Annotated in this window: 46 protein-coding genes; 21 read left to right on the top strand and 25 right to left on the bottom strand. The window is 68.1% G+C overall.

The window, feature by feature from the left end:
- Positions 1 to 2,153, bottom strand: a 2,153-nt coding sequence (gene purL / locus BB334_RS08800; protein ID WP_083200374.1) for a phosphoribosylformylglycinamidine synthase, incomplete at its 3' end; no start/stop codon positions are given.
- A 160-nt stretch (positions 2,154 to 2,313) separates the two neighbouring features.
- Between purL and BB334_RS08795 the strand changes: the two genes are divergently transcribed.
- Positions 2,314 to 3,024 carry a fumarylacetoacetate hydrolase family protein gene (locus tag BB334_RS08795; RefSeq protein ID WP_068807289.1) on the top strand — a complete coding sequence of 237 codons (711 nt, stop codon included), beginning with the start codon at positions 2,314 to 2,316 and terminating at the stop codon, positions 3,022 to 3,024.
- 54 nt (positions 3,025 to 3,078) lie between these two features.
- Here the strand turns inward: BB334_RS08795 and BB334_RS08790 are convergent, their stop codons facing one another.
- From BB334_RS08790 to BB334_RS08760, 7 genes are all read right to left on the bottom strand, one after another.
- Entirely contained in the window at positions 3,079 to 3,687 is a 609-nt protein-coding gene (locus BB334_RS08790; RefSeq protein WP_068807285.1) for an antibiotic biosynthesis monooxygenase, read from the bottom strand.
- An 80-nt stretch (positions 3,688 to 3,767) separates the two neighbouring features.
- Entirely contained in the window at positions 3,768 to 4,694 is a 927-nt protein-coding gene (locus tag BB334_RS08785; RefSeq protein WP_068807282.1) for a SphA family protein, read from the bottom strand.
- A gap of 111 nt (positions 4,695 to 4,805) precedes the next feature.
- Positions 4,806 to 4,997, bottom strand: a complete 192-nt coding sequence (locus tag BB334_RS08780; protein ID WP_068807279.1) for a 2-hydroxymuconate tautomerase — start codon at positions 4,995 to 4,997, stop codon at positions 4,806 to 4,808.
- 82 nt (positions 4,998 to 5,079) lie between these two features.
- Positions 5,080 to 6,111 (bottom strand): 4-hydroxy-2-oxovalerate aldolase, encoded by a 1,032-nt coding sequence (dmpG, locus tag BB334_RS08775; protein WP_068807276.1) that lies wholly within the window; start codon positions 6,109 to 6,111, stop codon positions 5,080 to 5,082.
- A 14-nt stretch (positions 6,112 to 6,125) separates the two neighbouring features.
- Complete coding sequence (locus tag BB334_RS08770; protein ID WP_068807273.1) at positions 6,126 to 7,052, bottom strand: acetaldehyde dehydrogenase (acetylating); 927 nt, start codon at positions 7,050 to 7,052, stop codon at positions 6,126 to 6,128.
- A 196-nt stretch (positions 7,053 to 7,248) separates the two neighbouring features.
- Positions 7,249 to 8,106, bottom strand: a complete 858-nt coding sequence (locus tag BB334_RS08765; RefSeq protein ID WP_068807270.1) for an alpha/beta fold hydrolase — start codon at positions 8,104 to 8,106, stop codon at positions 7,249 to 7,251.
- A 19-nt stretch (positions 8,107 to 8,125) separates the two neighbouring features.
- The gene (locus BB334_RS08760) at positions 8,126 to 8,563 is read right to left on the bottom strand and encodes a GlcG/HbpS family heme-binding protein (RefSeq protein ID WP_068807267.1); all 438 of its coding nucleotides are present in this window, start codon (positions 8,561 to 8,563) and stop codon (positions 8,126 to 8,128) included.
- Positions 8,564 to 8,746: 183 nt separating this feature from the next.
- Between BB334_RS08760 and BB334_RS08755 the strand changes: the two genes are divergently transcribed.
- Complete coding sequence (locus tag BB334_RS08755) at positions 8,747 to 9,472, top strand: FCD domain-containing protein (protein WP_068807264.1); 726 nt, start codon at positions 8,747 to 8,749, stop codon at positions 9,470 to 9,472.
- Between the two features lie 66 nt (positions 9,473 to 9,538).
- On the opposite strand, the gene BB334_RS08750 is transcribed toward BB334_RS08755, so the two are convergent.
- The 8 genes from BB334_RS08750 to BB334_RS08715 form a co-directional block, all read right to left on the bottom strand.
- On the bottom strand, positions 9,539 to 10,468 hold the full coding sequence (locus BB334_RS08750) for a catechol 2,3-dioxygenase (RefSeq protein ID WP_068807261.1): 930 nt from the start codon (positions 10,466 to 10,468) through the stop codon (positions 9,539 to 9,541).
- A 142-nt stretch (positions 10,469 to 10,610) separates the two neighbouring features.
- Positions 10,611 to 11,666, bottom strand: a complete 1,056-nt coding sequence (locus BB334_RS08745; protein WP_068807258.1) for an NADH:ubiquinone reductase (Na(+)-transporting) subunit F — start codon at positions 11,664 to 11,666, stop codon at positions 10,611 to 10,613.
- Between the two features lie 79 nt (positions 11,667 to 11,745).
- Entirely contained in the window at positions 11,746 to 12,105 is a 360-nt protein-coding gene (locus BB334_RS08740; protein ID WP_068807255.1) for a phenol hydroxylase subunit P4, read from the bottom strand.
- 61 nt (positions 12,106 to 12,166) lie between these two features.
- Positions 12,167 to 13,720 (bottom strand): aromatic/alkene/methane monooxygenase hydroxylase/oxygenase subunit alpha, encoded by a 1,554-nt coding sequence (locus BB334_RS08735; RefSeq protein ID WP_068807252.1) that lies wholly within the window; start codon positions 13,718 to 13,720, stop codon positions 12,167 to 12,169.
- A 20-nt stretch (positions 13,721 to 13,740) separates the two neighbouring features.
- On the bottom strand, positions 13,741 to 14,010 hold the full coding sequence (locus BB334_RS08730; RefSeq protein WP_068807249.1) for an MmoB/DmpM family protein: 270 nt from the start codon (positions 14,008 to 14,010) through the stop codon (positions 13,741 to 13,743).
- A 12-nt stretch (positions 14,011 to 14,022) separates the two neighbouring features.
- Positions 14,023 to 15,018, bottom strand: coding sequence for an aromatic/alkene monooxygenase hydroxylase subunit beta (locus tag BB334_RS08725; RefSeq protein ID WP_068807246.1), 996 nt, complete (start codon positions 15,016 to 15,018; stop codon positions 14,023 to 14,025).
- Positions 15,019 to 15,050: 32 nt separating this feature from the next.
- On the bottom strand, positions 15,051 to 15,314 hold the full coding sequence (locus BB334_RS08720) for a phenol hydroxylase subunit (RefSeq protein ID WP_068807243.1): 264 nt from the start codon (positions 15,312 to 15,314) through the stop codon (positions 15,051 to 15,053).
- A gap of 291 nt (positions 15,315 to 15,605) precedes the next feature.
- On the bottom strand, positions 15,606 to 15,923 hold the full coding sequence (locus BB334_RS08715) for a 2Fe-2S iron-sulfur cluster-binding protein (protein WP_068807240.1): 318 nt from the start codon (positions 15,921 to 15,923) through the stop codon (positions 15,606 to 15,608).
- 259 nt (positions 15,924 to 16,182) lie between these two features.
- Here BB334_RS08715 and BB334_RS08710 point away from each other — a divergent pair, with 259 nt between their 5' ends.
- On the top strand, positions 16,183 to 17,874 hold the full coding sequence (locus BB334_RS08710) for a sigma-54-dependent Fis family transcriptional regulator (RefSeq protein WP_068807237.1): 1,692 nt from the start codon (positions 16,183 to 16,185) through the stop codon (positions 17,872 to 17,874).
- Positions 17,875 to 17,978: 104 nt separating this feature from the next.
- Here the strand turns inward: BB334_RS08710 and BB334_RS08705 are convergent, their stop codons facing one another.
- From BB334_RS08705 to BB334_RS08690, 4 genes are all read right to left on the bottom strand, one after another.
- Positions 17,979 to 18,446 (bottom strand): hypothetical protein, encoded by a 468-nt coding sequence (locus BB334_RS08705; RefSeq protein ID WP_068807234.1) that lies wholly within the window; start codon positions 18,444 to 18,446, stop codon positions 17,979 to 17,981.
- 246 nt (positions 18,447 to 18,692) lie between these two features.
- Positions 18,693 to 21,251, bottom strand: a complete 2,559-nt coding sequence (locus BB334_RS08700; RefSeq protein WP_068807231.1) for a PEP/pyruvate-binding domain-containing protein — start codon at positions 21,249 to 21,251, stop codon at positions 18,693 to 18,695.
- Between the two features lie 82 nt (positions 21,252 to 21,333).
- A complete protein-coding gene (gene nudC / locus BB334_RS08695) occupies positions 21,334 to 22,155 on the bottom strand; it encodes an NAD(+) diphosphatase (RefSeq protein ID WP_068807978.1) in 822 nt (273 codons plus the stop codon).
- Positions 22,156 to 22,182: 27 nt separating this feature from the next.
- A complete protein-coding gene (locus BB334_RS08690; protein WP_068807975.1) occupies positions 22,183 to 23,133 on the bottom strand; it encodes a LysR family transcriptional regulator in 951 nt (316 codons plus the stop codon).
- Between the two features lie 222 nt (positions 23,134 to 23,355).
- Between BB334_RS08690 and BB334_RS08685 the strand changes: the two genes are divergently transcribed.
- The 9 genes from BB334_RS08685 (at position 23,356) to BB334_RS08645 (ending at position 31,277) form a co-directional block, all read left to right on the top strand.
- Positions 23,356 to 23,850 carry an SUF system Fe-S cluster assembly regulator gene (locus BB334_RS08685; RefSeq protein ID WP_068807229.1) on the top strand — a complete coding sequence of 165 codons (495 nt, stop codon included), beginning with the start codon at positions 23,356 to 23,358 and terminating at the stop codon, positions 23,848 to 23,850.
- A gap of 11 nt (positions 23,851 to 23,861) precedes the next feature.
- Positions 23,862 to 25,310, top strand: coding sequence for a Fe-S cluster assembly protein SufB (gene sufB, locus BB334_RS08680; RefSeq protein ID WP_068807226.1), 1,449 nt, complete (start codon positions 23,862 to 23,864; stop codon positions 25,308 to 25,310).
- Between the two features lie 20 nt (positions 25,311 to 25,330).
- Positions 25,331 to 26,107, top strand: coding sequence for a Fe-S cluster assembly ATPase SufC (gene sufC, locus BB334_RS08675; RefSeq protein ID WP_068807223.1), 777 nt, complete (start codon positions 25,331 to 25,333; stop codon positions 26,105 to 26,107).
- Positions 26,104 to 27,414: a Fe-S cluster assembly protein SufD gene (gene sufD / locus BB334_RS08670; protein ID WP_068807218.1), complete on the top strand. Its 1,311-nt coding sequence runs from the start codon at positions 26,104 to 26,106 to the stop codon at positions 27,412 to 27,414. The genes sufC and sufD overlap by 4 nt, the downstream gene beginning before the upstream one ends.
- Positions 27,411 to 28,661 carry a cysteine desulfurase gene (locus tag BB334_RS08665; protein ID WP_068807214.1) on the top strand — a complete coding sequence of 417 codons (1,251 nt, stop codon included), beginning with the start codon at positions 27,411 to 27,413 and terminating at the stop codon, positions 28,659 to 28,661. The genes sufD and BB334_RS08665 overlap by 4 nt, the downstream gene beginning before the upstream one ends.
- The gene (gene sufU, locus BB334_RS08660; RefSeq protein ID WP_068807212.1) at positions 28,658 to 29,110 is read left to right on the top strand and encodes a Fe-S cluster assembly sulfur transfer protein SufU; all 453 of its coding nucleotides are present in this window, start codon (positions 28,658 to 28,660) and stop codon (positions 29,108 to 29,110) included. Before BB334_RS08665 ends, sufU begins: the two co-directional genes overlap by 4 nt.
- Positions 29,111 to 29,120: 10 nt before the next feature.
- Positions 29,121 to 29,693, top strand: coding sequence for a putative Fe-S cluster assembly protein SufT (gene sufT / locus BB334_RS08655; protein ID WP_068807199.1), 573 nt, complete (start codon positions 29,121 to 29,123; stop codon positions 29,691 to 29,693).
- Positions 29,694 to 29,823: 130 nt separating this feature from the next.
- Complete coding sequence (locus tag BB334_RS08650; protein ID WP_068807196.1) at positions 29,824 to 31,062, top strand: MFS transporter; 1,239 nt, start codon at positions 29,824 to 29,826, stop codon at positions 31,060 to 31,062.
- The gene (locus BB334_RS08645) at positions 31,059 to 31,277 is read left to right on the top strand and encodes a hypothetical protein (protein ID WP_068807193.1); all 219 of its coding nucleotides are present in this window, start codon (positions 31,059 to 31,061) and stop codon (positions 31,275 to 31,277) included. Before BB334_RS08650 ends, BB334_RS08645 begins: the two co-directional genes overlap by 4 nt.
- A gap of 32 nt (positions 31,278 to 31,309) precedes the next feature.
- Here the strand turns inward: BB334_RS08645 and BB334_RS08640 are convergent, their stop codons facing one another.
- The 3 genes from BB334_RS08640 to BB334_RS08630 all read right to left on the bottom strand — a co-directional run bounded on the left by BB334_RS08640 (position 31,310) and on the right by BB334_RS08630 (position 34,722).
- A complete protein-coding gene (locus tag BB334_RS08640; protein ID WP_068807191.1) occupies positions 31,310 to 32,143 on the bottom strand; it encodes a UDP-2,3-diacylglucosamine diphosphatase in 834 nt (277 codons plus the stop codon).
- Entirely contained in the window at positions 32,140 to 33,375 is a 1,236-nt protein-coding gene (locus BB334_RS08635; RefSeq protein ID WP_068807188.1) for a glycosyltransferase family 4 protein, read from the bottom strand. The genes BB334_RS08640 and BB334_RS08635 overlap by 4 nt, the downstream gene beginning before the upstream one ends.
- A gap of 183 nt (positions 33,376 to 33,558) precedes the next feature.
- On the bottom strand, positions 33,559 to 34,722 hold the full coding sequence (locus BB334_RS08630; RefSeq protein ID WP_068807185.1) for a PQQ-dependent sugar dehydrogenase: 1,164 nt from the start codon (positions 34,720 to 34,722) through the stop codon (positions 33,559 to 33,561).
- A 144-nt stretch (positions 34,723 to 34,866) separates the two neighbouring features.
- Here BB334_RS08630 and BB334_RS08625 point away from each other — a divergent pair, with 144 nt between their 5' ends.
- The 5 genes from BB334_RS08625 to BB334_RS08605 all read left to right on the top strand — a co-directional run bounded on the left by BB334_RS08625 (position 34,867) and on the right by BB334_RS08605 (position 38,727).
- Positions 34,867 to 35,268, top strand: coding sequence for a VanZ family protein (locus BB334_RS08625; protein WP_408646437.1), 402 nt, complete (start codon positions 34,867 to 34,869; stop codon positions 35,266 to 35,268).
- Between the two features lie 51 nt (positions 35,269 to 35,319).
- Positions 35,320 to 37,299 (top strand): peptidase U32 family protein, encoded by a 1,980-nt coding sequence (locus BB334_RS08620; RefSeq protein ID WP_068807182.1) that lies wholly within the window; start codon positions 35,320 to 35,322, stop codon positions 37,297 to 37,299.
- Between the two features lie 16 nt (positions 37,300 to 37,315).
- Entirely contained in the window at positions 37,316 to 37,699 is a 384-nt protein-coding gene (locus BB334_RS08615; protein WP_068807179.1) for a thioredoxin family protein, read from the top strand.
- A 196-nt stretch (positions 37,700 to 37,895) separates the two neighbouring features.
- Complete coding sequence (locus tag BB334_RS08610) at positions 37,896 to 38,423, top strand: cytochrome c oxidase subunit 3 family protein (RefSeq protein ID WP_068807968.1); 528 nt, start codon at positions 37,896 to 37,898, stop codon at positions 38,421 to 38,423.
- A gap of 10 nt (positions 38,424 to 38,433) precedes the next feature.
- The gene (locus tag BB334_RS08605; protein WP_068807176.1) at positions 38,434 to 38,727 is read left to right on the top strand and encodes a cytochrome C oxidase subunit IV family protein; all 294 of its coding nucleotides are present in this window, start codon (positions 38,434 to 38,436) and stop codon (positions 38,725 to 38,727) included.
- A gap of 5 nt (positions 38,728 to 38,732) precedes the next feature.
- On the opposite strand, the gene BB334_RS08600 is transcribed toward BB334_RS08605, so the two are convergent.
- Complete coding sequence (locus BB334_RS08600; RefSeq protein ID WP_068807173.1) at positions 38,733 to 38,933, bottom strand: SlyX family protein; 201 nt, start codon at positions 38,931 to 38,933, stop codon at positions 38,733 to 38,735.
- Between the two features lie 77 nt (positions 38,934 to 39,010).
- Positions 39,011 to 40,069 carry a tRNA epoxyqueuosine(34) reductase QueG gene (gene queG / locus BB334_RS08595; RefSeq protein ID WP_232756697.1) on the bottom strand — a complete coding sequence of 353 codons (1,059 nt, stop codon included), beginning with the start codon at positions 40,067 to 40,069 and terminating at the stop codon, positions 39,011 to 39,013.
- Between the two features lie 12 nt (positions 40,070 to 40,081).
- Between queG and tsaE the strand changes: the two genes are divergently transcribed.
- The 4 genes from tsaE to BB334_RS17555 form a co-directional block, all read left to right on the top strand.
- Complete coding sequence (tsaE, locus tag BB334_RS08590) at positions 40,082 to 40,612, top strand: tRNA (adenosine(37)-N6)-threonylcarbamoyltransferase complex ATPase subunit type 1 TsaE (RefSeq protein WP_068807170.1); 531 nt, start codon at positions 40,082 to 40,084, stop codon at positions 40,610 to 40,612.
- Entirely contained in the window at positions 40,552 to 41,880 is a 1,329-nt protein-coding gene (locus BB334_RS08585) for an N-acetylmuramoyl-L-alanine amidase (protein WP_068807167.1), read from the top strand. The genes tsaE and BB334_RS08585 overlap by 61 nt, the downstream gene beginning before the upstream one ends.
- 62 nt (positions 41,881 to 41,942) lie before the next feature.
- Positions 41,943 to 42,905 (top strand): bifunctional riboflavin kinase/FAD synthetase, encoded by a 963-nt coding sequence (locus BB334_RS08580; protein ID WP_068807164.1) that lies wholly within the window; start codon positions 41,943 to 41,945, stop codon positions 42,903 to 42,905.
- A gap of 14 nt (positions 42,906 to 42,919) precedes the next feature.
- Positions 42,920 to 43,793 (top strand): class I tRNA ligase family protein (locus tag BB334_RS17555; protein ID WP_158014391.1); only part of this gene is annotated, 874 nt, incomplete at its 3' end.

The following is a 43,793-nucleotide window of genomic DNA, read 5'->3' as shown; positions in this document are numbered from 1 at the left end:
GCGATGTTGGTGATCGCCTCGCCGATCGCCATGCGGCCGGAGGCCGGGGCATCGACGCAGGCAAGGGGCGTGCGCTCGCCGAGCGCGAAGGCCTCGCCGCGGTAGCCCTGGAAACTCATCGCCGTGACCGCGACGTCGGCCACCGGCACCTGCCACGGGCCGACGAACTGGTCGCGCGCGGTGAGGCCACCCACCGAGCGGTCGCCGATCGTGATCAGGAAGCTCTTGCTCGCCACCGCCGGCATGCGGAGCACGCGCATCCCGGCTTCCTGGAGGTCGAAATCGGTGGTATCGAAAGGCGGCAAGTGCACTGCGCGGCGCGACACGTTGCGCGTCATCTTCGGCGGCTTGCCGAGCAGCACCTTCATGTCCATATCCACCGGCTTGTTGCCGAAGTGGCGGTCGGACACGGTGAGGTGGCCATCGGCGGTGGCGGTGCCGAGCACCGCGAACGGGCAGCGCTCGCGCTCGCAGAAGGCTTGGAACGTCGGCAGGCTCTCGGGCGCGATCGCCAGCACGTAGCGCTCCTGCGATTCGTTCGACCAGATCTCGCGCGGGCTCATGCCCGGCTCCTCGATGTGCACCTCGCGCAGCTCGAAGTGCGCGCCCAGGCCGGCGTGGTCGGCGAGCTCCGGCATCGCGTTCGACAGGCCACCGGCGCCGACGTCGTGGATGGCGATGATCGGGTTCCTGTCGCCCTGCTGCCAGCAGGCGTCGATGACCTCCTGGCAGCGGCGCTGGATCTCGGGGTTGCCGCGCTGCACCGAGGCGAAGTCGAGATCGGCAGTATTGCTGCCGGTGGCCATCGACGAGGCCGCGCCGCCGCCGAGACCGATCAGCATGCCCGGGCCGCCGAGCTGGATCAGCAGCGTGCCCGGCGGGAAGGTCGGCTTCTCGGACTGCTGGGCCTGAATGCTGCCGAGGCCGCCGGCGATCATGATCGGCTTGTGGTAGCCGCGCACCTCGCCCTGCACCGCCTGCTCGAAGGTGCGGAAGTAGCCGGCGAGGTTGGGACGGCCGAACTCGTTGTTGAAGGCGGCGGCGCCGATCGGGCCCTCGATCATGATGTCGAGCGCCGAGGCGATGCGCTCGGGCTTGCCGTAGGGCTTCTCCCAGGGCTGACCGAAGTCGGGGATGTTGAGGTTGGAGACGGTGAAGCCCGCCAGGCCCGCCTTGGGCCGCGAGCCGCGGCCGGTCGCACCCTCGTCGCGGATCTCACCGCCCGCGCCGGTGGCCGCGCCGGGGAAGGGCGAGATCGCGGTCGGGTGGTTGTGGGTCTCGACCTTGGCGAGAATGTGGGTGTCCTCGTCGTGGTAGCGGAAGGCGCCGTCGGCGTCCGGGTACAGGCGGGCGATGCGCGCGCCCTCGATCACCGAGGCGTTGTCCGAATACGCCACCACCGTGCCTTCGGGGTGGGCCTTGTGGGTGTCCCTGATCATGCCGAACAGGGACTTCTCCATCGGTCGCGCGTCGATCACCCAGTCGGCGTTGAAGATCTTGTGGCGGCAGTGCTCGGAGTTGGCCTGAGCGAACATCATCAGCTCGACGTCGGTCGGATTGCGCCCCATACGGCCGAAGTTCTCGACCAGGTAGTCCACCTCGTCCTCGGACAGGGCAAGGCCGAGCTCGCCATTGGCCTGCTCGAGCGCGGCGCGGCCGCCGCCGAGGATGTCGACGGTGGTCAGCGGCTGCGGCTCGTAATGGTGGAACAAGGCCTCGGCCCCATCGACACTATCGAGCACCGACTCGGTCATGCGGTCGTGGAGTAGCGCGAGCAGCGCGGCATTGCCTTCGACCCCGCGCGCGTCGATCGTGTAGGCGATGCCGTGCTCGATGCGCACGATCTTGTCGAAGCCGCACTGGTGGGCGATGTCGGTGGCCTTGGACGACCACGGCGAGATCGTCCCCAGTCGCGGCACGACCAGCCGCAGCGTGCCTGCGGGCGGCTGGGGGCTCGCCGGATGTGCGCCGAGCAGATCGACCAGACGTGCCTTCTCCTCAGCGGTGAGCGGCGCCTCGAGCTCGACGAAATACCACTGCTCCGCGGCCAGACCGGCAAGCTTGGGCAACACCTCGCCGACGGCGCGGGAAAGGCGTTCCAGGCGGGTGGAGGAAAGCGCCGCAGCGCCGCGCAGCTTGAGGATCGAGGTCATATCGGTCGCAGGCAGAAAGGGGAAGGCGCGCCGCCGCCGGGACCGGCGCGGAACGCCGCGGATTATACCCCGAGCCCGCCCCGCTGACCCGGCGCGGCGGGACGCCCCGGGGCGTTCTAGAATCGGGCCTTCACGCCGATCCACGCCAACAAGGAGCACCATGAACACGATCAACTACCTGTGGACGCCGCCGGCGACCGCCTCACTGCCGGTGCGCGGCACCTCCGCCCGCTACCCGGTCAAGCGCATCTTCCTCGTCGGGCGCAACTACCATGCACATGCGCTCGAGATGGGCGCCCCGGTCGACAAGGCGAGCGCGCGCCCGATGTATTTCACCAAGAGCAACTCGGCCCTGGTGGAATCCGGTGCCACCGTGCCCTACCCGCCCGCGACCGCGGACTACCACTACGAGATGGAACTGGTGGTCGCGCTCGGCGCTCCGGGCTTCCGCGTCGCCCCGGACGCGGCCGGCGCGATGATCTACGGCTACGCCTGCGGGCTCGACATGACGCGCCGCGACCTGCAGGCCGCCGCGCGCGCGAAGGGCCATCCGTGGGACGTGGCGAAGAACGTGGAGCAGTCCGCGGTGATCTCGGAGATCGTCCCGGCGAACGAACTCGGCGTGCTTTCCAGCGGCGCGATCACGCTCGCGCTGAACGGGGAAACCCGCCAGTCGGCCGATCTCTCGGACCTGATCTGGAGCCTGCCCGAGCTCATCGCCGACCTGTCGACCTACTATCACCTGGCGCCCGGCGACCTGATCTACACCGGCACGCCGGAAGGCGTCGGCGAGGTGCGGCCAGGCGATCGCCTGCACGGCCGGATCGCGGGCGTGGGCGAGATCGAGCTCACGATCGGCGCGCCTGAATGACGGCTTGCGGCGGGTAGTCGTCGCGCCTCGAGGGCAGCGACTGCGGCCGCGCCGCTAGCCCTTCTTCGAGGACGCGAGGAAGCCTCGCATCAAGCGGGTGAGACGCGGCATCACGAGCCAGGTCATGGTGATCACGATCAGGCCGGTGAACACCGCAGTGCGCGGCAGGAAGGGCTGCTCGACGAACCCCGGCCACAGCGACACCAGCCACAGATAGAAAGACACCGTGGGGAAGATCCCCAGCCAGGTGACGAAGGCCATCTTCGCCCGCGGCGGATGCATCGAGGCGGGGACCACGGCGGGCGCGAACCAGGCCTCGAGACCGCTCAGGCGGCGATATTCGGGCTCGTTCGCCGCGACCTCGCGCAGCCGGACGTGGAAATCACTGCGCTCGGTGCTATCGTCCCACGCTGCGAGTTCGGCCTCGGAGCCGAAATTGACCACCACCTGGTAATCGCCCCCCTCGCTTTCGGGCGGCAGCAGATCGGCGCCGAGGAAGCCCTTGTGCTTGCGCATCGCACCGAACATCTCGCGGATGGTCGCTTCGTACTCACGCTCGCGGCCCGGCTTCGCCTGGCGGCGAGCGATCCGCGTGACCGGTGCGGGTGCGGGTGCGCCGGCAGCCGAAGGCGTTCCCGAAGCGGGTTGAGGGACTGCACTCATTTCTGGACCTCCCCTGTATGCATGAACGAAAAAGCCGGCGCGGTGCCGCCAGGCACCGCGCCGGCTTCGAATCATGCCGATTACAGCGGCATGATCAGCTTGAGCATGACCTTGTCACCCTCGAAGCGGTTCTCGACGTTGGTCTCGCGGTTCCACTGGCCGGTGAAGTGTACGCCGTTCTTGGTCGTGTAGCTGACCGTGGGGCCGATCGCGAAGACCTGGCCCTTGCGGCCGCGGCTCCAATAGGGGTTCCCGTCGATCGTCCTGCCATCGATCTCGTCGTCGGTCGTCTGCTTCAGGTAATAGCCCGACACGCCGACGCCCCAGGGGCCGAAGCGCTTGCCCACCAGGTAGTCGAAGTGGAATTCGTCACCCGACTGGTAATCCATCTTCGGGCCGCCAGGAGCATCACGGTAATCGCTGTTCTCGGTCTTGATGTTGTACATGAACTTGGCCGAGACCTCCCAGCCGGTGTCGCCCAGGTAGGTGAAGGCGAACAGCGGCTCGAAGCTCCAGTAGTTGGCGCCGATGCTTTCGCGCGGTGCACCTTCCTTGTAGCGACCGGTCGGCAGGTTGATGTCGAGGCCGATCGCCCAGTGCCAGTTCTTCTCGTGCCAGGACACGATGAAGGGGTTGATCGTGATGTCGCCGAGGCCGTTGACTGAGTCATCGCCTCCGAGGAGTTCGATCTTCTGGTGCACCACCGGCACGATCACGTGCCAGCCGTAGTTGCCGCCGAGGATCTTGTGCTCGGTGGTCTGCACGAAGCGGAAGGCGTTGAACCAGGCGTCGACTTCGCCATCCGGCGCATCCTTGCCGTCACCGTTCTGCAGGTCGCCACCGTAGTAGCCGAAATAGTTGATGAAATAGTTGCCCGGGGGCGGCACCGCGCCGGCGAGCCAGGTTTCGGCGCCGTTCGGGTACTGGTCGCCGCCTTCCTTGGCACTGGCACTGCCGATGGCCGCGCTGGCAAGCACGACGGCGGCAAACAGCTTGCTGAACTTCATGGACTTCTCCTCCTGATTGATCCTGCTGTATCTGCTCTGGTTTTCTTCTGTTGTGGAACGGAACCCCGGCCTCTTGCGGGCCGTGGGCAGTCGGGTCGCCGGCGGCAGAACCTAGCGACCGAGATCCTTCGCCGAAACACCGCCGATGCCCCAGTTGGTCTTGGGCACTTCGCGGATGACGACACGGACCGTCTGGATCGGAGCGCCGACCGCCTCGACCAGCGCCTGCGTGACCTTCTCGATCACCGCGCGCTTCTGGTCCTCGGTACGGCCTTCCATCATCGTGATTTCTGCCAGGGGCATGCTCGCTTCCTCCTCGTCATTGAAAAGCGGGGCCGGCCCTGCCGGCACCGACCCCGTTGTGTGCTTCGTGCGTCCGGCGCGCTCAGGCCGCCTGCTGCCTGGCCTTCGCGAGCGTGATCGCGGTGTCCTCGATCATGTCTTCCTGACCCCCCACCATGCCGCGGCGGCCCATCTCGACCAGGATCTCGCGCGCGGGCACGCCGTACTTCTTCTCCGCGCGCTTGGCGAACAGCAGGAAGGAACCATACACGCCGGCATAGCCGAGCGTGAGCGCGTCGCGGTCGCAGCGGATCGGGAAGTCCATGATCGGCACCACCAGGTCCTCCGCGACGTCCTGGATCTTGAACACGTCGACCCCGGTCTCGATGCCCATCAGGTCGGCCACCGCGATCAGCACCTCCATCGGGGTGTTGCCGGCGCCCGCGCCGAGGCCGGCGGCGGCGGCGTCGATCCGGGTGGCGCCCACTTCGATCGCCGCGATCGAGTTGGCGACGCCCATCGCCAGGTTGTGGTGGCCGTGGAAGCCGAGCTCGGTCTCAGGCTTGAGCGCGTCGCGCACCGCGCCGAGCTTGGCCTTGACGTCGTCGGGCAGCATGTGGCCGGCGGAGTCGGTGACGTAGATGCAGTTGGCGCCGTAGCTCTCCATCAGCTTCGCCTGGCCGATCAGGCCTTCGGCGCTGTTCATGTGGCTCATCATCAGGAAGCCGACGGTGTCCATGTCGAGCTTGCGCGCCAGCGTGATGTGCTGCTCGGAGACGTCGGCCTCGGTGCAGTGGGTGGCGACGCGGATCGTGTGAACGCCGAGATCCTTCGCCATCTGCAGGTGGTCGACCGTGCCGATGCCCGGCAGCAGCAGGGCCGAGACCTTGGCCTGCTTCATCAGCGGGATCACGGTGCCGAGGTATTCCTCGTCGCTGTGGGCGGGGAAACCGTAGTTGACCGAAGCGCCGCCGAGGCCGTCACCGTGGGTGACCTCGATCAGCGGCACGCCCGCCTCGTCCAGACCGACGGCGATGGTCTTCATCTGCTCGAGCGTCATCAGATGACGCTTGGGATGCATGCCGTCGCGCAGGGTCATGTCGTGGACGGTGATTTTCTTGCCGCGAAGATCCATGGTGTTCTCCTTGCTCACGCGACCATCACGGCGCGGTTGGGTTCGAGACGAAGACGGCCGGCGAGGATCTCCTCGGCGAACATCTCGGCGGTGCGCGCACCGGCGGCGGTCATGATGTCGAGGTTGCCGGCGTACTTGGGCAGGTAGTCGCCCAGGCCTTCGACCTCGAGGTACACGGAGACGCGGTTGCCGTCGAACACCGGGCCGTTGACGAGCTTGTAACCCGGCACGTACTTCTGCACTTCGGCGATCATGGCGTGGATCGACTCGGTGATCTTCGCCTGGTCGGGTTCGGTCTCGGTCAGGCAATGCACGGTGTCGCGCATGATCAGCGGGGGATCGGCCGGGTTGAGGATGATGATCGCCTTGCCCTTCTTCGCGCCGCCCACCTTCTCCACCGCGTCCGAGGTGGTGCGGGTGAACTCGTCGATGTTCTTGCGCGTGCCCGGACCGGCCGACTTGGACGACACGGTGGCGACGATCTCGCCGTAGGCCACCGGCTGCACGCGGGACACCGCCGCGACCATCGGGATCGTGGCCTGGCCGCCGCAGGTGACCATGTTCACGTTCATCTCGCCCTTGCCGACGTGCTCGACGAGGTTGACCGGCGGCACGCAGAAGGGGCCGATCGCGGCCGGGGTGAGGTCGATCATCAGCACGCCGAGCTCGTTGAGCTTGCGGCTGTTCTCGGCGTGGACGTAGGCACTGGTGGCGTCGAAGGCGATCTGCACGCCGTCGGCTTCGATGTGAGGCAGCAGGCCATCGACGCCGTCGGCGGTGGTCTTGAGGCCGAGCTCACGCGCACGGGCCAGGCCCTCGGAGGTGGCGTCGATGCCGACCATCCAGACCGGCTCGAGCACCGGGCTGCGCTTGAGTTTGTACAGCAGATCGGTGCCGATGTTGCCGGGGCCGATCAGGGCACACTTGATCTTGTTGCTCATCAGTCGTCGTTCCTTCTGTGTTGTGGCCTGCGTCCGGAGCGGGTCGCGGTCGCCTGGTCCATGAATGCCGGTGGGGTTGGGGCGCGGGTCGCTGCCGGCAGCGGAAATCGGTGCAGTGCCTCAGCTCGCACCGCGATGGGATGGCAGGATGCGCGACGAAAACGGAAATCCCCCGCCGCGCGCCTGCGATCGCAACTCAGCTTTGGAGCGGGCGCGGCTCATCCTGCCCCGCCTCGGCGAGGAAGTCGCCGACCAGCTTCGCGAAGCGCCCGGCATGCTCGATCTGTGTCCAGTGGCCGCATTGGCCATAAACGTGCAACTGCACGCGCGCGATCCAGTCGGCGAGCGTCAGCGAATTCGACAGCGGGATCACCTTGTCCTCGCGACCGTGGATCACCAGGGTCTCGTGCGGGATCGCGCGGATCTCGGCCTCGGTACTGGTCATCGCGTCGACCCAGCGCTGGCGCGGTGCGGGGAACATCGCCGAGAAGGACTCCTGGAAGCCCGGGCGGATGCTCGCCTCGTAGCGCAGGCGCGCGAGCTCCTCGTTGACGAGGGCGCGATCCCACGCGAAGAAGTCGAGCAGTTCGAGCATCGACTCGAAGGACGGCTGATAGCCCCATACCTTGTCCAGCCCCTCGGTGATCTCGAAGGGAACGCCGACGCTGCCCATCAGCACCAGGCGGCGGACACGCTGCGGATGACGGACCGCCATCGCGATCGCGAGCGCGCCGCCGAAGGAGTTGCCGACCAGGTCGGCCTGCTCCAGGCCGAGCGCGTCGAGCAGGCCGACCGCCTGCTCCACCCACACGTCCATGTCGTAGCGCTGACCCTCGGGACGGTCGGTGAAGCCGAAGCCCACCATGTCGGGCGCGATCACGCGCGCCCGCCTCGCCAGTTCGGGCATTACCAGTCGCCAGTTGGCCCAGGCCGAGACGCCCGGCCCCGAGCCGTGGATCATCAGGACCGGAAAGCCTTCACCGAGGTCGTGGTAGTTGGTGCGGATGCCTGCGGCGACGATGCTGCGGGCGATCTCCGGGCTGGCTGCGCTCATGCTGGGATCCTCCGAAGGTTCAGGCTGCGACTTCGTCGGCGCCGATCGCGCGCAGGCCGGCGAGCGCGCACTCGGCGTCCTGCTCCTCGGAGGCACCGGACACGCCGATACCGCCGACGAGCTGGCCATCGACACGGATCGGCAGACCGCCGCCGAACACGATCAGGCGCGGCTGGGCCGAAAAACCGAGTTTCATGCCCTCGTTGTCGCCGAAGACCGACATCCACTGCGAGGTGGGGAAACCGAAGCCACCGGCGGTGTAGGCCTTGTCGATCGCGAACTGGATCGACTGCGGGAAAGCGCCCGGCATGCGCAGGAAGGCGATCAGGTTGCCGCCGACGTCGGTCACGCCGACGTTGATGAGCACACCCAGAGACTCGGCATGGCGAACCGCGGCCTCGACCGCGGCATGGGCGGCTTGCCAGGAAACGGTCGCTTGCGGGACGGCAATGTTCATATCGGCTCTCCTCGGCGCCTTGCGCGCCTTGCGTGGGTCTTATAGATGACTCGAAGTTCGGGCGAAGATAGACCTCTTGAATCTCGTCGTCAATAACAATTCTCGAGATTTCGGGAAACTCCCTATTCTTCAACGCTCGGCTATACTTCGACTGCTTACAATCCGCCGTACATCTTCCACCCCATGAACGACATCGCCAGCGCAACAGAAACGAGTGCCCCCTACGAGCCCAAGACCCTGGTCGAGGCGGCCTACAAGCGACTGCGGCGCGACATCATCGAGGGCGTGCATCCGCCGGGTGAGAAGCTCCGCGTGGAACACCTCAAGGATCAGTACGAAGTCGGTGCCGGCACCTTGCGCGAGGCCTTGCAGTTGCTCGTGACCGACGCGCTGGTGGTGGCGCAGGGCCAGCGCGGCTTTCGCGTCGCACCCATCTCGATTGCCGACTTCGAGGATATCACCCGCACCCGCGTCCTGCTCGAAACCGAGGCCCTGCGCCAGTCGCTCGCGCGCGGGGACGACGCTTGGGAGGCCGCGCTGGTTGCCTCCTTCCACCGCCTGTCGCGGGCGGAGCAGAAACTTTCCGAGGGTGATCTGGACACCACCGAGGAGTGGGAGCGGCGCAACCGCGCCTTTCACGAAACCCTGATCGCTGCCTGCCCCTCCCGCTGGATCCGTCACTTCCAGAACATCCTGTACCAGCAGTCGGAGCGCTACCGCCGCCTCAGCCTGTTCCGCCAGCCGGTCGCTCGCGATGTCCATGCCGAACACCAGGCCTTGTTCGAGGCTGCGCTGGCGCGCGACGTCACCCGTGCCACCTCGATCCTCTCCGAGCACATCCTGCGCACCCTCGACGCCGTCAAGCGCATGCCGATCGACGTCCTCAACGGCAAGCCCGCCACGCACTGAGATCGCACCGGCAGCGCGAAGCGAAAAAAAGCGGTGCCTCGCGGCACCGCCTTTCATTTGCCTGCCTCAGGACACGACGCTGAGGAAACGCTCGTTCAGCGCACGGTCGTGATAGAAGATGCCGGCGCCGACTTCGTCCCAGGTCCACTTGATCGGCTTGCCGTCCGGGTAGCAGTCGTAGCCGCCGCAGAAGGTCTCGAAGCGGTTGCCCGAAGGGTCGAAGGCGTAGATCGTGGTGCCGCGGGTGACGCCATGACGGGTCGGGCCGATGTCGATCGACACCCGGTTCATCGACATGAGGTCGGCCGCGCGCAGCACCTTCTCCCAGCTGTCGAGCTTGAACGCGACGTGGTGCAGCTTGTTCGGCTCGGGGTGGCGCACGAAAGCGATGTCGTGGGCCTTGATCGAGCACGACAGCCAGATCGCCAGGTCGGTCTTGCCATCCTCCATCACCACATGCTCGACGAGGAAGAAGCCCAGCACCTTCTCGAAGATCTCCTGCACCTTCTCGATGTCCGGGCCGTACAGCAGGCAGTGGTCCATGCGCGTGGGCGCAATTCCACGCTCGGCATCGGGGACCCACGGATCGGGGTTCACATAGGGCTGGCCGTTGCCGACGTCGGTCTTCTCGGCGTAGAGCTCGATGTAGTGGCCCGACGGAACCTGGAAGCGCACGCGCTCGCCGGTCTCGAGCATTTCGCCCGCGGGGATGCGCTCGGTGGTGAGACCGAAGGCCTTCAGGTCTGCATCGAGTTTCTCGAGGGTGGCCTTGTCGGCGACCTTGAAGGCGAAGAAGTCGATACCGGCGTCCTCCGCCTCACGGATCAGCACGCTGTTGTGGTCACGCTCGTCCCAGGCCTTGAAGTAGACGCGGCCCTGGTTGTCGCGGCCGGTCTCGACCAGCCCGAGCACGTTCTTGTAATGGTTGATGCCCTGCTCGAGGTCGAGGACACGCAGCGAGATATGCCCGGGACGCAGAACGCCAGTCATTGCCATGTTTGATCTCCTCCAGATGGTGGCTCCGCCGGCCTCCAGGCCGGTCGGAAAGAATTGGATCGAAGGTTCAGTTCGAAGCCGCAAGAATCATAGCCATGCCCGTTCGACCCCGTTCGAGAATCTCGATATTTGTTGACCCAGCTCAAATATTCCTGAACAGGGGGCTGCGTACCTGCTGCACGTCGGCGGCGGAGAAGAACTTCTCCATGAAGATGTCGCGCTCGAACAGCCGGCCCTGCATCAGGGTGGTGATACAGGCGTCGATCATCAGCGGAGGTCCGCACAGGTAGGCCTTGTTGCCGCGGAAGTCGTTGTCGAAGTGGGCCTTGGCCGCTTCATGCACGAAACCGCGGAAGCCGTTCCAGTCCGATTCGGCGGGCTCGTCCGACAGCGCCGGGACGTAGCTGAAGTTCGGGTACTTCTCGGCAAGCGCGAGGAATTCGTCGTGGTAGTACAGCTCGGCGCGGCTGCGCTGACCGTAGACCAGCGTGATCTTCCTCGTCTCGCCCTGCTCGAGCAGGTCGATGATCATCGAGCGCGGGCTCGACAAGCCGGAGCCGCCGGCCATGAAGATCATGTTCTCGGGCGCCGACTTGCGCACGAAGAAACGGCCGTAGGGGCCTGCAAGCTTCACACGGTCGCCCGCCTTCTGGTTCTCGTGCACCCAGGTCGTGCCCTTGCCGCCCGGCACGATGCGGATGTTGAGCTCGATCTCGCGGCCGGTCGAAGGCGGGTTGGCGAGCGAGAAGGCGCGGCTGTAGGCGCCGCCCTCGATGCCGAAATCGACGTACTGGCCCGCCTGGAAATGGATCGGCTCGTCGAGTTCGATGAAGATGCCCTTGATCGTCGGCGTCAGGTCCTCCACCCGGGTGACCGTGCCTTCGAAGTCGCGCACCGGGATCGATTCGGCGTCGGGCTCTTCCTCGATCTCGGCCTCGATCGTGACGTCGCTCTGCAGCGTGGCGCAGCAGGCGAGCGTCTTGCCCTCGTCGCGTTCGAAATCCATCAGGGCGAAACTGGAGGCCTCGCCGTGATCGACTTCGCCGTCGACCACGACGACCTTGCAGGTCGCGCACAGCCCGTGGCAGCACGCATGGGGCAACCAGATGCCGGCACGCAGCGCCGCGTCGAGGATGGTCTGGTCGTCTTCCACTTCGATCGTCTGGCCGATCGGTTCGATGGTCAGTTCATAGCTCATGCTTGTTGTCCGTTGTCTCGGTTCTCGGTCGGGCCGTTTGCGGCGACCGGCTTGCACCGGCCGCCGTCGGTAGAGACCCTCAGTTGCACGAATCCTTGATGCCGTGCAGGCCCGGCGTGTGGAAGCGGATCACGTCCTTGTGCTTGAGGCCGTTGTCCGCCAGCGACTTGTCGAAGTCGGGCGTCCAGGGCTTGCCCGACTTGAACCAGTAGGCCTCGCTCCAGTCGATCTTGGCGAAATCGGGGTGGTAGCCGAAGGCGCCCGGCAGCACGTTGTCGATGATGTCGCCGAAACGCATCGTCGGCGGGAAGGGGAAGGCGAAGGGCGCGCAGAACAGCAGGTGGTCCTCCCAGCCGATGTACAGCAGCTGGTTACCGTGGAAATTCTCGAGCTTGTCCTTCGGTTCGAATTCGTATTTGGTGACGGCGGCAACTGCCATGTCATGTCTCCTTGCTAGCTTGAGGTGGCCGCGGGCGCGGCGGGCGCCCGCGGCGAGCAGATCAGATGTTCTTGGTCGCCTGACCACGCCACTCGGCGAAGTTCTTCTGGTCTTCCGAGCCCTCGAAGTCGAGGTTGTCGCGACCATTCTCGAGGTGGTAGTACTTCAGCACCGCGGCGAGCGGATCGAAGCCTTCCACGGTCGGATCGGTGCCTTCGGGGAAGCAGTTGCCCTGGTAGATCTGGTGCACCGGCAGCCAGGCCTGGACGTACTTCTCCGGCTCGTACTCGAAGATCTCCTTGCAGTGGTCGGAACAGAAGTGATATTTGTCGCCCTTGTAGTCCACTTCGCGGTAGCAGATCTTGGTCGGATCGCCCGGCTCGGTGAAGATCATCGGGATCTGGCAGGTCTGGCACAGCATGGGCAGCGTCTTGTTGTAGAAGCGGTTGCCCTTCGCGGCCTGCTCGCGCCAGAACTCGTAACGCGGACGGTAGTGCTTGTCGAAGCTGTTCGGATACTTGGACGCCAGCCAGTCCATCTCGTCCTCGTCCGGCATCCAGGTGTGGAAGTTCGACGCGGCAGCGTAGTTGTAGAAGGTGCTCCAGGCCTGGTGCGACAGGTGATCCTTCTCGAGGGCGATGTGCTCGGCGCACTTGGGCATCGTGATGCCGTAGCGGGCGAGGTCCTTGAACAGCGCGCCGCCGTTCTCCTCGAAGTAGATCTCCCACGACTCCTTCCAACTCATCGTGCGCTTCGGCAGCATGTAGTCCATCATCATCGCGACCAGGGTCAGCACGCGATAGCCGCGCCAGGTCCACTTGTTGATCCAGCGCTGCACGATCGGCACGTTGTCCGGATCCTGCTCGAGGATGAACTTGATGACTTCCAGGCCGAGGGTCATGTGACGGGCTTCGTCGGACTGCGCCGAGAAGCCGAAGGTCATCGCGGCCATGTCGCCGTTGTAGGCCGCGCCCGAGACGAAGGGCACGAACAGCAGGTTGGTCAGCACGTACTCGAACGAGAAGCCGATCGAGACCATGAACTCGAACGGACCAGCGGTGATGGCGTCGTCGAAGAACGACTTCGGCACCGACAGGAACCACACGCGGTCGTGCGCATGGTGGAAGTCGTGCATCCCGTTGTAGTACTTGTTGTAGTTCGAGACGGCGTGCACCTGGGTCTGCGCGTGACGGATCTCGTCGACCGACTGCATCAGGCAGGCGACGCGCGGGCCGGGGCCGGGGAACTGACGGCCGGCGTGGGCGAAGCCGCGATGCGCCACATATTCCAGCGGGCTGATGCCGCTCAGGAACAGCTTGACGGTATTGAGGTAGCGCGCGTCGGTCACGTTGAGGTGGCCGTTACCCTGGGTGTAGGCGTCGAGCACCGAGTACAGCTTGCGCTCCTTCTCCGCCTGATACTTCCAGTAGGCGTCCATGGTCAGGCGGAAGGGATCCTCCCACTTGTCCCAGTCGTGGATCTTGATGCCCTCGTAAGCGATGTAGGGATAGATGTCCTCCATCTTCTGGTACGACGGCGTCCAGTCCAGACCGCGCGTCATCACCGCATAGCGTTCCTTCAGACCGAGCTTCTTCTTCGCAACTTGCATATCCATGATTTCGTCTCCTCGAGGAATCAGTTTTTCCAGAACAGGATCATTTCGTCGTCGGTCTGATCGAGGTTGCCCGACATGGTGATCATGTTGACCTGCAGCTCCTGCAGGTCGTAGTCACGGCCGAGCAGCTCCTCGATCGTCTCGCGCCGCACGACGAGCTTGCCCTCGGCGTTGATCTTCACCATCGCCGGCTGCTCGTCACAGACCGCGTGCGGGTTGTCCTGCAGGATCGCCTCGATGATCGGGCGAGTGTCTTCGTTGGTTTGCAGCGCGAGGAAAACGGTCGACATCCGGATGTCTCCTTAGATGGCCACGCCGGCTTTCGCCATGCGGGCATTGAATTGCTGGACGACTTCGCCCATGACTTCGTCGGTCCGGTCGCCGAGGGCGATGCGGGCCACCGGCAGCAGCGCGGCAGCAGCGCGATCACGCCAGTCGGTCAGCCACTTGCCCAGGATCGCCTTGTTCTCGGCCGATTCGGCCGCCGCGATCTTCACCGTGGCATCGGCCCACTTCTTGGTCTCGGTGAACCAGTCGGTCATGAACTGGGTGAGCATCGCCACCGGCGTCCCGCCCTGGCTCGAGAGCACGTCATCGATGATGGTTTCGTACACCAGCGGGTAAAGCAGGCCGTCGAGGACGACGTTCTGCACCACGAACAGCTCGAACGGGTCCTGGAGTACGAAGGAATCCTCGACGAAGCGCCGCAGGCCCTGCCAGGCGTCGTCTTCCATCCATGCGCGCTTGCCTTCGTCCAGGGTCTGGACATCGCCCAGCAGCAGGCCGACGCGGGTGATGTACTGGGCGATGCCCAGCTGGTCCATCGAGTGATAGATGTGCGGCTGCGAGAAGCCGGTGCCATAGCTGTAGGCACAGACGCTCGCGTTGTTCATGTTCGAGCCCCAGGCCACGTGGCGCAGCGGCACCAGCAGCTTCAGCACGGTGTCGCGCACCGACTCCGGCAGCGTCCCCGCCAGGCCACGGTTCTCGACGAAGTCGAAGTTCGCCTCGGCGGTCTCCTGCTGCTTGGCACGCGCCAGGCAGTAGGCGCCGTAGTAGAACTGGCGCGGATCCTTGAACGCATACCAGTCGGCCATCTTGATCGCGGTACGGGACGCGTCATAGATGTCGTATTCCGGCGCCCAGGTCGGCCGGTAGTGGAAGTTGGCCGTCTGCTGCATGTCCAGCGTGCCTTCCTGATAGCGCGAGGCCGGCTTGTCGGCGCCGATGCGGCGCGCGACGTTATCGAAGGTGTGCCGGAGCGGCTTGATGGACACGGTACGCAAATCGATTTGCATGAGTTCTCCTCCTCGTCTGCAGGGTCTTGCTGTCAGCGGAATCGCTGGTGGGTTGCCTGGTGCAGGTTCCAGTCGAGACCGGAACCGTCGTCTTCCGCGGACTCGTCGCGGGGTTCGAGATAAATCACTTCGTTTGTCTGGCAGAACGCCTCGTAGGCGTCGGCCGGCAGCAGCATCTCGGCGTAGAGCTCCGGCTCGCCGATCGCGAACTCGAACTCCACGAAGCCGTCCGGGCGACGCTCGATGAGCCGCACGAACTTGCGGCTGGTGTCGAGAGCGGGCTTTTCATTCTCCATTTGCAGAACTCCATCCATTTGGTTCAGCGAAGTCTGTCGCCGCGTCTTATAAAGCGAGTCGCGTGCCAGTTCCGATAAGGTGCTGTTAAATCGCAAATTCTCAATTTCTATCGAGATTTATCAGCAGTCTTATAGATTCATAAGGTCACCAAATGATCAATTGGCAAGTTGAGCTGATCATTTGATCACTCCAGTTTATTGCGCCGCAACAACCCGCACCCCCTGGCCAAGACGAAAAAAAGCCGCCCCGGTCTCCCGGAAGCGGCCCTTTCGGCAGGCTGGAGGCGGCGCTCAAGCGGCGACGTTGTTCACCGCCTTGCACATCTTGCCGATCACCCTCAGCGTGACGTCGCTGTCGGGGAAGGCCTTGCAGGCGAGGACGATGCCTTCCGCCTCCTCCTCCACCGACAGGCAGGACCGGCTCATGCGCTGGGTGTGATACTCGCCGCTGAGGATGTGCACCTTGCACACCCCGCAACCGCCGCCACGGCAGCCCACGGGAATCCCCCTGCGGCCGAGTACCTCCATGCCGCGCAGCAGATTCTGGTTGCTGCCACAGTTGAATCTTTCCCCTGTGTTCTCGATCAGGACGGAAAACCGCTTATCCATGTGCCTCGTTCTCGTGGTTTTGGCCGCTCCCCCGCGGGTGGCCCGTCAGCCGATGACTGTGCCGCGGTCCCGAAGGAGAATCAAGCAAGATTGAACTATCGATTAAAAATCTCGATATTATTGCGATCCGGCAGGGTTCGCCACAAGCTCGTGCCGGTCGGTAGGATGCGGGAGTCGCACGCGCGTCATCGGTTCGCGTACGTCCGCATCCAGACACCCTGACAACCCGCACATAGACGGGATACGGAGGAGATCGGTCTTGAGCAGCATTCACTATCCGCCGAGTACGGACCTGCGCGAGATGCTGCGCTTCTCTCCCGACGACGGCTTGATCTGGCTCGGGGAACAGCGCATGGTGCTGCTCCACACCGCCGCGCTGTCGGCGCTGCGCAAGGAGCTGATCGAATCGGTCGGCATGGAGCAGGCGCGCCGCATCCTCACCCGCATGGGCTTCGCCTCGGGCCAGCGCGATGCCGAACTCGCGCGCAAGCTGCGCGGCGACGCTACCACGATCGAGTCCTTCCTCGTCGGCCCCCAGCTGCACACCCTCGAGGGCTGCGTACACACCGACCCGGTTCGGCTCGAGGTCGACGTCGAGAAGGGCCACTTCTACGGGGAATTCCGCTGGAGCCACGCGTGGGAGGCCGAAGTCCACCTGAAGGAGTTCGGCCAGGCCGAACATCCGGTGTGCTGGATGCAGGTCGGCTACGCGTCGGGCTTCACCAGCTACTTCATGGGCCGCTTCATCCCCTTCCGCGAGGTCGAGTGCGCCGCCGCCGGCGCGGAGCGCTGCCGGATCGTCGGCAAGCCGGTCGAGGAATGGCCCGACGCCCAGGAGTTCACCCCCTACTTCGAGGCCGACTCGATCGTCGGCCGCCTGCTCGAGTTGCGCGAGCAGGTCGAAGCGATGCGCCAGAGCCTCGCCTGCCGGCGCCGCATTCCCGACCTGATCGGCAGCTCCACCGGCTTCCAGCACGCCTACGACCTGGTGGTGAAAGCCGCGACGACCAAGGTGACCGTGCTGCTGCTCGGCGAGACGGGGGTGGGCAAGGAGCGTTTCGCCCATGCGCTGCACGACCTCAGCCCGCGCCGCGACGCGCCCTTCGTCGCGGTCAATTGCGCGGCCCTGCCCGACGAGCTGATCGAGTCGGAGCTGTTCGGCGTCGAAAAGGGCGCGTTCACCGGCGCCCACGCCGCGCGCGCGGGCAAGTTCGAGCGCGCTGACGGCGGCACGCTCTTCCTCGACGAAGTTGGCGAACTCCCGCTGTCGGCCCAGGCCAAGCTGCTGCGGGTGCTGCAGGAGGGCGAGATCGAGCGCCTCGGCAGCGAACAGACGCGCAAGATCAACGTGCGCCTGGTCGCGGCGACCAATGTGAATCTGCACGATGCGGTCGAGGAAGGCCGCTTCCGCCGCGACCTCTTCTACCGCCTGAACGTCTATCCGGTCACGATCCCCCCGCTGCGCGAGCGCATCGCCGACATCCCCGCCCTCGTCGACGGCATGATCGCGCGCTTCTGCAGCCTGCACGACAAGCGCGTCGCCGGCATCACCGACAAGGCGATGAACGCGCTCAAGGCCCAGCACTGGCCAGGCAACGTGCGCGAACTGCAGAACGTGCTCGAACGCGGCGTGATCCTCGCGCCGGGCAACGGCTGGATCGAGGTGGAACACCTCTTCATCGGCGGCGCGCCAGTCATGCCCCCGCAGGCCGGTGTCGGCGCCGACGGCAAGCTTCGGGAGCCGCAGGCCCGGCTACCCACCGTCGCTGCCGAAGGCGATGTGCACGACGCCCTGCTCGACGCCGGCATCCCGCTCGAAGACTTCGAGCAGAGCCTGCTGCGCCGCGCGGTCGAACGCGCCAACGGCAATCTGGCCGCTGCCGCCCGCCTGCTCGGCATGACCCGGCCGCAGTTGAACTACCGCCTAAAGAAGCACGACGGCGAGCGCTGAAGACCGACGCGAAATCGCCCCCGCTCGCCGGGCGGCGACGGCGGGGGCGACAGGTCGCAGCGGTTGGCGATCGAGGCTGCGGCGGCCTCAGCTGCCCGCACGCTTCACTCGCTCGGAGACGACTCGTCGACCATGTGGACGACACGCGCCACCGCATCGGCAAAGCTCTCCGCCGAGCGGTCAGCCGCGTCCACCGCCAGGTCGAAGGCCTCGAGTGCCGCCTCGCCCTCGCGCGGCACCCAATGCTGCAGCTGGCCGAGCGCGTCATGCGTGCTGCGATGCGCCAAGTGCAGTTGCGACTCCGCGAGCTGGACCAGCTGCGCGTAGTGATGGGTCAGCAGGCTCACCGATTCCTGGACCAGGCTGCCAAGCTGGGCGTTCCCGGCGGGAACCTCGAAGCGTCCCGTGGCGAGCGCGCTGGACCAGGCCCGTGCGGCCTGCGCCTGGCTGCGCATCGCGCGCAGGGACAGATCGGAGGCGGCCCGGATCGACTCGAGGGTCAGTTGGCCGACCTGCTCCAGATTGCTCAACGAATCGACGTGGTGCTGGTTGATGATGCGATGTGAATACACGATGTTCTCCCTGTGAAGCGGTCCGGGATCATGCCCGGTGTTCGTAAAATATCGCAGATCAATGATGGATTTCGCGCGAAAAAGTCATGGAAAAACGCAATCGGAGCATTTGCGCGCTGACGCCGCCCACCCGCACCCGCCGACCGTAGCGCAGGCAGGAACAGCTCGCCTGCTTCGACCGCCCCGCGCTCACATTGTTGCATCAATCGACGAATTCTAGCCGCTTTCCGCTCCCCCCGCCTGCGCTCATCCGCCTTCGGTGACGACGACCGCCTGGCGCTCGGCGTCCGCGTAGAGCACCAGCTCGCCCGGCGCCACATCGGCGACATGAACCAGCTCCGCCCACCGCTCGGAATCGGGCACCAGTTCGGCCAGCCGGTTAGGCCGCCGCAGCAGCGCCGCCTCGTCGAGCAGGTTGTCCTCCCGGTTGGGGAAAAGGGCGAAGTACAGCGTGTCGGCTTCGATCAGCTCGTTGATGAAATGCGTGCCGAGCGAAACGTCCGGCGTCAGGTTCTCGTGCATCGCGACCACCTCGCACAGCGCAGCGACGTGGTTGATCTCGGCGAAGGCGACCGGGATGCCGAGCCAGGGATCGCTCGAGCCCCAGCGCCCGGGACCGAGGGCGAGCAGCACGCGGTCGCCGCTGACGCGGTTGATGCGGCCGACCAGCCGCGTGACGGCGAGCCGGCCGGGCTGGCCGAGCCGGCCGTAGCCTGCGGTGCGCACCAGGATGACGCGGTCGGGGCGGATGACGCGGCTCGGTCCGATCACCGCGCCGCGAGCTGCCAGCAGGCGCGCCGCGCCCGCCGGCGGTGCGGTGACTGCCGCGCCGTCGGCGTTGCGCACCTGCATCGGCCGGCACTGCAGCAGGTTGATCCGGTAGCTGTCGTCAGCACGAAGGTTGAGTGCGAATTCGATCTCCACCGGATGGCGGTAGGCCGTGTGCAGGCTGGCCAGCAATGCGCGCATGTCCGCCGCGAAGGGCGTGCGCTCGAGCAGGCCGTCGAACGTCAGGAAGACGGGGCCGCCGTCCTGCTCGCGCGAGGTGAACAGCGCCAGCGGGAAATCGTCATCATCCGCCACGAACTCGCGGAAGGGGCCGCTGACGACGTGGTCCTGTTCGAGATCGAGGGTGTCCATCCGGCGCTGCGAATGACGCGCGATTGCACCGAAATTGTGCTCGGGCCGCAGCTCGGGCGCATTGAGCGCGACCAGCCGGGTGTAGTCGTCGTCGGCGCGGTCCACCGCCCGCGTGCCGAGACCGGCGACCAGTCGCACGACGCCGGCGCGCATGTCTATCCTCGGGTTCCACGGGTAGGGATTGAAGGACAGCCCCACGCCTGCCGCGTGAGGGTTGAAATAGCGCCGGCCGGCGGTTCCCGACACCCGCATGATCAGCAGCGCCATTTGCTCGTTGTGGCCGAGCAGGCCGCGCCGCTCGCGGTAGCGCAGCGCCTGCGCGCCGAGCGTGCTGGCGTACACCCTGCGCACCGCGTCGAGCAACTCGGCGCGACGCTTCTCGCGCGTGCCCTGGTTCATGCAGAACACACTGTCGTACTGGCCGGCGAAGGCGTTGCCGTAGCGGTCCTCCAGTCGTGAGCTCGAGCGCACGATGTAGGGCCACTCGCCGAAGTAGTCGAGCATGCCTTCGAACTGGCGCAGGATCGAGCCGGAGAAGCTGCCGTTCATGATGCGCTCGTGGGCCTCGTCCAGCCCCTGCAGGAAAGTCGCCGGCTCGCGCTGCTGGCGGCGGAGCCACCACAAGCCGTTATGGACGAAGAAGGTGTCGAAGACCTCGGTGCCGACGTAGAAGGAATCGTGCGCTTCCAGGCGCGCATGCACTGCGGGCAGCTCGCGGCGCAGGATCGCGCGCGCCACCAGCATGCCGAGCGCCTTGCCGCCGATGGTGCCGACGCCGATCATGCGGTCGCGCACCGCCAGCAGGTCGCCGAGCTCGAGGTACTCGCGGACCAGGCGGGTCATGCCCGCATCGTCGGGAAAAAGCATCGCCGCGAGCCGCCCGAAGGCGGCGGCGCGTGCCGCGGGGTCGCCGCTCGCACGCGCCCGCCGCGCTGCCGCGAAATGACGCTTCCAGTGGTCGACGATCAGGGCGTCCTCGAGCCCGGGCCAGCCGGAGCCCGCCAGGATCTCGGACACGGTGCCGCTGTCGGCGACCGGTCGGAAGTGGTCGCCCGCCTCCCAGGCATGGATCAGGTTCATCGACGCCGCCGACCGGTGCTGCACCTTGACCGGCCGCAGGTAGAGCTGACCGCGACAGCGGAAGACGTCGAGCAGGAACTGCGTGGTCGCGGTGATCACTTCCATCCCTGCGCGCGCGTGGCGCTTCCGGAACACGCCGAAGTAGGTCACCGTGTCGAGGTCGAACAGGCGCGGGCAGGTGAGGCGGAAGAAGTTGCCCATCATGCGGTCGGACTGCCAGGCCTCGGCGAGCTCCGACAGGCAGTCGAACACGTACATCGCCTCGCGCCCGGTGGCGTCGATCACCGAATGCACCTGGTCGACGAAGGCGTCGAAGCCGTCCGCCGGCCGCGGATGGTGGATCTCGACGCCGGCATCGTCGGCGAGCAGCGGGCGGTGCGAGGCGAAGCGGAAGTAGATCAGCCGGCGCCCGGCGCGGCGCGCCGCCTCGGCGTAGGGCGTGACGAGCGCCTCGTACTCGTCGAGCGCCTGAATCTGCCACACGATGTTGTCGCCGCGCTGAACCCCGCTCAGCACCGCATCGAGCCCGGGCAGGCCGGTGGTGGGGGCGAAGGGTGCGTCGGCGGCGACAGACTCGGTGTTCATGGCGTTATCCCCGGCGGTCGATTCCCGTTTCTTATACACCACGGGCCAGCCGCGGTAGAGCGGAACGACGCGCGTGCCGGCGCTAGGCGCTCGCCAGTTCCCGCCCGTGCCGGCGACAGAAGTCGCGCATCAGCCAGTGCGCGATGGTGAAGCGCCCGGGCAGGTTCGCCGGCAGGCGATCGACATGGAAGAACGCGGCGTCCTCGATCTCGTCGGCGGCGCACACGAGCTCGCCGCCCGCGTATTCCGCCTGGTAGCCGAGCATCAGCGAATGCGGGAAGGGCCAGGGCTGGCTGGCGAAGTAGCGCAGCTCGCGCACCCGCAGCGCGACCTCCTCGAACACCTCGCGGTGCACCGCCTCCTCCGCGGTCTCCCCGGCGTCCACGAAGCCGGCGAGCACACTGTAGAAGCCGGGCGGGAAGTGGGGCGAGCGCCCGAGCAGGATCTCCTCGCCGCGCTCGACCGCGACGATGACCACCGGCGACACCCGCGGGTAATGCTCGTGCCCGCATTCGGGATTGGAGCAGATGCGCACCTTGCGCGCGTCCGGCTGCGCGGTTGGCGCGCCGCAAACGCCACAGAACCGGTGAGTGCGATCCCACTCGACGAGCTCGAGCGCGCGGTTCGCCAGCGCCGCGGTGGCCGGCGGCAGGCGGCCGTAGAGCCGCTTGAAGTCGTGGAATCCGCTGCCCGGGGGCGGGAGCGCGTCGTGCGCCAGTTCGGCACCGTAGCAGGGCTGGCCATCGAGGTCGCCGAGAAACTGCACGCCGCGCGGCAGCCCGCCGAGCGCCTGCAGCGCGGCCCCGAAAGGCAGCGCGCCGTCTTCGCCCAGCAGCAGCTCGCGTCCGCGGAAGGCGAGCCACAGCCCGACCGGTGTCGCAGCGCGGGAAAGTGAATCGGTCATCGGCAGCACCCCGCAAAAGCCGCCAGTCTAGCCGCTCGCCAGCGTCGCACGCAGCCCCCGCCCGAGGTCCTCGCCGCGTACCCAGCCCGCCTCTGCGAAGACCGCCACCAGCCAGTCGATGAACACCCGCACCCGCAGCGAAGGCTGGCGATGCGGCGGATAGAGCACCGCCAGCGGCAGGTCGCGTGGTCGGCAGTCGGCGAGCACCTCGACCAGGCTGCCGGCCGCGAGCTGGCTGCGAACGTGGTAGAGCGGGATCTGGATCAGGCCGAGCCCGGCCTCGCAGGCGCTGACATAGGCCGCGGCGTTGCTGACCGCCACCTGCGAGGGCAGGCTGCGGGACCGCAGTTCGCCGCCGCAGCTGAACTCGAGATCGAAGCGCCGCCCGGACAGCGCGGAAAAGTAGCTGACCGCGCGGTGACCCTCGAGCGCTTCGATGCTCGAGGGCGTGCCGAAGCGGGCAAGATAGGCCGGACTGGCGCAGCTTACCTGCGGCAGCGGCGGCAGCGGTCGCGCTGCGAGCCGGGCGTCGTGGAACGCGCCGGCGCGCAGCACGCAATCCACCCCTTCGCGCACCAGGTCCACCGGACGGTCGCTGGTGCCGATTTCCAGCTCGAGGCGGGGATAGCGGGCGCAAAAGGCGGGCAGCGCCGGAATCACCACGAGGCGTGCGAGCGAACCGGGCAGCTCCACGCGCAACAGGCCGGTCGGGCTGTGGCGCGCCTCCGACACCGAGGACTCGGCCTCCTCGAGGTCGGCGAGGAGGCGCACGCTGCGCTCGTAGAAAGCCTCGCCGTCCGGCGTCGGGCTCACCTGGCGGGTCGTGCGCTGGAGGAGCTGCACCCCGAGGTGGGCCTCTAGCTGCTTGATCACCGTCGTCACCGAGGCGCGCGGCAAGCCGAGGTTGTCGGCCGCCTTGCCGAAGCCGCCGAGCTCGACGATCCGGTTGAACACCTGCATGGCGTGAAAGCGGTCCACGACCTGCTCCGTCATTCGCGAAAGCTGAACAATTTAGGCCAGGGCGGCACGTTTGTCCAAACAGCGCCCAGGGGCCAGCCCGCGAACGGGCGGTGAGGAATCCCCCCGATTTCCCGGCACGGCCGCACCAGGGCCGCACGCGAAAGACGGAACTTCCGCGCTGGCGCTCGTTCTTAAAGAGGACTATATTGGTACTCATTGAGACGAGCCCGGAGTTTCACCATGTTGCGCATCAGCAAGCTGACCGACTACGGCACCCTGGTCCTCACCCACATGGCCAGCGAGCCCGGCCGGGTGTTCAGCGTGGCCGACCTGTCGGCCACGCTCGGGCTCGGCGCCCCGACCGTAAGCAAGGTGCTGAAGTCGCTCGGGCGCCACGCCCTCGTTACCAGCACCCGCGGCGCGCATGGCGGCTACGCGCTGAGCCGCGCGGCGGCGCAGATCAGCGTCGCCGACATCGTGGACGCGCTCGAGGAGCAGCGCTTCGGCCTCACCGAGTGCAGCGCCAACAGCGGGGTGTGCGAACTGGAGGACGACTGCCGCATCCGTGAGCGCTGGATCGGCATCAACACCGTGGTGCGCGACGCACTGCAGGCGGTGAGCCTCGCCGACATGCTCGGTCCGTCGCACCCGCCACAAGGGTCGCCGAGGCCCACGCAACCGATCGAACTGCACGCCCGCCGCGCGCGGTCCGCCACCGAACCGCAGGACAGATGAAGGAGCAAGCGATGAGCACCGCCACCCGACCGATCGACGCCTTTCTCGAACAGGAGTACACCGCCGGCTTCGTCACCGAGATGGAAAGCGACACGGTACCGAAGGGCCTCTCGGAGGACATCATCCGCATGATCTCGGCGCGCAAGAACGAGCCCGAGTTCATGCTCGAATGGCGGCTCGCGGCCTATCGCCGCTGGCTGACGATGAGGCCGCCGACCTGGGCTCACCTGCGCTTCGACCCGATCGACTTCCAGGACATCGTCTATTACTCGGCGCCCAAGTCGAAGAAGGACGGCCCGCAGAGCCTCGACGAGGTCGATCCCGAGCTGCTGCGCACCTTCGACAAGCTCGGCGTGCCGCTGCACGAGCGCGCCCGCCTCGCCGGCGTGGCGGTCGACGCCGTGTTCGATTCGGTCTCGGTGGCGACCACCTTCAAGAAGGAGCTCGGCGAGCACGGCATCATCTTCTGTGCCTTCTCCGAGGCGGTGCACAACCACCCCGAGCTGGTGCGCAAGTACCTCGGCACCGTGGTGCCGCCGGGCGACAACTACTATGCCGCGCTCAATTCCGCGGTGTTTTCCGACGGCTCCTTCGTGTTCGTGCCGAAGGGGGTGAAGTGCCCGATGGAGCTCTCGACCTATTTCCGGATCAATGCACGCGACACCGGCCAGTTCGAGCGCACCCTGATCATCGCCGAGGAAGGTGCCTCCGTCAGCTATCTGGAAGGCTGCACGGCGCCGATGCGCGACGAGAACCAGCTGCACGCCGCGGTGGTGGAGCTGATCGCGCTCGACGACGCCAAGATCAAGTATTCGACGGTGCAGAACTGGTACCCGGGCGACAAGGACGGCATCGGCGGCATCTACAACTTCGTCACCAAGCGTGGCGACTGCCGCGGCGCCCGTTCGCACATCTCCTGGACCCAGGTCGAGACCGGCTCGGCGATCACCTGGAAGTACCCGAGCGTGATCCTGCGCGGCGACGATTCGGTGGGCGACTTCCACTCGGTCGCGCTCTCCAACCACCGCCAGCAGGCCGACACCGGCACCAAGATGATCCACATGGGGCGCAACACGAAAAGCACCATCCTCTCCAAGGGCATCTCGGCCGGCCGCGGCAGCAATACCTTCCGCGGCCTGGTGAAGGTCACGCCGCGGGCCGAGGGCGCGCGCAACTACACCCAGTGCGACTCGCTGCTGATCGGCGACCGCTGCGCCGCGCACACCTTCCCCACGATCGAGGTGAGACACCCCTCGGCGCGCGTCGAGCACGAGGCGACCACCTCGCGCATCGGCGAGGACCAGCTTTTCTATGCGATGCAGCGCGGCATCAGCGCCGAGGACGCCGTATCGATGATCGTCAATGGCTTCTGCCGCGAGGTGTTCAAGGAACTGCCGATGGAGTTCGCGGTGGAAGCGCAGAAGCTGCTCGGCGTGAGCCTCGAAGGCAGCGTCGGCTGAACGGAAAGGGAGACCACCACATGATCAAGATTCACAACCTGCACGCCACGGTAGACGGCAAGGCGATCCTCAACGGCCTCGACCTCGAGGTGGCCGACGGCGAGGTGCATGCCATCATGGGCCCCAACGGCTCGGGCAAGAGCACGCTCGCGCAGGTGCTCGCCGGGCGCGAGACCTTCGAGGTCACCGAAGGCAGCGTCGACTGGGACGGCACCGACCTGCTCGCCCTGCCCGCCGAGGAGCGCGCCCGCGCCGGCCTCTTCCTTGCCTTCCAGTACCCGGTGGAGATCCCCGGGGTGTCCAACGCCTACTTCCTGAAGGCGGCGGTCAACGCCATCCGCCGCCACCGCGGCCTGCCGGAATACGATGCGATGGACTTCCTCGCGCGTGTGAAGACCGAGATGAAGGCGGTCGACATGAAAGAGGAGTTCCTCTACCGATCGGTGAATGAAGGCTTCTCGGGCGGCGAGAAGAAGCGCAACGAGGTGCTGCAGATGGCGCTGCTCGAACCGAAACTCGCGGTGCTCGACGAGACCGACTCGGGCCTGGACATCGACGCGCTGAAGGTCGTCGCCGAGGGCGTCAATCGCCTGCGCTCGCCCGAGCGCTCGATGATCGTCATCACCCACTACCAGCGCCTGCTCGACTACATCGTGCCCGACAAGGTGCACGTGCTGTCGCAGGGCCGCATCGTGCGCTCGGGCGGACGCGAGCTGGCGCTGGAGCTGGAAGAACATGGCTACGGCTGGATCGAGACCCAGCCCGCGGCGCCGGCGGCGCAGGGAGGCCGGCCATGAGCGCGCTCGATCTCTGGCGCGAGCGCCACCGCGCGCTCGCGCCGCAGCTGCCCGGCGCCGGACTGCCCTGGCTCGCCCGTTTGCGCGCACGTGCGCTCGAGCGCTTCGCCGACGAGGGCTGGCCCACCAGTCGCCAGGAGGACTGGCGCCACACCTCGCTCGCCTTCCTCGAGCAGAGCGAACTCGTCGCCGCGAACGCGGGCGACGCCGCCGCCGCGGTCGAGCGCCTGCGCGCAGCCTCGCCCGACGGGCACTGGCTGGTGTTCGTCGGCGATCGCTTCGCCCCCGCGCTGTCCGCCATCGGCGCGCTGCCCGCCGGCGTCACACTGATGCCGCTCGCCGACGCGCTCGCGACCGAGGCCGACACGGTGGAGGCCGCCTTCGGCCGCGCCGAGGACGGCGACAGCCCGCAGGCGCTCAATGCCGCCTTCTTCACCGACGGCGCGCTGCTCAGGCTGACGCGAGGCGTCGCGCTCGAGGCGCCGGTCCATCTCGTCTTCCTGCCCGGCGGCGAGGCCCACGGTCGCCACCTGCGCAACCTGATCGTCGCCGACGCGGGCGCCGCCGCCACCGTGGTCGAGCACTACCTGCCCGGCGCCGACGGCAGCACGCTGACCACCGCGATCACCCGCATCGAGGCCGGCCCCGACGCCCGGATCGACCACCTCAAGCTGCAGGAGGAGGCCGAGGGCGCGATCCACCTCGCCGGCATCGAGGCCCGCCAGGCGCGCGGCGCGCGCTTCGCCTCGCATTCGTTGTCCTTCGGCGCGAAGCTCGCGCGCAACGACATCCGTACCCGCTTCGACGGCGAGGGCTGCGAGGCCTTGCTCAACGGCCTCTACCATGTCGACGGTCGGCGCCATGTCGACCACCACACCCTGATCGAACACGCCAGCCCGCGCGGCACCAGCCACGAGTTCTACCGCGGCCTGCTCGATGGCGCCGGCCGCGGCGTCTTCCGCGGCCGCATCATCGTCGCCCAGGACGCCCAGCGCAGCGACGCCATGCAGCGCTGCGACAACCTGCTGCTGTCGCGTCAGGCCGAGGCCGACGCCCGCCCCGAGCTCGAGATCTACGCCGACGACGTGAAGTGCGCGCACGGCGCCACCGTCGGCCAGCTCGACGAGGACAGTCTGTTCTACCTGCGCGCGCGCGGCCTCGACGAGCCCCATGCCCGCCAGCTGCTGACCTACGCCTTCGCCGCCGAGGCGCTCGCCCGCATCGGCCTCGAGCCATTGCGTGCCCGCGCCCGCAGCGCCCTGCTCGCGCGCCTGCCGGGCGGAGAACTGCTGGAGGCGCTCGCATGAACGCACGCACCGACGCCCGGCAGCTGGCGCTCGCCGGCGATTTCCCCATCCTCGCCCGCCCCATCCATGGCCGCCGCCTCGCCTATCTCGACAACGGCGCCACCACGCAGAAGCCCGATGCGGTGATCGAGGCCGAACGCCGCTTCTACCGCGAGTCGAACGCCAACATCCATCGCGGCGTGCACCGCCTGTCGCAGGAGGCCACCGAGCTCTACGACGTCGCCCGCGAGTCGGTCCGGCGCCTGCTCAACGCGCGCGCGGCCGAAGAGATCGTGTTCACCCGCGGCACCACCGAGGCGATCAACCTGGTCGCCGCGAGCTGGGGCCGGGCGAACCTGAAGGCGGGCGACGAGATCCTGCTCACCGCGCTCGAGCACCACTCCAACATCGTGCCCTGGCAGCTGCTGTGCGAGCAGACGGGGGCGACCATCAGGGTGGTGCCGGTGAGCGACGCCGGCGAACTCGAGCTCGCGGCCTTCGAGCAACTGCTCGGCGAGCGCACCCGGCTGCTCGCGATCACCCAGGTCTCCAACGCCCTCGGCACGATCAACCCGGTCGCCGAACTCACCGCGAAGGCGCACGCCGCAGGCGCGATCGTGCTGATCGACGGCGCCCAGGCGGTGGCCCACCAGACGGTCGATGTGCAGGCGATCGGCTGCGACTTCTACGCCTTTTCCGGCCACAAGCTGTACGGTCCGACCGGCATCGGCGCGCTCTACGGCCGCGCCGAGCTGCTCGCCGCGATGCCGCCCTGGCAGGGCGGCGGCGACATGATCCGCACCGTCGCCTTCGAGGGCAGCAGCTTCGCCGAGCCGCCGCAGCGCTTCGAGGCCGGCACGCCGAACATCGCCGGCGCGGTCGGCCTCGCCGCGGCGATCGACTACGTGCAGGCGATCGGCCTCGAGCGCATCGCCGCCCACGAGCACGCCCTGCTCGAACGCGCCACCGCCGCGGTGGGCGACATCCCGGGCGTGCGCCTGATCGGCACCGCGCGCCACAAGGCGAGCATCCTGTCCTTCCTGGTCGATCGCATCCATCCGCACGACCTGGGCACCATCCTCGACGCCGAGGGGGTGGCGATCCGCGCCGGCCATCATTGCGCGATGCCGCTGATGACCCGCTTCGGCATCCCGGGCACCGCGCGCGCCTCGTTCGCGCTCTACAACGACGAAGCCGACGTCGACGCCCTGGTGGCGGCGATCCACAAGGGCCAGGACCTGTTCGGCACGAGGGGGACGACCCGATGAGCGACATCCACGACAACCTGCGCGAGCTCTACCAGGAAGTGATCTTCGACCACAACCGCAAGCCACGGAACTTCCACCCCATGCCCGAGGCCGACCACCAGGCCGACGGCCACAATCCGCTGTGCGGCGACCAACTCACCGTGTTCCTGCGCATCGAGGACGGGGTGATCACCGACGTCAGCTTCGTCGGCCACGGCTGCGCGATCTCCACCGCCTCCGCCTCACTGATGACCGAGGCGGTGAAGGGTCGGCCGGTGGAAGAGGTCGAGGCGCTGTTCGCCGACGTCCACGCGATGCTCACCGACACCCACCCCGAGCGCGACCTCGGCAAGCTCGAGGTGCTCGGCGGCGTGCGCGAATTCCCTGCCCGGGTGAAGTGCGCGACGCTCGCCTGGCACACCCTGCACAACGCGATCGTCGGCGCGCGCGACCCCGCGCGCACCGAATGAGGAGACCACCATGGGAGAACGCTACGGCGAAACCGACACCCGCGTGCTGAGCCGCGAGCTCGCTGCGGTCAGTGTGCCCTGGGGCAGGCCCGAGACCCTGGAGGAGGGCAGCCACGTGCTCGTCACCCAGCGCCTGGGCGGCTCGATCACCGTGATGTGCGGCGGCAACCTGTACCGGGTGGACGAGCGCAACGCCGACGCCCTCGGCCTTGAGCCGCAGCCCGAGGCGCTGGCGATGCCGGCGGTCGGCGAGGCCGCGGAGACCGCCGAGGAGATCGAGAAGATGGCCTGGGCCCAGCTCGCCACCTGCTTCGACCCCGAGATCCCGATCGACATCGTCAACCTCGGTCTGGTCTACGCCTGCACCGCCGAGCCGCTGCCCGAAGGCGGTTTCCGGCTCGCGGTGAAGATGACGCTGACCGCCCCCGGCTGCGGCATGGGCACGCTGATTGCGGACGAGGCGCGCGACAAGCTGCTGAAGATCCCGGGTGTCGAGGCGGCGACCGTGGACCTGGTGTGGGACCCGCCCTGGAGCCGCGAGATGATGAGCGAGGCCGCGCGGCTCGAGATGGGCCTGCTGTAGCGACTGCGAAAGCCGCGTCACCGGTCCGATCGCGTCGATCGCCGCGCCTACCCGCACCCCGTAGCAGCGGCGACCGCCGCGACGCCGAAGCCCTGTATCATCGCCGCTTCACGCCTACTCCGCGCCCTGCATGGACCCCGCCGCCGCTCCGCCGCTGCCCCGCCTCACCGGCTGGTTGCCGCTGTTCCTGCTGTTCTGCCTGATGCTGCCGGTCACCGGGATGGTGCCGGTGCTGCCCGAGCTCACCCTCGGCCGCTTCGCCGCACTCGGCGAGTTCCAGAGTCACCTGTTCATGTCGGTCAACATGCTCGGCGCGCTGATCGGCGCCCCGCTCGCCGGCCTGCTCTCCGACCGCCTCGGCCGACGCAAGCCGCTCGCAGTGGTGGCGCTCGCCGCCAACGGCCTCGCCCTGCTCGCGATCGCCCACGCGCTCGAAGCCGCGGACGCCTACGGCGGCGTGCTCGCGCTGCGCATGCTCGAGGGCTTCTGCCACATGGCCTCGCTGTCGCTGCTGATGGCGCTCGGCGCCGACCAGGCCGCCCACCACCAGCTCGGTGCGAAGATGGGCGCGGTGGGGGCGGCGATCAGCCTCGGCGTCGCCGCGGGCGCGCCGCTCGGCGGCTGGCTCGGCGGCATCGACCCCTTGTGGGTGCCGCGCGCCGGCGGCGTGCTGTCGCTGTCGATGGCCGCGCTCGCCCTGTTCGGCCTGCGCGACGGCGACCAGCGTCGCGCCCGCCTGCCGGCCGGCGAGATCGTGCGCACCCTGCGCAGCCGCCGCGGGCTGGCGATCCCGCTCGCCTTCTCCTTCGTCGATCGCCTCACCGTGGGCTTCATCATCTCCACCCTGGTGCTCTACCTCGGCAGCGTGCTCGGCTTCGACGCGCGCGCAATCGGCGCCGCGATGGCCGCCTTCCTCGTGCCCTTCTCGCTGCTGACCTGGCCCGCCGGCCACCTTTGCCGGCGGATCGACCCGCTGGCGATGATGGTCGCGGGCAGCATCCTGTACGGCGTCTTCCTCGCCACGCTCGGCTTCGTGCCGCCCGAGCGCTTCGTCCTCGTGATGGCCGGCGGCGGGGTGATCGCGGCGCTGATGTACGCGCCCTCGCTGTTGCTCGCCGCTCAGTACGGCGGCGCCGACTGCCGCGCGAGCGCGCTCGCCGCCTTCAACATGGCGGGCTCCCTCGGTTTCGCCGCCGGCCCGCTGCTCAGCGGCGCGCTGCTCGCCCTCTTCCAGCGCTTCTCCGAGGCGCCCTACAAACCGGTGTTCATCCTCGTCGGCGCGCTCGAGGCGGGCCTCGCCGTGCTGGTGTGGATGATCGTACGGCGTGGGCATTTCGGGCTGGCGCCCGCCGCCCCCGAGGCGCGATGAAGTTCGCCCGCCTGTGGCAGCCGCGCAACCCCGCCTTCTGGCTGATGGTGGCGCTGAACCTGCTCTCCTCGGTGCTCGCCTGGGTGCTGCGCAGCTACCCGTTGTTGCCGCTGGCCGCGCTCGTGGTCGCTGGCTTCGCCCTCGCCAACGCGGTGATCGGCATCCGCCTCGCGCTCGCGCTGATGCGCGACGACGGCGTCGACCCCGGGCACTGAGCGGCCGCACGCAGCCGCGGACCGGATCACGTTCAGCGACCGGCGAGTTCCTCGACCGCTACGCTCGCAGGCAACTCCTCGACCGGCGCAGGCAAGGCCTGGACCTCGTCGCGCGCCGTCCGCCCGCCGGCCCTCACCCCCCACTGCACGACCTCGATGCGCCCGTCGAAATGCTCGACGATCGCGCTGCAGGAATCGACCCAGTCGCCGCAGTTGAGATAACGCACGTCGCCGATGCGGCGGTCGGTCGCCCAGTGGATGTGACCGCAGATCACGCCGTCGAGCCCGCGCTGGCGGGTGGCGCGGGCGACCGCATCTTCGAAATCGAAGATGAAGCTGACCGCCTTCTTCACCTTCTGCTTGGCATAGCCGGCGAGCGACCAGTAGCCCGGCCGGCGCAGCCGCCGGCGGATCCAGGACAGCACCAGGTTGATGCGCACGAGGAAGTTGTATGCGGCGTCGCCGAGCACCGCGACCCAGCGGTGATGGCGCGTCACCTGGTCGTATCCGTCGCCGTGGATCAGCCAGTAGCGGCGGCCGTCCACCCCGCGATGCACCCACTCCTTCTCCACCCGGATGTCGCCGAAGGCATGGCCGACGTACTCGCGCAGCGCCTCGTCGTGGTTGCCCGGGATGAAGAACACCTTGTCGCCCTGGCGCGCGCGCCGCAACACTTTCTGAACCACGGTGTTGTGCGCCGGCGCCCACTGGATGCTGCGGCTCATCGCCCAGAAATCGACGATGTCGCCCAGCATGTACAGGTACTCGGAGGGATGCTCGCGCAGGAAGTCGAGCAGGCGCTCGGCCTGGCTCGCGCGGGTGCCGAGGTGGACGTCGGAAATGAAGACCGCGCGCACCCGATTCATCGGCCGCTCCCGGCGCGCTTCGGTCCCGCCGCCGGGATGGTGGCGAAGGCGTTGCTCCCGCTCCACACGCGGATCAGCGCGGCGGCGAACTGGTCGTTGATGGTCTCCCAGTCGAGCCCCTCGGCGCTGACGCGGGCGCGCGCGCCGAGCCGGCGGCGCAGGCCGTCATCGCCGGCTGCGCGCAGCGCCTTGTCGATGAAGGTCGCCTCGTTACCACAGGGCGCGCTCAGGCCGTTGTCGCCATCGACGATGACCTCGGCCGCAGCCGCATAGTCGTAGGCGACCGGACACACGCCGCTCGCCATGGCCTCGAGGGTGACGTTGCCGAAGGTCTCGCTGAGGCTGGGAAAGAGGAAGAGATCGGCCGACGCGTAGTGCGCTGCGAGGTCCTCGCCGCCGCGCATGCCGGCGAGGACCACCGCGGGATGCTCGCGCGCAATCTGCTCGCGCAGCGGCCCGTCACCCACCATCACCAGGCGCGCGTCGGGGCGGCGCGCACGGATCGCGTCAAACGCCCGCAGCGTCAGCGGCAGGTTCTTCTCCGGCGCCAGCCTGCCGACGCTGACCACCGCGAGGCCGCCTTCCTCGAGGCCCCAGCTGCGGCGCAGCGCTCCGCTGCGCCGCGCGGGCGAATACAGCGCGGTATCGACCCCGCGCGCGATCACCTCCAGCTTGCGGTAGCCCTGGGCGGCGAGTGCCGCGGCCATCTCGCGCGTCGGCACATAGGTCTCGGCGGTGCGGTTGTGGAAACGGCGCAGGTAGGCGCTGACCGGCTGCCGCAGCCAGCCGACGCCGTAGTGGGCGCTGTAGTGGTCGAAATTGGTGTGGAAGTCCGAGGTCACCGGCAGGCGCAGCTTCACCGCGGCCGAAACCGCAGTCCAGCCGAGCGGCCCCTCGGTGGCGACGTGGACCAGATCCGGGCGCTGCCGCGTCCATGCGCGCACCAGCGCGGAACGTGCGGGCAGGCCGAAGCGCAGGCCGTCGTAGCGCGGCAGCTTCCATCCCTGCGACAGCAGTTCCTCGAGTTCGCCGCCGTGCAGCGCCTGCTCGTTGGCGGCCTGGCGCGGCCGTATCAGCTGCACCCGGTGGCCGCGGCGGATGAGGCCGTCGACCATCCGCCTGAGCGTCATGGCCACGCCGTTGACTTCCGGCGCCCAGGTTTCGGTGACCAGCGCGATGCGCAGGCGCGGCTCGAGACACAGCTCTTCGGTGGTGAAGTCGATCGCTCTCATGGCGCCGCAGCTTAGGCCGCGAAAGCGACATCCCGGTTACACCCGCATGTCCGCCGGATGACGCCACCTCACGCGGCGCGCATCGCAGCGGCGACCGACGCCCCCTCTGTAAGAGCCCTGCCCCCAGGGCGATCGCGGCCGCCCCGCCGGCACGACCGACGCGATCGCGCAGGGGCTGCAGATCTACATGGCGGCCTGGATCGGGTCCAGCCGCAGCAGGCTGCCCTCGCTTTCCTCGAGCAACCAGAGGTGGCCGTCCGGTCCCTGGCGCACGTCGCGAATGCGCCTGCCGAAGTCGGTAAGCAGGCGCTCCTCGTGCACCACCTTGCCGTCCTCCAGGACGAGGCGGGCGAGCAGGCGAAACTTCAGCGCGCCGACGAAGAGGTTGCCCTGCCACTGCGGGAAGGCCTCGCCGGTGTAGAAGGCCATGCCCGAGGGCGCGATCGACGGCGTCCATTGCATGACCGGCGGCTCGACATCGGCGCGCTCGGTGCCCTCGCCGATGCGGGTGCCGACGACGTACTCGCGGCCGTGGGTGATCACCGGCCAGCCGTAGTTACGCCCGGCCAGCGCCCGGTTAACCTCGTCCCCGCCCTGCGGGCCGTGCTCGTGCGCCCACAGCTCGCCGCTGGCCGGATGCAGGGTCGCGCCCTGCACGTTGCGGTGGCCGTAGGACCAGATCTCGGGCAGCGCGCCGGCGCGATTCACTAGGGGATTGTCGTCCGGCACGCTGCCATCGGGCCGGATGCGCACGATCTTGCCGAGGTGGCTGTCCAGATCCTGCGCGCGGTCACGATGGTGGAAGCGGTCGCCGAGGGTCACGAACAGGTTGCCGTCGCGCCCGAACACCAGCCGCGAGCCCCAGTGGTGGCTGCCCGGGGGCGAATCCTTCTGGGCGAAGATCACCTCCACCTCGTCGAGCCGCAGCGCCTCGGCATCGAGCCGCGCGCGGGCCACCGCGGTACGCGCGCCGCCGCCGGCCGGCTGCGCGTACGAGAGGAAGACCGTCCGGTCGCTGGCGAACGTGGGGCTGAGCACCACGTCGAGCAGGCCCCCCTGCCCGCGCGCATGCACCTCGGGTACGCCGGACACCGGCGCCGACACGCGGCCGTCGGGCGAGACGATGCGCAGGCGCCCGGGGCGCTCGGTCACCAGCATCCGCCCGTCGGGCAGGAAGGCGAGTGACCAGGGGTTTTCGAGGCCGCGCGCGACCTCGGTGATTTTGACCGCGCCGGCCTCGGTGCGCACAATGCGGTCCGCGGCACGCGCCGACGGCAGCCCGGCGCCAAGGATCAGCGACGCGGCGACCAGGAGCGTGGCCCAGCGCAGACGAACGGACGATTTCATCGGAACCTCCCTTGGTGGATCTTTCGTTTCCGGCGTCATTGCCGCTTACCTCGGTGACTCGTACCTCGGAGACAATCGTCTCACGCCGCGGTTCATCGCCGCGCCACGCCCGTCCCGCAGGGCAACCCTGGCGGCGGGGGGCGCATGCCGCCGCCAATCACCCTGCCGAACCACGACACCGACATGCCCAAGCGCACAGCCTCCTTCTCCTTCCGCCCCCTGCTCCGCCTCGCCTTCCTGCTCGCGCTCGCCGCCGCCTTCTGGCTGGCGTTGATGCCGGTGCCCGAGATGGTGCGTCTGCTCGACTGGCAGGACAAGATCGAACACGCCCTGCTCTTCGCCGCCCTCGCCCTGCTCGGGCTGGCGGCCTGGCCCGCGCAGCCGCTGCGGGTCGCCGGCGGGCTGCTGCTCTACGGCGTGACGATGGAGCTCGCGCAGTCGATGACCGCTTACCGCTACGGCGATCCGCTCGACTGGCTGGCCGACGCCGTCGGCGTCGCGGCGGTCACCGCCTTCGTGCTGCTGCGACGCCGCAAGCGCCGCTGAAGCGCTATCATTGCGCCCTTTCCGATCAAGCGCTTGCGCCACTTCCACCCCATGAGCCACGGCCGTCATTATCTCGAACTCCTCGCCCCCGCCAAGAGCGCCGACATCGGCATCGAGGCGATCAACCATGGCGCGGACGCCGTTTATCTCGGCGGCCCCGGCTTCGGCGCGCGCGCGGCGGCGGAGAACGCCGTCGCCGACATCGCCCGCCTCGCTGCCCACGCCCACCGCTATCACGCCAAGGTTTTCGTCGCCCTCAACACCATCCTGCACGACCACGAGCTCGACGCCGCCCGGCGCCTCGCGTGGGACGTCTACGAGGCCGGCGCCGACGCGCTGATCGTGCAGGACATGGGCCTGCTCGAGCTCGACCTGCCGCCGATCCAGCTCCACGCCAGCACCCAGACCGACATCCGCGACGCGAGCAAGGCCCGCTTCCTGCAGGACGTGGGCTTCTCGCAGATCGTGCTGGCGCGCGAGCTGAGCCTGCAGCAGGTAAGGGAGATCGCGCAGGCCACCGACTGCAATCTCGAATATTTCGTGCACGGCGCGCTGTGCGTGGCCTTTTCGGGCCAGTGCTACATCAGCCATGCACACACCGGGCGCAGCGCGAACCGCGGCGAATGCTCCCAGGCCTGCCGCCTGCCCTACGACCTCAAGGACAAGGACGGCAACACCGTCGCCGGCAACCAGCACATGCTGTCGATGAAGGACAACAATCAGAGCGCCAACCTGCGCGCGCTGGCCGCCGCGGGGGTGAGTTCGTTCAAGATCGAGGGCCGCTACAAGGACATGGCCTACGTCAAGAACATCACCGCCCACTACCGGGGCCTGCTCGACGAGATCATCGAGTTCCCCGATGCCGAGGGCCCGCGCTATCGCCGCGCCTCGAGCGGGCGCACCACCTTCCTATTCACCCCGCAGGCGGAGAAGACCTTCAACCGCGGCTACACCGACTACTTCGCCAACGAGCGCCAGCACGGCATCGAGGCATTCGAGTCGCCCAAGTTCGTCGGCGAGGCGATCGGCCGGGTAACGAGGATAGACACCACGGGGCGCAGGTTCTTCGACATCGAGCGCACCAGCCCGATCCACAATGGCGACGGCCTCACCTGGTACGGCCCCAGGGGCGAACTCACCGGCCTGCGGGTCAACCGCGCCGAGCCCGACGGCGGCGGCGAGGGCATCGACCGCGTGTTCCCCGCCGAGCCACTGCCTGTCGACCTCGTGCCCGGCACCTCGGTGTTCCGCAACCACGACCACGCGTTCGAGCGCGCGCTCGAGAAGAAGTCGGCCGAGCGCCGCGTGCGGGTCGACGCCCGCTTCCTCGCCACCGGGGACGGCTTCGCGCTCAGCCTCCGCGACGAGGACGGCGTCAGCGCGAGCGCGCGCCTGGTCGTGCCCTTCGAGCCCGCGCAGCACGCCGAGCGCGCGCTGGCGTCGATCCGCGAGCAGCTCGCCAAGCTCGGCAACACCATGTTCGCGCCGGGCGAGATCGTCCTCGAGCTGCCGGCCGCGCCCTTCCTGCCGGCCGCCCAGCTCAACGCGCTGCGCCGCGAGGCCGTGGAAAGCCTCGAGGCCGCGCGGCGCGCGGCGCACCCGCGACCGCCGCGCGCCGTCGCCGTGGAGCCGCCCGTGCCCTACCCGCAGGACGCGCTGAGCTACCTCGCCAACGTGCTCAACGGCAGGGCACGCGCCTTCTACACGAAGCACGGCGTCAAGCTCATCGACGCCGCCTACGAGGAGAACCTGGAGACCGACGAGGTCTCGCTGATGATCACCAAGCACTGCCTGCGCTACAGCTTCAACCTCTGCCCCAAGGAAGTGAAGGGCATCCGCCCCGACCCGATGCAACTCGTCAATGGCGGCGAGACGCTGACCCTGCGCTTCGACTGCAAGCGCTGCGAGATGCACGTGGTGGGCGCGATGCGGCCGCACATCGCGAAGATGCGCGAGGCGGTGGTGGCGCAGAAGGTGAGCTTCTTTTCCAAGCGGACGGGCGAGGCGGCCAGCCCTGCCGCTATGCGCTGAACGGGGGCGACCGGCCATGGCCCTCCTGATTCCCGCCACCGACCTGCCCGGGCATGAGCGCCTCGCGAGCGCGCCGCTCGTCGTGCTCGCCCTGTGCGCCGACTGGTGCGGCACCTGCCGCGACTTCCGACCGGTGCTCGAGCGCATCGCCGCCAGCCGGCCGGGTGCCCTGTTCGCCTGGGCGGACATCGAGGACGACGCCGGGCTGGTGGGCGACATCGACGTCGAGGACTTCCCCTGCCTGGCGGTGTACCGCAAGGGCGCGGCGCTGCATTTCGGCAGCGCACTGCCTCACGAGGGTGTGGTGGCACGGCTGCTCGAAGCACTGATGGAACGCTCCGACCCCGCCTCGGGCATCCCCGAGGCAGTACGCGAACTCGGCACCCGGCTCGCGCGCTGAGCCCGCGCAGGCGGATCGGCGCCGCCGCAATTGGCGCGCGTCAAGGCGCCGCGCGTCCCGGCGGGCTAGGCTGGAAAAATCCCGACACGGAGCCCACCATCCTGCCATGCCGCCTACCGCCATTCTTCCCGCCCCACCGCTGCCCGCCCGGCGCTCACCGCCGCCGGCGAGCGGCCGCATCCCGGGCAACAAGGCGATGTGGGTCGGCATCTTCTGCGAGGTCACCGAGTTCGCGCTGATGTTCGCGGTGTATTTCGTCGCCCGCGCGCATCACCCGGAGGCCTTCGCCGAAGGGCCGGCGCGGCTGTCGCTGCTCGCCGGCACCGGCTACACCCTGATGCTGCTGACCAGCGGCTGGTGCGTCGCGCATGCGCTGCACGCGATGCGGCAGGGCGCGTCGCGACGCAGCCTGCGCTGGCTGTTCGGCGCCTTCGCCTTCGGGCTCGCATATCCGGTGATCAAGCTCTTCGAGGTGCGCTGGAACCTCGCCAACGGGCTGAACGGCGACGCCGGGGTGTTCATCGTCACCTACTACTACCTGAGCTTCAACCACCTGATCCACGTCTTCTGGGGCCTGCTCGGCATGCTCTGGGTGATGCTGCGCACCGCCACCGGCGCCTACGACGCGGGCGAGCATTCCGGCCTCGAGGCCTTCGCCTGCTACTGGCACGCGACCGACATCATCTGGCTGATGATCTTCCCGCTGTTCTACCTGCTGGGCTGAGGAGGACGGGATGAAGCCGACACGAAAGCTCGACCTCACCTGGCTGCTGCTGGTGGCACTGACACTCGCAAGCGCGGCGCTGGCCGGCCGCGGCGAAACGGAACTCGCCCTCGCCACCGCAGTGGCGGCGGTGATGGCGCTCAAGCTGCGCCTGGTGTGCGACCATTTCCTCGAGTTGCGCGAGGCGCATCCGCGCATCCGCCTGGCGATCTCGCTGTTCTGCTACGGCATGCCGGTCCTGCTGGTGCTGAGCACCGCGTTCGGGCCGGTACTCGCGCGCCTCACCAGCCTGCTGGTCGCATAAGCGACCTACCAGTGCGGCGGGATCTCGTCCTCCGGCCGCAGCGGCGTGCCCGGCTGCACGCTCTTCAGCTGTTCCGCAAGCAGCCGCACGTGCTGGCGCAGCAGATCGATCTCCTGCTGCTGGCGCCAGACGACGCGGTTGAGTTCATCGAGCTGGTCCTCGGCCGACATCACTTTCAGTTCGAGCTTTTCGAGACGTTGTTCCATCGTCGCATTCCGCGGACAGGGGCGCGAATTCTAGCCCGAACGCGACACGGCCCGGCTGCGCGTGCGGCGCGGGCCGATCACCGGGGGCCGGCATGGCGATCACGCGCCCACGCCACGTGCTCGCGCACCAGCGCGCTGTCGTCGTCGGCGCGGGCGGCGAGTGCGGCGAGCACCGCGGGCGAGGACGGTGCGTTGCCGAGCGCAACGGCGATGTTGCGCAGCCAGCGCTCGTGGCCGATGCGATGGATCGGGCTGCCGGCGGTGCGCGCGGCGAACTCGGCGGCCGACCAGGCGAAGAGCTCTACCAGCGTCGCCTCGTCGAGCCGGTGCCGGGGCGCGAAGTCGGGCTCGCGCGTCAGGCGCGCGAAGCGATTCCACGGGCAGGCGAGCTGGCAGTCGTCGCAACCGTAGATGCGGTTGCCGAGCAGCGGGCGCAGCGACTCCGGGATCGCTCCCTGCAGCTCGATCGTGAGGTAGGAGATGCAGCGCCGGGCGTCGACCCGGTAAGGGGCGACGATCGCCCCGGTCGGGCAGGCGTCGATGCAGGCGGTGCAGCGGCCGCAATGGGGTGCGACCGGGGGATCGACCGGCAGCGGCAGGTCGGTGAATATCTCGCCGAGAAAAAAGTACGAACCGGCATTGCGCTCGAGCAGGAGCGTGTGCTTGCCGCGCCAGCCGAGTCCGTTGCGGCTGCCGAGCTCGACCTCGAGCACCGGCGCCGAGTCGGTGAACACGCGGTAGCTGTGGGGGACCTCGGCGGCGATGCGATCGGCCAGCTTCTGCAGCCGGGCACGCAGGACCTTGTGGTAGTCGCGCCCGAGTGCATAGCGCGACACGAAGGCACGCTCGCCGCCGGCCAGCGTCGCCTGGGGGTCGGCGGCCTCGGGCCAGTAGTCGAGCCGGCAACTGATCACCCGCAAGGTGCCGGGCAGCAGTTCGGCCGGGCGGGCACGCTTCATGCCATGGCGCGCCATATAATCCATTTCGCCGTGATATCCGGCCTCCAGCCAGGCGGCCAGCCCCGCCTCCGCGTCGCCGAGTCCGACGTCGGCGACGCCCACCGCACCGAAGCCGAACTCGCCCGCCCACTGCCTTATGCGCGCCAGCAGGGCGGCACCGTCTTCGAGCGCATTCATCGAGAGCCCGCCATGATCGAAATTCTCCATTCCGCCAATGATAGCGACGGCACCCTGCGCGTGCAGTTGCCGGCCGAGGCCGATACCGAGGCACTCGGCGCCGCGCTCGCCAAGATCCTGATTCCCGGACTGAAAATCTGGCTGCAGGGGGATCTCGGGAGCGGCAAGACGACGCTCACCCGCGGCCTGCTGCGTGAACTTGGTCACGAAGGCAAGGTGAAAAGTCCGACCTACACCTTGATTGAACCTTACGTACTTTCTAGATTAGACTTATATCACTTTGATTTTTATCGTTTCAATTCGCCGGAAGAGTACCCGGAAGCAGGCTTGGACGAGTACTTCGCCGGGGACGGTGTGTGCGTGGTGGAGTGGCCCGACAAGGCCGCACCCTACCTGACGCAGCCCGACCTGGAAGTGCGCCTGAGCACCGCGGGGGGGGGACGCCGTGCAGAAATTTTCGGACATACGGAAGCGGGGCTGAGATGCGCGAACGAAATGAACAAGGCATTGGAGGGCGCCCCGCGGGCGTCCGCTCCGGAGTGAACCGGCGCGACCTGCTGAAGTTCGGCGGCGCCTCACTCGCGTTGCTGCTGAGCCCGGTCGGGCACGCCATCGCGCCCAGCCTCCTCGCAGTGCGGGTGTGGCCCTCCGAGGAATACACCCGGATCACGCTGGAAGGCTCGGCGCGGCTGCGCTTCAGTCACGAACTGGTGCCCGATCCCGACCGCCTCGTGCTCGACCTCGAGGGCGTGCGCCTCGACAGCGTGCTGCAGTCGCTGTCCACACGCGTACTGCCTTCCGATCCCTTCATCCAGGGCATCCGCGCGGGTCAGAACCGGCCCGGCGTGGTGCGGGTGGTGGTGGACCTGAAGAACCGCATCGAGCCCCAGGTCTTCACGCTCGACCCCTTCGCCGGCTACGGTCATCGCCTGGTGGTCGACCTCTACCCGACCGAGCCGATCGACCCCTTGCTTGCGCTGATCCGCAAGAGTTCGCCGCTCGAGGCGGCAGCAGGCAACGCCGGCGGGACCCAGCTCGCGAGCACCAACCCCTCGCCCCGCCCCCGTCCGCAGAACCACGCCCCGGGCGTGAACCGCCTGTTCACCGTGGTGCTCGATCCCGGCCACGGCGGCGAGGACCCGGGCGCGATCGGTGCCTCCGGCAGCTACGAGAAGAACGTGACGCTGTCGATCGCACGCCGCCTCAAGCGCCAGATCGACGCCCAACCCAACATGCGCGCGGTGCTGACGCGCGACGGCGACTACTTCGTGCCGCTCGGCCAGCGCGTCCGGAAGGCGCGCCAGGTGCGCGCCGACCTCTTCGTATCGATCCACGCCGACGCCTTCGTGCGCCCCGAGGCGCGCGGCAGCTCCGTCTTCGTGCTGTCCGAGCGCGGCGCCTCGAGTTCGGCGGCGCGCTGGCTGGCGCAGAAGGAAAACGACGCCGACCTCGTCGGCGGCGTGAGCCTCGCCCAGCAGGACGGCCACATCGCCCGCACCCTGCTCGACCTGTCGCAGACCGCCACCATCAACGACAGCCTCAAGCTGGGGCGCGCGATGCTGGCGGAGATCGGCGACATCAACCGCCTGCACAAGCCGCAGGTGGAACAGGCCGGCTTCGCGGTGCTGAAAGCGCCGGACATTCCCTCGGTGCTGGTCGAGACCGCCTTCATCAGCAACCCGGACGAGGAGCGCAAGCTCAACAACAACGCCTATCAGGAGAAGATGGCGCGCGCGCTGTTGCGCGGCATCACCCGCTACGCGGAGACCGGCCTGCAGAACGGCAACACCCGCATCGCCCGCCTCGACTAGCACGCCGCATAGCACGCAGCCGCCCCCTTTGACGCTATAATCGCGGCTTTTTCCGGGCGGTCATGCAGGTTTTTCGCGGGATTCCCGAGCAAGCGGACCAGCCTGCGGTGCTCACCATCGGCAACTTCGATGGCGTCCATCGCGGTCACCAGGCGCTCCTCAAGCTGCTCACCGACAAGGCACGGGCCCTCGGTGTGAAGGCGGTCGTCCTGACCTTCGAGCCGCACCCGCGCGAATACTTCGCTCCCGCCGCCGCGCCTGCCCGCCTCGCCTCGCTGCGCGAGAAACTCCTGCTGCTCGCGGCGTCCGGCGTCGACCGCGTTCACGTGTGCCGCTTCGACGCCCGTTTCGCCGCCCAGCCGGCGGCCGACTTCATCGAGCACATCCTGATCCGTGGGCTCGGCGTGCGACATCTGTTCATCGGCGACGACTTCCGCTTCGGCGCCAGACGCGCGGGCGACTTCGCGATGCTGCGCGCCGCAGGCGAACGCCACGGCTTCGCCGTCGAGGCGATGCCCACGCTCGAACTCGACGGCGAGCGGGTGTCGAGCTCGGCGGTGCGCGCGGCGCTCGCGCGCGGCGACCTCGACCACGCCGGACGCCTGCTCGGCCGCCCCTACAGCATCGCGGGCAACGTGGCCCACGGCGACAAGCTCGGCCGCCAGCTCGGCTTCCCGACCGCGAACATCCACATGAAGCACCCGACGCCGCCACTCACCGGCGTGTACGCCGTCGCCGTCGAAGGCCTGGCCGACACGCCGGTTGCCGGCGTGGCCAACATCGGCGTGCGTCCCACCGCATTCGACAGCGGCCGCACGCGCCTCGAAGTGCATCTGCTCGACTGGCAGCGCGACTGCTACGGCGCCCATATCCGGGTCCATTTCCTGCGAAAGCTGCGCGACGAGCGCAAGTTCCCCTCGCTCGACGCGCTCAAGGCGCAGATCGACGCCGACGCCGCGCAGGCACGCGACTGGTTCGCGCAGCATCCCGCACACCATTTCATTCCGAACTCACTCCAAGGCTGAAAGAACCCCCCGCCATGGCCGACTACCGCACGACGCTCAACCTGCCCGACACCCCCTTCCCGATGCGCGGCAACCTGCCCAAGCGCGAGCCGGGCTGGATCGCCGAGTGGCAGCAGCGAAAGCTCTACCAGAAGATCCGCGGCGCCTCGGCGGGCCGGCCCAAGTTCGTGCTCCACGACGGCCCGCCCTACGCCAACGGCAGCCTGCACATCGGCCACGCGCTGAACAAGATCCTCAAGGACATCATCGTGCGCTCGAAGACGCTCGCCGGCTTCGACGCACCCTACGTCCCGGGCTGGGACTGCCACGGCTTGCCGATCGAACACAAGGTCGAGGTCACCCACGGCAAGAACCTGCCCGCCGACAAGGTCCGCGAGCTGTGCCGCGCCTACGCCGCCGAACAGATCGAGATCCAGAAGGCCGACTTCATCCGCCTCGGCGTGCTCGGCGAGTGGGACAACCCCTACCGCACGATGGACTTCGCCAACGAGGCCAACGAAATCCGCGCGCTGGCCGAGATGACGAAGAACGGCTACGTGTTCAAGGGCCTCAAACCGGTGAACTGGTGTTTCGACTGCGGCTCGGCGCTGGCCGAGGCCGAGGTCGAATACGCCGACAAGCAGTCGCCGACGATCGACGTCGCCTTCCCGGTATCGGACGCGCATAGCGGGAAACTCGCCGAGGCCTTCGGCCTGACGAAGCTCGACAAGCCCGCCGCCGCGGTGATCTGGACCACCACCCCGTGGACCATCCCCGCCAACCAGGCGCTGAACGCCCATCCCGAGTTCGACTACGCGCTGGTCGACGTGGGGGATCGACTGCTGATGCTGGCAAAGGAGCTGGTCGAATCCGCGCTCCAGCGTTTCCAGCTCGAGGGCAGGATCGTCG

It is taken from the genome of Thauera phenolivorans, from assembly GCF_001696715.1.
Classification (GTDB): Bacteria; Pseudomonadota; Gammaproteobacteria; order Burkholderiales; family Rhodocyclaceae; genus Thauera; species Thauera phenolivorans.
The sequence above is the reverse complement of the archived record's forward strand: the minus strand, read 5'-3'. Positions and strand labels throughout refer to the sequence as shown.

What these genes read in the sequence shown, in the direction of transcription:
- BB334_RS08795 (WP_068807289.1), top strand. Translation starts at nt 2,314, where the DNA reads ATGAACACGATCAACTACCTGTGGACGCCGCCGGCGACCGCCTCACTG.
- BB334_RS08790 (WP_068807285.1), bottom strand. Translation starts at nt 3,687, where the DNA reads ATGAGTGCAGTCCCTCAACCCGCTTCGGGAACGCCTTCGGCTGCCGGC.
- BB334_RS08785 (WP_068807282.1), bottom strand. Translation starts at nt 4,694, where the DNA reads ATGAAGTTCAGCAAGCTGTTTGCCGCCGTCGTGCTTGCCAGCGCGGCC.
- BB334_RS08780 (WP_068807279.1), bottom strand. Translation starts at nt 4,997, where the DNA reads ATGCCCCTGGCAGAAATCACGATGATGGAAGGCCGTACCGAGGACCAG.
- dmpG (WP_068807276.1), bottom strand. Translation starts at nt 6,111, where the DNA reads ATGGATCTTCGCGGCAAGAAAATCACCGTCCACGACATGACCCTGCGC.
- BB334_RS08770 (WP_068807273.1), bottom strand. Translation starts at nt 7,052, where the DNA reads ATGAGCAACAAGATCAAGTGTGCCCTGATCGGCCCCGGCAACATCGGC.
- BB334_RS08765 (WP_068807270.1), bottom strand. Translation starts at nt 8,106, where the DNA reads ATGAGCGCAGCCAGCCCGGAGATCGCCCGCAGCATCGTCGCCGCAGGC.
- BB334_RS08760 (WP_068807267.1), bottom strand. Translation starts at nt 8,563, where the DNA reads ATGAACATTGCCGTCCCGCAAGCGACCGTTTCCTGGCAAGCCGCCCAT.
- BB334_RS08755 (WP_068807264.1), top strand. Translation starts at nt 8,747, where the DNA reads ATGAACGACATCGCCAGCGCAACAGAAACGAGTGCCCCCTACGAGCCC.
- BB334_RS08750 (WP_068807261.1), bottom strand. Translation starts at nt 10,468, where the DNA reads ATGGCAATGACTGGCGTTCTGCGTCCCGGGCATATCTCGCTGCGTGTC.
- BB334_RS08745 (WP_068807258.1), bottom strand. Translation starts at nt 11,666, where the DNA reads ATGAGCTATGAACTGACCATCGAACCGATCGGCCAGACGATCGAAGTG.
- BB334_RS08740 (WP_068807255.1), bottom strand. Translation starts at nt 12,105, where the DNA reads ATGGCAGTTGCCGCCGTCACCAAATACGAATTCGAACCGAAGGACAAG.
- BB334_RS08735 (WP_068807252.1), bottom strand. Translation starts at nt 13,720, where the DNA reads ATGGATATGCAAGTTGCGAAGAAGAAGCTCGGTCTGAAGGAACGCTAT.
- BB334_RS08730 (WP_068807249.1), bottom strand. Translation starts at nt 14,010, where the DNA reads ATGTCGACCGTTTTCCTCGCGCTGCAAACCAACGAAGACACTCGCCCG.
- BB334_RS08725 (WP_068807246.1), bottom strand. Translation starts at nt 15,018, where the DNA reads ATGCAAATCGATTTGCGTACCGTGTCCATCAAGCCGCTCCGGCACACC.
- BB334_RS08720 (WP_068807243.1), bottom strand. Translation starts at nt 15,314, where the DNA reads ATGGAGAATGAAAAGCCCGCTCTCGACACCAGCCGCAAGTTCGTGCGG.
- BB334_RS08715 (WP_068807240.1), bottom strand. Translation starts at nt 15,923, where the DNA reads ATGGATAAGCGGTTTTCCGTCCTGATCGAGAACACAGGGGAAAGATTC.
- BB334_RS08700 (WP_068807231.1), bottom strand. Translation starts at nt 21,251, where the DNA reads ATGAACACCGAGTCTGTCGCCGCCGACGCACCCTTCGCCCCCACCACC.
- nudC (WP_068807978.1), bottom strand. Translation starts at nt 22,155, where the DNA reads ATGACCGATTCACTTTCCCGCGCTGCGACACCGGTCGGGCTGTGGCTC.
- BB334_RS08685 (WP_068807229.1), top strand. Translation starts at nt 23,356, where the DNA reads ATGTTGCGCATCAGCAAGCTGACCGACTACGGCACCCTGGTCCTCACC.
- sufB (WP_068807226.1), top strand. Translation starts at nt 23,862, where the DNA reads ATGAGCACCGCCACCCGACCGATCGACGCCTTTCTCGAACAGGAGTAC.
- sufC (WP_068807223.1), top strand. Translation starts at nt 25,331, where the DNA reads ATGATCAAGATTCACAACCTGCACGCCACGGTAGACGGCAAGGCGATC.
- sufD (WP_068807218.1), top strand. Translation starts at nt 26,104, where the DNA reads ATGAGCGCGCTCGATCTCTGGCGCGAGCGCCACCGCGCGCTCGCGCCG.
- BB334_RS08665 (WP_068807214.1), top strand. Translation starts at nt 27,411, where the DNA reads ATGAACGCACGCACCGACGCCCGGCAGCTGGCGCTCGCCGGCGATTTC.
- sufU (WP_068807212.1), top strand. Translation starts at nt 28,658, where the DNA reads ATGAGCGACATCCACGACAACCTGCGCGAGCTCTACCAGGAAGTGATC.
- sufT (WP_068807199.1), top strand. Translation starts at nt 29,121, where the DNA reads ATGGGAGAACGCTACGGCGAAACCGACACCCGCGTGCTGAGCCGCGAG.
- BB334_RS08650 (WP_068807196.1), top strand. Translation starts at nt 29,824, where the DNA reads ATGGACCCCGCCGCCGCTCCGCCGCTGCCCCGCCTCACCGGCTGGTTG.
- BB334_RS08645 (WP_068807193.1), top strand. Translation starts at nt 31,059, where the DNA reads ATGAAGTTCGCCCGCCTGTGGCAGCCGCGCAACCCCGCCTTCTGGCTG.
- BB334_RS08640 (WP_068807191.1), bottom strand. Translation starts at nt 32,143, where the DNA reads ATGAATCGGGTGCGCGCGGTCTTCATTTCCGACGTCCACCTCGGCACC.
- BB334_RS08635 (WP_068807188.1), bottom strand. Translation starts at nt 33,375, where the DNA reads ATGAGAGCGATCGACTTCACCACCGAAGAGCTGTGTCTCGAGCCGCGC.
- BB334_RS08630 (WP_068807185.1), bottom strand. Translation starts at nt 34,722, where the DNA reads ATGAAATCGTCCGTTCGTCTGCGCTGGGCCACGCTCCTGGTCGCCGCG.
- BB334_RS08625 (WP_408646437.1), top strand. Translation starts at nt 34,867, where the DNA reads ATGCCGCCGCCAATCACCCTGCCGAACCACGACACCGACATGCCCAAG.
- BB334_RS08620 (WP_068807182.1), top strand. Translation starts at nt 35,320, where the DNA reads ATGAGCCACGGCCGTCATTATCTCGAACTCCTCGCCCCCGCCAAGAGC.
- BB334_RS08615 (WP_068807179.1), top strand. Translation starts at nt 37,316, where the DNA reads ATGGCCCTCCTGATTCCCGCCACCGACCTGCCCGGGCATGAGCGCCTC.
- BB334_RS08610 (WP_068807968.1), top strand. Translation starts at nt 37,896, where the DNA reads ATGTGGGTCGGCATCTTCTGCGAGGTCACCGAGTTCGCGCTGATGTTC.
- BB334_RS08605 (WP_068807176.1), top strand. Translation starts at nt 38,434, where the DNA reads ATGAAGCCGACACGAAAGCTCGACCTCACCTGGCTGCTGCTGGTGGCA.
- BB334_RS08600 (WP_068807173.1), bottom strand. Translation starts at nt 38,933, where the DNA reads ATGGAACAACGTCTCGAAAAGCTCGAACTGAAAGTGATGTCGGCCGAG.
- queG (WP_232756697.1), bottom strand. Translation starts at nt 40,069, where the DNA reads ATGAATGCGCTCGAAGACGGTGCCGCCCTGCTGGCGCGCATAAGGCAG.
- tsaE (WP_068807170.1), top strand. Translation starts at nt 40,082, where the DNA reads ATGATCGAAATTCTCCATTCCGCCAATGATAGCGACGGCACCCTGCGC.
- BB334_RS08585 (WP_068807167.1), top strand. Translation starts at nt 40,552, where the DNA reads ATGCGCGAACGAAATGAACAAGGCATTGGAGGGCGCCCCGCGGGCGTC.
- BB334_RS08580 (WP_068807164.1), top strand. Translation starts at nt 41,943, where the DNA reads ATGCAGGTTTTTCGCGGGATTCCCGAGCAAGCGGACCAGCCTGCGGTG.